A 54,561-nucleotide genomic window follows, 5' to 3' on the forward strand; every position below is an offset into this window, starting at 1 on the left:
AAAATCGCCCCGACGACTGCGGCGTTGATGCCGATAAGTGAGGTTCTGATCTGTGGATTGTCACGCACTCTCGCCACGTAAGGGAACATCGCCACGATGAAGATGAACGACGGAGCGAACGCCGCGAACGCGGCGACGAAGGCGCCAAGAACTGCCACCGGAACGCCCTGCGGAAGCAGTAACTCGTAGCCGACGAACGCGGTCGTCATCACGACCGGGCCGGGCGTCAGTTGGCCGAGCGCGATGCCGTCCACGAACGTGGCGGTATCCATCCACCCGAACTCGTGGACGACGTATTTCTCGATAAAGGGGATGAGCACCAACCCGCCACCGTAGATGAACGACCCGGTGTAAAGCATGAACAAGACGAGTTTTACCCACGTGTTCGCCCACAGCGTTCCGGCGATACCGGCGACTGTGGCGTACACTCCGGTTCGTTTGGCTTGCGACGATGCGAGTTCGGCGATTCTGTCGCGGGCGAAATACAGTGCCGTGAACAGGAGGGCGACGATTGCCGCGAGGGACACTCGTTTGAGATTCGATGCGACCCATTTTCGTTGGTAAAAGACGAGCGTAACTCCCCCCGCCACCACGAACTCCAGCACCGGATTCGGATTGAACAGCACTGTTGCGACGAGAGCAGAAACAAGCAGAAAGAGCAGTCTCGTATCCACATTCCACGAATCGCCACCGATTTCGAACGAGAGGTCGGTTTTCGCCTCACCGAGTGCGCTCCGTGCCATCGAGTACGCCGCCCCGACGATGAGACCGATGACGACCGGGTTGATGGCGTAGAAGAGTCCCTCCCGTATCGCGGGGAGCTCCCCGTAGGCGAAGTAGAGATACGAGAGCGCGACGATGATGGCAAAGGCGGGAAGCATGAAACACGAACCGGCAACCACCGCGCCTGGAGTGCCGCCGCGAACCCAGCCCATGAAAATCCCGAGTTGCGTCGAAGCGGGGCCGGGGAGCATGTTGCAGATGGCAAGCCCCTCCATGAAGGTCGATTCGTCCGCCCACTCTCGACTCCCGTCTCCGACGAGTTCGTCCTCTATCATGGCGATATGCACCAACGGCCCGCCGAACCCCACGACCCCGATTTTCAGGAAAAATAGCGCGATTTCGCGGAGGTTCGCCGGGGAGGGGTGGCCTTTGTAGCGATAGTTCGAACTCCCGATTTCGTCGGCCATCGCTTTCGACTGCTTCGTTTTCGGGTATAAAGCTTCGTTCGGGTGGCCACCGGAAGATTTGGGTGGCAACCGGTATCGACCCGAGAACCAGCAAGGATTCGTCGTTTTTCGATTTCGATCGACTTCGTGCTGTGACAGGAAGCCGGTTCACGAGCGATTATTATTCCTCGTCCTCATGCTCGATTACGAACACTCCGCTCGATGTCACAACATGCTCACTCATCCATTGATTCGCTCGTCGGCCGCTTCTACAGCTATCGCGGACTCACCTCCGGTGGGTTCGTCTTTCCGATTCTCACGGTTCACGCACTCTCGCAGGGTCTCGACCTCGCGGGCGTCGGCTTCGCCGCCGGGATGTTCTTCGCCGGAACGCTCCTTGGCGAGGTTCCGACGGGCTACGTCGGCGACCGAATCGGTCGCCGAAACAGCCTCTTCGTCGGTTCCGTCCTCATCTCCGTGACGCACTTCGGGTTCGCGTTCGCCGACTCTCTCGCGGGATTCGTCTTTTTCTGGGGCTTCTGGGGAGTCGCCGCTACGTTTCGTTCCGGGAGCACCGACGCGTGGCTGTACGACACTCTCACTGACCACGACGCAACCGATTCGTATACCCGAGTTCGTGGCAGGGGTACCGGCGTCTTCTATGCTTCTGCTGCAATGTCCGCCCTCATCGGCGGCGCTCTCTACGAACGGTGGTCTGCCCTGCCGTTTCTCTTCGCGGGCGTGCTGACCGCTATCGGTGCGCTGGTCGTGCTGACGCTCCCGGAGCCAACAGTTTCCCGTTCGGACGAAGGGTTCTCGCTCGCCGAAGCGCGAACCGCGCTCGCATCGGTCGTTTCGAATCGGACGGTTCGCTCGTTCGTCCTTCTCTCCGGAATCGTCCTCGCGGTTCCGGAAACCGTCGAGGTGTTCGTGCAACCCGTCGCCCTCTCTATCGGGTTTCGACCGTCTTCACTTGGCCCGCTGTACGCGGGCCTCATGCTCGCCGCGGCGATTGGCTCCTCGACTGCCGACACGATTGGCCGCCGAATCGGCGTCGGACGGTGGTTCGTCCTGGGGCCGACGGCGCTCGCCGTCGTTCTCCTTGTCGCCAGTTCGGTTCACACCGTAGCTCTCCCCGTATTCTTCCTCTCACGGGGTGCGAACACGGTTACCGACACGCTCGGGAGCGCGTTCGTCAACGACCGCGTCGCTTCCCATGGACGAGCGACGACGCTCAGCGGCGTCTCGATGGTTCACGCGCTCGTCTTTCTCCTCGCCAGAACTGTCGGCGGCGTCGTGGCGAACCTCACATCGCCGCTAGTCGCACTGGCCGGGTTCGGGTGTTTAGCCGTTGGGGCCGTCTCGGTCATCCGTGCGACGGTCGACCCGTTTGAAGCACCGCACCCGACGGGGACTTAGTAAAATCGGCCATCCGTCTTGTCTGCAATTCTATCCGACTGTTGACCGATTTCGATGCTCTCGACGCGCAGACCCGACCTCAGCTTGAAGACAAATGTGGAGTTCTATACGGCCGGGTTGCTCTACGGTATCGGCATCCCACAGGAGTTGTTCACGACGGCGTTCGCCATCGCCCGCGTCGGCGGATGGACTGCACACTGTTTGGAGCAACTTGCGGACAATCGTCTCATCCACCCGCGGACGAAATACGTCGGTGCGACGGGTCGTGAGTGGGAACCGACCGAGGAACGATAACCGGTTGCCTACACCTCCGAACCTTCGGAACTGTCGTCAGGTCGCGGTAGCGCGACGAACGACACTCGTTCGATGGAAAACGGGTCGTACACCGACTGGTGACACGGGCAGTATATCTCGTCCGCGGCACCGAACTTCGCGCTCCCCGGGTCGCCCTTGAACAGCGGTACGCAACAGAAATGCGTGCACTTGTCCATGATGGCGATGAAGCCCTCCTGTGTGCTCGCTCCTAACCATTTGTTTTGATTCGCCATCTCCTCGATTCGAGGACTCCGAATGAGTTGCACGGGAATCGTCCCGCTCGCTGGCACGTCCTGTGACCGCCACGTCGCGGTGGCAGGTTTTCCGAGTCCCGATTTGCCGATGCCGTTGCCCCACGATTCGTAGTCCTCGAAGTCATCGATGTTGACGATGGCTCCGGCCTCCACGTCCTCGGACTGCCATTGGTACTGTGAGGACGACGTGTATCGGAAGTAGTTGTCTTGGTCGGCGTTCGGCGCAATGCCTGGATACGTTTGCACGCCGCAGTACTGGAACCACTCCGACGAGTACGTGACGCCACCGATGGTCTGTTCGGCGACGGTGATGGTTCTCCCCTCCTGTTCTCTCTGTTGGATGTTCGGCCAAAGCCCCTTCACGTCCCCGTTGTCTTCGATTTCGACCGGAATCTGTGGCATCCCTCGTGGGGCCGGTCCAGCGACGTTTTCGACCCCGTAATATTGGACGATACCGCCCCCCGAACCGGACGGTGCTGTTGCCGAATTCAGCGTTGCCACTGTTCCAGTTCCGATACCAGCCAATGCCGCGCTCCCGACAACTCCCTTGACGAAGCGACGGCGTGACGTGTCTTCCGGATATTTGTCCGCCTCTGACATCGTGTTGTTCACCCTGCGTGGAGTGGCAGTAGACAACCCTTCCACGCAATCGTGAAGCCTAGGGCTTCGCCGTGCTTTGTTATTCGTCGTCCCACCATCGCGACTGTATCGCTTACCGAGAACATGAAATGAGTAACGTACCGTTTATTGATATATTCTACAACATCAAAGTCTCCTGTTTTTGTCGAAATATAAAAGAATAGTTATAGATTATATACTGGGAAATTACTAATTATGGATGACAAACTCCTGTCTTGCGATTTCTTGCTTTCGCGCCCAATAGAGATATATGCGCGTTACAGTGATTTTATAGTAGGGTATGACTCACAGTCCACCAGAGCGAATCTCAACGGGTGTTCCTGGACTGGACGAGATACTACACAGTGGCATTATTCCAGAACGGAGTTATCTCGTTCGGGGCGACCCGGGAACAGGAAAGACGATTCTCGGGATGAAGTACCTCACCGCCGGTGTTGAGGCTGGCGAGACGGTGCTGTTCGTCAATCTGGAGGAATCGGCAGACGACATTCGAGACAACGCAGCGACGCTCGACATCGACCTGTCTGACGTACATTTTCTCGATTTGAGTCCGGATTCGGACGTGTTCGTCGATGAGCAATCTTACGACATCTTCTCGCCGAGCGAAGTCGAACAGGAACCGCTCACCACGGCAATTACCGACCGCGTCGAAGCAATCGAACCGGATCGAGTGTTCATCGACCCGCTGACCAAACTTCGCCACTTGACGTCCGACGAGTATCAGTTCCGAAAGCAGGTTATCGCGTTCATGCGTTACTTGAAAGAGCAGGGCGCGACGATACTGCTCACGTCTGAGAGTACGCCCGATTCGCCCGACAACGACCTTCAGTATATGACCGACGGAACCATCCAACTCGAACGGTCGGAGATGGGTCGTATCATCAGCGTCCCGAAGTTCCGTGGGTCGTCGATTCGGGAAGGAAACCATTCGATGCGTATCGGAACGGATGGTCTTGCCGTCTATCCCGAACTCACGCCGAACGGGGCCGACCGGGAGTACGTCGCCGAACCGATTCCGTCCGGCGTCACCGAAATCGACAACCTGCTTCACGGCGGCATCGAACGCGGAACGATTACCGTACTGAGCGGGCCAACGGGCGTTGGAAAGACGACCGCAGGAACGCAGTTCATGAAGGAGGCCGCCAGTCGCGGCGAGCGCTCGGTCATGTACATGTTCGAGGAGAGTCGGGAGACATTCATGCGGCGCAACCGGGCCATCGATATCCCTGTCGGGGATATGATTGAACAGGGATCGCTCAAGGTCGAAGAGGTCGAACCGCTCGACCATTCCGCCATGGAGTTCGCCCGCGAAGTTCGCCGGGAGGTCGAGGAGAACGATACGGACATCGTCATGATAGACGGATTGCAGGGGTACAAGCTCTCCGTGAGAGGGGAAAACGACGAGATGCTCGTCCGGAAACTCCACACGCTCTCCCGCTATCTCAAGAATACGGGCGTATCGGTCATCCTCGTGGACGAAATTCAGTCCGTCACTGGCGAGTTCCAGGCCACGGAGGCGGGTATCAGCTATCTCGCGGACAACATCATCTTCCTGCGGCATCTCGAAATTTCGGGCGAGATGCGCAAGGCGATCGGTGTGTTGAAAAAGCGGACGAGCGACTTCGAACGGACGCTCCGGGAGTTCAGAATCACGGATCACGGACTCGAAGTCGGTGAACCACTCACCGGGCTTCGAGGGGTTCTGTCGGGCGCGCCAGAGTGGGTCGAATCCGAATCCGCACTCGACGATGGCTGACGAATCGCTCGTCCTCGTCCTTAGCAAGAACGAGCGAAATCTCGAACTGCTCGCTGACCTCGTTGACGAAGAGGGTTGTGAGGCTCACATCGCAACCACCGTCAAGGAGTTCGACAGCGTTCTTCGGGCCGACGAGGCGACGGAAATTGCCGTCCTCGACACCGAAGGGTTCTCGGTGGACTTGTGGAAACGGTGTGAGTACCTCCACGAAAGCGGCGTTCCAACCGTCGTCCTCACACCATCGACGCCTGCACACGTCCGGCGAGAGGCGATCAGCCGCGGCGTTCGCGCGATTCTCGAAAAACCGGTTGACACGGCTGACCTTCGAGCGACGATTCGCGGGATGCTTCAACAGCAGTAAATCACTCGTGCACCGAACTGTTTTCCTTACCGCCTGACTATTCTGTTTTCATTATATAGTCTGTCCAATCACACACAATACGTTAGTAGTCTGGAATTTGTCTATCTCTAGTATCTGAACTATATTCCCAAGCGATGATTCAACGGACACATCCGGACGCAAGTTCGACCGACTCGACAGACGCGACGAAGACACTCACCAGCCTCCTCCTCCTCCTCGTGGGACTCCTCCTTGTCTCCGCCATCGGCCCCGCAGTTGCCTGAGTTCCGGCGGATGTGGGGACGATGGCGACGACACCCAGTCAGGTAACTGGGTTCGACGGGACACCCCTCGTGAACGACTCGCTCTGGTCGTTCGAAGCGAACGCACACCGGCACACGACGACCGACGGAACCGGTTCGTTCTCTCTCTCTCCAGCGATGGAACGGTCGGGTTCTATCAGCACACGGCCGACCACTACTGGCAACGCGATGGAATCGCATATTTATATATATATTATAAATATGTTCAGAAGGCGGTCGGTGAAGTGATAGTTCCTAGGGTCACGTTCTCGACGTTCGGCATCGAGTTCGACCCAACCGACGCGAGCACCGCCATTACGCCCCATGCACGGGGGGCAACGGACGACGCTCCAGCGAACTCCCTCGCCGTCCTCGATGTGCGGGAACGATACGTCCGAACCGGAGACGTGGACTCCGCGACGGTTCGGTTTACGATTTCGCCCGACGGACTGTCCGGGGACACAACCCTCTCCGACGTTGTTGTCTACCAACGACGCGGTGACGAGTGGCAGGAACGCTCCACCGCACGAGACGGCCGTACCGTTTCGGCCACCGTTCCCGACTTTCGTTCATCGCCGTGGCTATTGACGGCGGAACAGGAACGAACTCGGGAAGGGATACCCGAACGACTGCCGCAGCCGAGCACGGCGATGCGAGCACGGAAACGACCTCGACCACCGGAACGACCGTCGCCGCACAGACGTCGGCCACACCCGAGACGCAGGACGTTCACAGCAACGGCCAACCCCGGTTTGGGTTCGTCGTTGCTGTCATCGCGCTGGTGCTTCTCGCCCGCGAGAGGCAACGTCTTTAAACCTCTCACCGAATTTTTCGGCAATGCGAATCGAAAACAGTTTCATTCCCGTCCGCGGGGTGGGCGAGAAGACGGAGCAGAAACTGTGGCAAAACGGGGCGACCCACTGGGACGAGTTCGACCCGTCGCTCGTCGGCGATGCGACGGGCGACAGAATCGAGTCGTTTATCGCCACTGCGAGCGAGCAGTTGGACGACGGCAATTCGCGGTTTTTCGCGTCCGAATTTCCGAGCGGTGAGAACTGGCGATTGTACGAAAATTTCCGCGAGAACACCTGCTTTTTCGACATCGAGACGACCGGCCTGAGCAAGTATTCGAGCGTCGTCACGACCGTCAGTCTGCATCGGGGTGGCGAGACGAAAACGCTCGTTCGAGGCGACGACCTCTCCGCTTCCACCCTCCAGCGCGAACTCGGCGACGCCGACCTCATCGTTTCGTTCAACGGAAAACGCTTCGACCAACCCTTCCTTGAACACAACTTCGACCTGTCGCTCGACACGCCGCACGTGGATTTGATGTACACCTGCAAACGCCTCGACCTCACCGGTGGTCTGAGTGCGGTGGAAGACGAACTCGGCGTCAGTCGCGGCGGAATGGATATCAGCGGACAGGATGCGGTTCGACTCTGGCATCAGTACGAAGCGGGCGACGAGGACGCGCTGGACACGCTCGTTCGATACAACCAGTACGACACGCAGAATCTGGAGACGATTTTGGACACCGTCACCGAGACGCTTCACGACGACGTGTTCGCGTGTCATCTCCCCTGACGCTCCGACCACCGAACCACCTCAAACAATCTATATTACTGTTCGAAGATATCCACAGGGTATGAAGTATCGACCCACCCCGCTCTTTAAGGAGTACTGGAACGACCTGATTACCGCTACGTCCTCATTTGGGGTGCACTGATTACGGCCGTTTCTATCGTCTTGTGGGAAACCACATATCTCACGCAGGCGGTTCCGGTTATCGTTATTGCCGCGATTGCCAGTATTCTCATTCTACTGTGGGGAATGGGCCAGCTACGGGAGCAAACCCGCGACTGATCTTCGTGACGGGAATGCACCCACTGCGTTCCCCGTCGATGTCCTCTCCGGTCGGTAAACACACTCCCCTAACGGCTGATTGTCTCGATTGCTACGGATAGAACTCCGCTACGGCCCGAACGGGTGCACCGTCGGCGTTGCTCACCGACAGTGGGAACGCGGTGAGGGTGAACTGCTCCGGCAATCCGTCGAGGTTGGTCAGGTTTTCCACGATGAGGTGGTCGGTTCCGAGGAGCGCGTGGTGAGCAGGGACGCCCTCGGGTTCGTCTTCGGCGTACCTCGACACGTCGTCGCTTGCCTTCTCGGTCGGCGTTGGGTCGACGTTCAGGGCGTCGATGGCGACGTGGTAGTCGTGTTTGGCGCACCAGCTCGCAGTTTCGGCGGTCAGATACGGATGGTCGAAGTAGATTTTCGTTCCCCAGTGAGCGTCCCATCCGGTGTAGAAGACGAGGAGGTCGTCGTCGGTCGGGTTCGGAAGGTCAACGCGCTCGATCGGTTCGCGCGCGGTTTTTCCACTGCAGTCTACCAGCAACGCGTCGAAGACGAAGGTTTCGATGGGGAACGAATCGAGCGTCCGTCCATCGGGTTCAGTGTGGCAGGGAGCATCGACATGCGTGCCACTGTGCGTCCCAAGTCCGAGTTCGGTGACCTGATAGCCATCCACTTTGTGAGTCGCGTGCGGTGTGCGTTCGATAGGTGGGTCGCCGGGATACGTAGTCGCGTCGGCGTCCAGTACCTGAGTACAATCGCGAAACATCCTCGGTTGTTTGAACGTGTTGTCGAAATAAAACCGCGCCGCTCGCTTTCAGGATTATTGACGATGGGACGATTACTACCGTCCTGTGATTTCTCGATATACACTCCGATAGAAATATACAGTCTCATTGAACAGGTATAGCAACGTCGCGCATGAATATCAGCCAACTGACAAAAATATCGACGGGAACGACGGGGCTAGACGAGATTCTCCAAGGGGGATTCATCGCGAAACGAAGCTACCTTCTACGAGGCGACCCGGGAACAGGAAAGACGATTCTCGGGATGAAGTACCTCACCGCCGGTGTTGAGGCTGGCGAGACGGTGCTGTTCGTCAATCTGGAGGAATCGGCAGACGACATTCGAGACAACGCAGCGACGCTCGACATCGACCTGTCTGACGTACATTTTCTCGATTTGAGTCCGGATTCGGACGTGTTCGTCGATGAGCAATCTTACGACATCTTCTCGCCGAGCGAAGTCGAACAGGAACCGCTCACCACGGCAATTACCGACCGCGTCGAAGCAATCGAACCGGATCGAGTGTTCATCGACCCGCTGACCAAACTTCGCCACTTGACGTCCGACGAGTATCAGTTCCGAAAGCAGGTTATCGCGTTCATGCATTACCTGAAAGAACAGAGTGCAACGGTTCTCTTTACGTCACAGCACAGTGACGAGTCGTCCGACGACGACTTGCAGTACATGACCGACGGAACCATCCAACTCGAACACTCCACCCACGGCCGAACCATCAGGGTCCCGAAATTCCGTGGCTCGTCGGTCAACGAAGGTGACCATGCGATGCGTATCGAACAGGGTGGTCTCTCGGTCTTTCCGGAAATTGCACCGACGGAACACTCCCGAACGTTCGAAATCGAGTCGGTATCGTCGGGCGTTCCAGAGGTTGACGAGCTACTGCACGGGGGGCTCGAACGCGGCACTATCAGCATTTTGAGCGGTCCGACCGGAGTCGGGAAGACGACTGTCGGCACGCAGTTCATGAAGGAGGCTGCAGGTCGTGGCGAACGGTCTGTCATGTACATGTTCGAGGAAACACTCGAAACGTTCCGCGAACGGAGTCAGAACATCAATATCCCGGTCAAACGGATGCAAGAACAGGGTGCCCTCGAAGTCGAGGAGATGAAACCCCTCGACTGCTCCGCCACCGAATTCGCCTACCGAGTTCGGAAGGAAGTCGAAGAAAATGACACCAGCATCGTGATGATCGACGGTATCGACGGCTACAAACTTTCCCTTCGAGACGACGACGACCGTGTGCTGGTTCGAAAACTTCACTCGCTCTGTCGCTACCTGAAGAATATGGGCGTCACGGTCGTTCTCGTGGACGAAATCGACACCATCACCGGCGAGTTCCAGGCCACGGAGGCGGGCATTAGCTATCTCGCGGACAACATCGTCTTCCTTCGGCATCTCGAAGTTACCGGCGAGATGCGCAAGGCGATCGGCGTGTTGAAAAAGCGGACGAGCGACTTCGAACGGACACTCCGGGAGTTCAAAATCACCGAACACGGCCTCAAAGTCGGCGAACCGTTGACCGAGCTCAACAGCGTCCTTTCGGGTTCTCCGGAGGTGGCGCGGCCGACATCGGAGACCTACAATGGGTGAGGCGGCCCTCATCCTCGCGCTCGGTAAGCACGAGCGAAATCTCGAACTGCTCGCAGGACTCCTCGAAAACGGCGGGTACGACGTCGAGATAGCGACGAGTATGGATGAGTTCGACGAACTTCTCCAGTATCGTGATGACGTTGCGCTCGCAGTCCTCGACGTGGACGGGTTCACCGAGGACATCTGGAAGCGGTGTGAACAACTTAACAACCGAGACATCCCGATGCTCGTCCTCGCCGCTCAGATTCCGCCCGCAATGCGGCAGAAGGCGGTTAGCAGGGGTGCACAGACTATTCTCGAAAAACCAGTCGACAAGGCAGATTTGCAGGCGACGATACGCGGTTTGATGGAATACATTCGGATGAACTGATTGCGATCGGGGGTTGGTTTGCTGTTCTTTTCACCTTCTGTCCTTTCATTTTCCGGTTTTCCGTTCTCGACCAAGAGCATTCGGCGGAAACCGATGACGAGTAGGGTCGTCCGACGATGTGGTGGAGGACCGAAGCGTTCAGCGGAGGAGGGTTCGGTGGGGAACCGAACAGCGGTGGAGTGAGAGCCGAAGTGGGGGAACCACACGGAGGGCTATCGTCGGTTGGGGGAGGGGTGCTACGTCGTCATCGAATAGTAGTTCAACCGATACCCAATTCAGTACTATCACGAAACTATTGATAGTTTCGATACAATCTATACTATTCTGACTTTGTGGATATCGGGCCGAGTCCGAGTGATTACAACGAGATGGCAAAACAGTGTCAGCAATCCCTGCGCCCGACCATCGTAGCTGTTCCGTTGACGAGGTTGGCGAATGAAACTGCGCCGTCTCAGAGCTTGTGCCGGAACGCACGAAGTACGTCCCGTCCCGTCTCGGTCAGCGTTACCTGTTTTTGCCGACCGACTTTTGCGACATCGACGTAGCCATCTCCGGCGAGCGGGTCAACGATATTGGCGTTCAACAGTGCGAACTTCGCTTTGTCATTCGCCGGGTTGCTGTCCGAGATAAAGGACAAGTTCGCGGTCTCCGCGTAGTCGATGATATCCTTTTTCTTCGGCGTGTACACTTCCGTGTCCGCCTCGTCCAGATAATTCATCACGGCGACTTGGTCGCGTGTCGGTGATTCGATCGGGTACGTCGGTAGCACTTCTTCGCCGACGTAGCCGTAGCTCTGGCGTTCGTTTCTGTCTTGATGTGCGTACCCTTCCGGTTGGACGTAGTACGCCGTGGCGCTCGTCGCCATACAGGCGATTGCCGCGCCAACTGCGGAGAGCTTCGACCCGCTGGAGACGTTCACGCGGACGATATCGTCCTCGTGGTTGGAAACGAGCGTGGTGACGACCCCCAGCACATCGTAAATGTCGAGCAAATCCACGGCTTTGCTTCGAACGTCGATACCGTCGTCCCGTAGTACGGATTTCAGGTCATCGTGGTAGTCGGGCCGTTCGCTTGCCGGGCCGTCGTGTTCGAGGAGGTAGAGCACATCGATACCGTGTTCGTGAACGGGGCCAACGATTCGGTCGTACTCGTATCCGAGAGGCGCGATGTGAACCTCGTCGATGGATTGCATTATTCGGTCGTTCGCGTACGACTCGTTAAATCCCGTGGATTTTCACCTCGTTGTCCACTATCCACGACTCACAACCGAACCCAAATCGTCGTCTCGTTGTAGGCTGGTACGTGCCAGCGGTGTTCCGGTGGCTGCCCCGGCTCCTGCCGGAGTTCGATGCGTGCGTCGAACAGCGGCGAGAGTCGTCCCACGAGCGAGTCATCATCCGGTACCGGAAGGCGATAATGACCCATTCCTCCGGACTTCACGATGGCCTCCGTCATCGTCGAAACGAACTGTCGAACACACTGGTTGGGAGTGATACCTGACCGACGATGTACGCCACGCCTTCCGCCTTGACTTCGCGTTTCGATCGCTCATAATCGGAGTCAACATCGAATTGTAGCAGTGCATGGGCGTATTCGTGGATCAGCGTCACAGCGAGATTCGCGTGATTTTCCCGAGCTTTTGCCTCCACGATCGGCTGGAGGTCGTATAGACTCCGCTTTTGCAGACACCCTTCGCCTTGCCATGATCCCAATCATCGATGTCGACGATGCGAACGGTCACCCCGAGATCATCAGCTGCCTCTTGGAGTGAGGGCACGAGATTCTTGGCGTTTCCAGTTGCTGCAGTCTCCACTTCGGGAAGTGGCTCACCCTCCGTCTGAGGGGTATCGAACACGGGAGTGGGTTTAAATTCGACAAGCCCTGTCGACCACTTGTTGGGGGGTGTCTCGTCGTACCTCGTCGCGAAAGGTTATGGTGGAGAGGACGAGCACAGAGCGAAGGACAAGGGGAACATCCATAACGTTTGAATCCGTTGTTTGTAGTATGGGTTTTGATGATAAGACAACCGTGGCAGACGTGATGTCAACGCCACTAGAGACAATTGCAAAGGATGCGACAGTAATGGAAGCCGCGCAGCGGATGCGAGAGAAGGACATCAGTGCGCTGGTTGTTCCAAACACGCCCCGGGCGATCATCAGCAGTACGGACGTAATCGCCGCCGTCGCCGACGGACGCGATACCTCGGAATTACAGGTGGCCGATATAATGACGACCAATGTCGAGACCGCTACACCGGATCTCTATATGGAGGAGGTCGCCGCCATGATGACCACTTACGGTATCAAACACCTCCCGGTCGTCGACGACGACTACGTCGGAATGGTCTCTTCGACTGACGTCACTGCCCACCTCTCGTAACTAGAATCACAAAACAACAAGCCGTCCGGTACCTCCCACCTCTCTAATTTGCACGCAAGAATCTAGACGACTCAAATCTTACTCACTTCTTTGTTCAACTATCTCGATGATCTTCACTGCCGTCGAGCGAATACGCCCAAGCCGCTCTTGAATCACATTCGCATCATCGTCCTGCCATGCTGCGAGGTAGAACGCTGAGCCACTCGTATCTAACCCGACGTATCGACCGACGATGTACGCGACGGCTTCTGCTTCGACCTCACGTTTCGATCGCTCACACTTATCCTTAATATCGAAGTGCAGCAGTGCATGGGCGTATTCGTGAATCAGCGTCACAACGAGATCCGCCTCATTTACCCGATCTTTCACCTCCACGATTGGCTGGAGGTCGTACAGACTGCGCTGTTTACAGACACCCTTTGCTTCTCCGTTTTCCCAGTCGTCAGCGTCGACGATACGAACTGTCACACCGAGATCATCAGCTGCATCTTGGAGGGTAGGAACGAGGTTTTCAGCGTCTCCCGTTACTTCAGTCTCCGATTCGGGAAGTGGTTCACCCTCCGCCTGTGACGCATCGAAAACTGCAGTGGGCCTGAACCCGACCAGTCCTTTTGACCACGCTTCAGGCGGCAATTCGTCGTATGGACAATCGCTTTGCTCGTGGTACCTGGACGAGTTCTCGCATTCAGGACACTGCTTTGTGATGATCGGCACCCAGATCCAGATTCCGTTCTCGCCTTCCTTCACATGGCGGTCGAACTCGGTCCGCCAGGTGTTGTACCCAGCAACCTTCGTCGCGTTCGGGTACTGAAGGGTAATCAAGAGCGTGTTCCGATGGGAGTAATCGTGGAATTTGGACTGGACCGTTAACCACTCCTGGAATTGTTGACTCGCTCTCGCCTCGGCAGTCAAGGTGGTGAGGTCGTCGATCCAGTGTTCGATCGTGCTGTGCATTTCGTCACGTCGGGTGTCGTACTCACCAAACGACACCGCGGAGTTGGTACTCGTAGCCATTGGTTTTCGAATACGGACGCTTCTATCGAGCGCCCCGCACCCCCTTGGGGCCGAAAAAACCCCAGTAGAGTTCTCAATCACTACCTTCAGCGGTTTCGGAAGGCACAGCTTCTAACTCTAGCGCACCACTGTTGACCGTGCGGTCTGAGTAGTGGACCTCCACCCCGTTTTATCCCCCGAAACGTCACTGGGAGATGGTTCTCGATGAGGTTCCGATCTAATACTAAATTGAAAAGAGGCCAGATTTTTTAATATGGTCGGTCAGAAAGGAAGGTTGATATGGCATTCCCTGCCATTGTGCGTCGGTGGCTTTCTCCGAATGAGAGTGTCCTTCTTGAGTGTCGCCACTGCGGAACGACGCTTGAAACGACCGACCAGCGGTGCGCTACCTGCGGATCGACTGAAATCGCGGTCTACGACGTTTCATAATCCTACCTCGATGGGGGTGGCTGCTAGGGTGAACTCTATTGGATACGTTGCGGTTATGAACGAGATGGTAGTAATATAGTAGCAATGGTTCGACATCCTAATTCCAGTGTTAAACAGCGATTTTACTGACTACGGCCCGTACAGACGGCGAATGTATGTTCTGTCTCCTGCTACTGTTTGCACGCCGAATCCAAAATATCGTAGTTCTACCATGTAAGGTATGATAACTACCCTAAACTAGTAGTGGACATCCGCCGGGATGATCCACACCTGCTCGTCGGCATCGAGCACATGTTCAAGGTGTTCACGATTGCGAATCGCATCGCCAAATTCGGTGTATAGGTAGAGCGACGGGCCACGATACGCGCCGAGATTGTAGCGTGGCGGGCGAGGTCTTTGTCGTGCATGAACTTGTCATCACTGAACTCAGTGACCGCCGTTCTCACTCGTTCGAGATTCCGTTCGAACTCCTGTCTGGTTGCCTCCCAGCCACGCTCGAGGAGTTCCGTTCCTTCGTCGGAGTCGACTGGTGTGACGACCGCTCGTCATCGAACGTCACGTAGTAGTAAAAGATGGCAGCGTTATCAGGACCAGCGCCAACAAGTCGGTCAAACGCTGCTTTTCCGCATGCAAGTGCCGTCTCTTCGGTCGATGCTTCTACGAGTGCGTAAATTACCTGGTGCATATCGGTCACCTCGCCGACGCATTGGTTCGACCCAGCTCCATCATACAACACTTCATCTGTGCGCCGGCACCCATCGCCGGCGCCAATATAAACCACTCCGCGAGAGGAGCAGATTCACACGTGATTCGCACTACTCTCCCGGGAGATCGCGACGCCCGGATCGCACACAGGGCCAACATGGAAAATCACTCAGTCCATTACAATCACAATCCTTTGGTTGGTCTGTGTCGCTACCGTTTTCATAGGTTTCAGCTTCCTTCTCGATTTGTGTCCCGCCGTCTGCAACGAGAGAGTGGTCTGTTGCTGCCTGCAGGAGTGGCGTTCGAATTGCGACGCCAACGCGATGTTTGCACGCACCGTCGTAGCGGGCATCCGCAGGACACTCACAGGCAATGGGTATCCCGTCGCGAACGGTGACGAGATATTCGTGATCGGCTGGTTTTGCATGACTGGTATTACGAACGAGGACACCCCTCGTTTCGAGTGAAAATTCGAGGGCTTCGTACTGGGCGCGCTTTGCAACTCGCTTCGTGAACGTCAGGTGGGACAGAACGTTGTTACTGGACATACTCGCTCCACGAGGCACATCTGATTCGCCCCGCACCCCTCGGGGGCACAGAAAACACGTTCTCGACGATGATTTTCAACTCAATGCCCAGATCTCTAGGCAGATCTCTCTAGACTCCCTCGCTCTCACACGTGAGTAGTCGGAGGGAATAGTAGAGTCGGTAGTGAATTTGAGTGTGTGCGTAACTAGCGGTGGTAGGTCGGAAGTATTTCCTCCAGAAGATTCTCAATAATTTCCCAGAGGATGAGCGATGGGGTCTCGTGTTGAAACGTCACTGGCTGATGCGTCGTTTCCTCGTCAATCGAGTACTGAAAATGTGCTCGTCCAAGGGCTTCGTGATCCTCGTCCTGGTGCCACCCAGCATGGAAGCCTGTGTTCGGGTCGCTAAAGTTGATACGAAACCAATCATGCGGTGTTTGGCGATACCACTCGATGACGAGTTCGGGTGCCTCTGGTCCGGTGGGTGGATCGACGCGGCTCGGATCGAAGGTTGCCTGTAGCTGTTTGGCTTCAACGTCGTTCGGAACGTACTCGATCGTTGTGATATGTGGAACGCGTTCGAGGACATCTCGTTTCAGTTGTTCATATAACTGTGCATTCGGATTTCCACCTGGATGTGGAACGGACATCTGTCAGTTACTGGCCTCGGCACGCTCTGCGCTTGGGGCCAAAAAGTCCCACTCCCGAATTGCAAATCCAACGATCTGAATTCGCTGTTGGAGATGCTCCCACTCTCGAGCGATTGCCCGTCGCTGAGCTTCCTCATCCGAGCTAAGGGTTTCGTCTGCAATCGTCGCCCGCAATTGATTCGGTGACTCGACTGCAAATGTCTCTTCCCAGTCCCGGATTTGGGCTTTCATCTCGGACAGCCGATCGGTTAATTCCTCGACTGTCCGGTGGCCATCGCGAAGTCGGACGGCCTCTTGCATTGTCTGTCGACGATAGTCTGGGGAGTAGGTCGTGTGAGAACCACTCTCATCGCGGCGGAGCACGCCATCATCCACGAGTCGCTCAAGGACGCGTTTGGTCGGCTCGTGTGACCACTCTGCCTCAGAGGCAATCCAATTCACGGTACGGGGTTCAGACACTTGGCGAGCCACCATCCGGACACGGTCTTCACCGGTCGTCTGACGCTCCATGAGCCCTGTTTCTGGTTCCTCTGAATTCTTGTCCATGTCTGTGCTTACGGGTGGAATATTAATATAGGTTGAGGGTGGTTCGATCTATATCGAAACCCTACAACTAGATCGTTCTATCGAAATCCCAGTGAGATCGACGCTCACCGAACCAAGTGGTGCTAATCTTATGTGTCGATATCGGTCAGTATGAATATTGCTAATTGCATTCATAGGACCAACATAACACGATCTCGATGCTTGCAGAACGGAATCTCTCGTAACAAGGGTTGAAAGAAAACCAGGTTGGTCAATCGAATCGGTAGGTAGCGATCCCATCGTGGTCGCATTCCGGACACACGTTCGTTTCGACCTCGACTGTCGTTCCACACTGGCGGTACTCAGCAATGACGGTGCTGTGCGACCGGCCAGTGAGTTGTGTTAGGAGGTCTTTCATGCGAACTCCGGCTTGTGAGTGGTTCGGTGTTCGTTGATGACGAGCCCACAGTCCTCACAGACCGTTTCAATCACGTTGGTGGTGACCAGGCCGTCACATTTGGGTCACTGGGTAGTTGGTTCGCTCGGTACGTCTTCATCGAAGTCGGTTGCGTAGCTGTCGCTGATTGTCATTGAAATCACTCCTCATCGAGACGCTCAGTCTGGGACGCCCCGCACCCTTGAGGGGCAGAAAAAATTCCCAGCGGTCGAATCGCATCGGTAGGTAACAGAGGAATCAGATCACGCTCATCGACAACAATTATATAAATTGTTTGACAGAGGACACATGCTTTGACATCGAATCACTGACAGGCTGTCAACGACGTTCGAGGATGGGATCGGTGGCCGAGATCACTCTGGCCGTGGCGCGTTTTCGTATTTGACCATTTTCTCGGGTTTGTCAGAGATTGTCTCGTAGATGCGTTGCAGGGTCTCTTCAGCTTCGAGGAGATTGTGTGCCTTGAGGAACTCGCGCCCGTCGTCTGTCAATCCATAGAATTTCCAGGGATATCCCTGCCGGCGCTGGTCGTCGGAAAGTGCAACCTCATTCACGATACCTGCCTCGATCAATTTCTGGATGTGTTTGTACACGGTGGCGTCGCTGACGCTCGGGTTGAGCTGTTCGAGCTCGTACATCGACGGGAGTTGTCGTGGGTGTTGAAGGATATTGGTGAGGAGTGCAAACCGAGTCTGTTGGGTCACAAAATGTACCAGTTCGCGGGTGTCTGCACTGCCGCCTGTTCCCAAGTCAGTGCTCATATCCCTAACTACGAACTGGTGGGACAAGTAGTTTACTCTAAGGTAAATTACTCCAGAGTAAACTAACTCTCTTTACTCGGTAAATTACTTAGTAAACACTTTACCGTCCGCGTAATATGGATCCCGTATGCCAGACGAGGAGTCACCGATTCCAGAGGACATTCTCATGAGCGCGACGTCGCAACTTGACCAAGAAGAGATCTCACTGGCCGACAATGAAGAGATCATTCACACGCTGAGTGAATTGACACCCGTATACGAGAACGACCGCTCGTACTTCGTTCTCGGAAACTACGATCGAGAGCCAATTCGACGATTGAACCTGGTCACCGATCGTTTGAATCGTCGGGAGGACGCCTACGCGTTCCGAATGGTCGATATCCGCGGCGAGTGGGACAACAGCATCCAGAAATTCTGTCTTATCGCCGACCTCGTCACATACCTCGTCGGTGTTGCTGAGAAAGATCCCAGCGACTTCCTCGTCGAACAGGGACTGCTCGTCGGTACCACCGAGTACTTCTCGAAAAGCTATGTTCTCAAACGCGAGTATGACGACGGAGAGCATCCGTTTGGGTGGATGCAAGATGGCGTCTTCGATCTCTTCGAGAACGAGGAACGGTTGTATCGGTGGCGAACCGACGACGATCTTCTCGAAGCTGCCGAGTCACTTCCGTGACCTGACCGAGGATACCGAGAACCAGATCGCCTTTTACTAATAGCAAGTGACTCGAACTCGGTATACTACGTCGGGCAAGCGGACACAGTCGTGAATAGTCTGCTTTGCGACCAGTGATTTGCACGCGGTTCCGACCACAAACACGGTGGCCGGTACCACTTCTCCCCCTCCCGCTAGTCTGTAGCCGATAGACGCCGATACAACTGCCGTACTTACGAGTAGCCGTCCGGCGTCTGTCCCGAACTGTGTCAATTCGGGGCGTCCACAACCGCGGTTGTGTGGGGTTTCGTGTTAGATTCGTGTCTTTCTCGGGGGTGATTTGGCCCCGACCACGTTACTCTCCGGCAACCCCGTCTGTGGTCGGGCTGTCATCCGAGTCTTTGCTCACAACCTCTCCAGGGAGTTCCACATCGGCTTTCAGGACAAGCCGGGTCTCTTGGTAACTCAATCCGTCTTTAGATCGTTGGCGTTTGATCTTCCCAAGACGCCCATTCGATAGTTCATGCATCGCGTCCATCGTCCGCCGAGCGAGTTCCTGTGAGTACTTCTTGCTTACGCCGGATTCCTTGAGCCGAATCCACTCGGCGAGATCTGAGGCATCGAGGTAGGAACGAATCTCACCACTTCCTTTCGACCAGAGTGAGTAGCGACCGGCCTCATCGCGCTCACGCCACGCTTTCTCGGCGAGTTCGTCGGGCTTACGATTCGTTACCGACGCCAACATCTCGTTGTCATAACGAGCCAGTCGCTGGATCGGTAAGAGATCGGCTGTCGAATGTGCAACTGCACCACCGCGACCGGGGACATCGTCCTCGCCGGGAAGCCGGAAGTAGGTGTTACAGCTGTTTACCCGCCAACACGCGCTCGACAGCATTCTCTACCGTCGCATTCTCAATCTCGTCAACCACGAATCTAACGCTGGTTGACGAGGATAAAAAATTTATGCCATTCATATTATTTTTCTTTAACTTTATCTTGTTGTGATATCATCTCGGGGATCCCGACTCACCTTCGTATAAACTGCAAATGTGAATAACGCTTGAAACGTAATTACACTCTAACGTGCATAGTTGGATTTCCAAGACGGACGATATTACGATCTCGCCCACGTAGGACGCGTTCGAGCACCACGGCTGGGAACAGTTCAGTTCGACAGTTCGCCATGAGTTGATCCACGCGTGGCAGAATCACGAGTTCGTGGAAGCGGATCACGGGCGAACGTTTGGCCGTTGGACGGACACCCTCGACACCACGCAGTACTGCGAGCGGTTCAAAGTCCCGAATTGATGAGTCTTTTGCGAGGACCGTGATGAGCGACTCACGCGCTATCACCGCTCCATGGTCGTTAAACAGCCTGAGAAGTACAGATGTGGCGACTGTGGCGGTACCCTTCGCCTTGAGGAGGTCACCGGATCGACCACATGGCGAAATTGATCGACGTTCCGGCCCTTGATCCATTGTCGCCCGGTGAGTGGCTCACAGAGTTTCTCGCCGCCACTGACGACAACCGACCCCCTGACACTTCGGCCCTCCCCATTCTCTCATTCGTTTGTTATTGTTGGTACTGACGCTAACGTAGGTCAGTATAATATACTAACCACCACCTAGTACGTCGTGCACTTATTCTCATGTAGAACCGACTCGTCTTGTTGTGAACGAACACTCACCCTGCGAGCCAGCGTTTCGTTTCACTTCCGCTCTGGTTGGCTGACCTCTTTATCAATCGCCTTCGAAGAGGAATCTGCAGTCGTCGTACCCCAGTATACGGCGTGGCTCCTATGTCCCTACCCATCCTTCCACGCCGTGTATGTCCCTTACATCATCAGACCACTAATGAGGCGAGCGTGTGTCATTTTGTCCCAAGGATTTACGTCGGTAGTCAGTGTCTTTGAGCATATCGATGATTTCGAATCGGCAATCACCACTCACACCACTTGCGCAAGAATCGCTCGATGCGCTTGCAAGCGCACTGCCAAGTAAGGGAGAACTCACGTATGAGCAAGCGTACACGATCCTCAAAGATCGCGAGGAGCTTGAGCAGCCCGCTGCCGAAGATATCATCGAACGACTCTACATGCAAGGCCACATCTACGAAGTCGAAGGAAAGATTCGGCTGACGGATTATCGACCTGAATAGCGAGCATTAGCTCGGTGATACAGTCGCATTAGGCGCTCGAATTCGACGGTTCCAAGCTTACTCACGACTCGTTTCGACTACCTCGATAATTGTCGCTGCCGTCGTCCGGATTCGTCCAAGTCGATCTTGAATCACGCCCGTATCATCGTCCTGCCATGCTGCGAGGTAGAATGCTGAGCCACTCGTATCTAACCCGACGTACCGACCGACGATGTACGCGACAGCTTCCGCCTCAACTTCGCGTTTCGATCGCTCACACTTATCCTCAACATCGAAGTGCAGCAGTGCGTGCGCGTATTCGTGGATCAGCGTCACAGCGAGATCCGCCTGATTTACCCGATCTTTCACCTCCACGATTGGCTGGAGGTCGTACAGACTCCGCTGTTTACACATTCCCTTCGCTTCTCCGTGCTCCCAGTCATCAGCGTCGACGATACGAACCGTCACACCGAGACCATCGGCTGCCTTCTGAAGGGTGGCCACGAGATTTTCAGCATTTCCGGTTGCTTCGGTTTCCAATTCGGGAAGTGGTTCACCCTCTGTCTGAGACACATCGAATATAGCCGTGGGTTTGAATCCGACGAGTCCTTTCGACCACGCTTCAGGCGATGTCTCGTCATATTCACATTCACTTTGCTCGTGGTACCTGGGCGAGTTCTCGCAGTCGGGACACTCCTTTGTAATGATCGGTGCCCAGATCCAGATTCCGTTCTCGCCTTCCTGGACGTGGCGATCGAAGTCGGTTCGCCAGGTGTTGTAGCCCGCCACCTTCGTCGCGTTTGGGCATTGAAGCGTGATCAGGAGCGTGTTCCGATGGGAGTAATCGTGGAATTTCGACTGGACATCTAACCACTCCTGGAACTGTTGACTCGTTCTCGCTTCGTCAGTCAAGGTGGTGAGGTCGTCGATCCAGTGTTCAATCGTGCTGTGCATCTCGTTACGTCGGGTGTCGTACTCTTTAAACGACACCGAAGAGGTGGTATTCGTAGCCATTGGTTTTCGAACACGGACGCTTTAATCGAGCGCCCCGCACCCCTCGGGGGCAACAAAAACGCGTTCTCGACGTGTGCAGAACGGGATCTCTCGTAGCAGGGGTCGACAGGAAATTAGGTCGGTCAATCGAATCGGTAAATCGCGATCCCGTCGTGATTGCATTCAGGACATACGCGTGTTTTGACCTTGCCCGTGGTTCCACACTGCCGGCACTCGGCGATGACAGTGCTGTGCGACCGGCAAGTAAGTTGCATCAGGAGGTCTTTCATGCGAGCTCTGGCCTGTGATTGATTCGTTGGCCGTCGATGACAAGGCCACAGTCCTCACAGACCGTTTCGACCACGTTGGTAGTGACTAGGCCGTCGCATTTGGGACACTGGTTGATTAGTTCGTTCGGTACGTCTTCGTCAAAGCCAGCTGCGTAGCTGTCGCTGAGTATCATCGAAATCATTCTTCATCGAGACGCTCGTTCTGGAACGCCCCGCACCCTTCAGGGGACGATAAAATTCCACGGCGGTCGAAGCATATCGGCAGAAAACACACGAGTCAGATAATAACTACCAACGGCAAATTACACTATTTGATATCTTTGGGTATCGGTCAACGTTTCTATTGTAGTAGTCTTCCTCCTCTCGTCTTCGATAATTGGGTCTTATGGATGCTGAAGCAATGTTCGTGCACATACTAATTGGGGGAAGTAGACAAATATGAACAGATCGACCTTTGGATCGATTATTTCTCTTGTAGCAGCGCCTCATCGCCGTACGTCGTACGAAGTGAGTCTAAATACTCGCGTTGATCCCGCAGTCTGTCAGTCGGTTCAGCGAACGTATAATCGAACATCTCATCCGGATTGGCATCGTGTTCCTCCACTGGTTCGATCAGATTTGCAAGGGTATTCTCGATTTCAGAATCGATACGGCTGATCTCGTCGTCATCGAGGCGATCTGTGTTGCGGAGGAATGATTCAAACCGACTCAGTGGATCACGCTGGCGCCAGCGTTCGACTTCTGCTTGGTCACGGTACACTGAGGGATCATCGGCAGTCGTGTGTGCGCCGAATCGGTATTGAATTGCTTCGATCAGAGTCGGCCGTGGGCGACCGTCAGTCGGTTGGGTTGCCTTCTTGCGAGCAGCATCCGTTACGGCATACATCGCAAGTGGATCCATGCCATCGACCTGTACGCCTTCAAAACCATAGGCATGCGCTTTCTGTGCGAAGGTTGCACTGGCCGTCTGGCGCTTGGTGGGGACAGAGATGGCCCATTGATTATTGTTACAAATGAACACCGCCGGAACGTCAAACACGCCAGCGAAATTGAGTGCTTCGTGGAAATCTCCTTCCGACGTAGCACCGTCACCGAAGTGGGCAACCGTTACGTGGTCATCGTTTTTTAATTTCGCCGCCCATGCCATCCCGACCACGTGCGGGAGGTGATCTCCAATAGTGATATTGAGTGGCAGAATGTTTTTATCTGCGAGTGCTGCGTTCCCGTGTTCATCACCTGCCCAGTACAGTAAGTACTCCCATGGGAACCCTCGTGCGACAACAGCGCCGTGTTCGCGGTATTGGTATGAGATGACATCCTCGTCGGACAGTGCATACGTCGAACCGATTTGTGCACCCTCTTGGCCAGCTAGTGACGAGTAGGTTCCAAGACGACCCTGTCGCTGTAAACTGATGATGCGCTCATCGAATCGACGACAGAACTGCATATCGCGGTATATTGCTATAAACGTCTCATCGTCGAGGTCGGGTACGAGCTCTGGTGTAACAACGTGGCCGTCGGCGTCCAATACTTGTATCCGATCTCTTGGATCGCGTGATAGTAGCTCAATTGTGTTTGCCATTCACTATCGAATACGTTGCTCGACCGGTCACAAGAAACGTAGGGTCGACAACGACGAAATTGACCATGTAGTTCCGACCATAAATGGGGTGGCCGGCCCCAGCTCTCCCCCTCCCGCTGGCTTCTAGCCGATAACCGCCGATACAACGGTCATACTCACAAGTAGCCGTCCGACGTCAGTCCCGAACTGTGTCAATTCGGGACGTTCACGACCGCGGTTGTGTTGGGGTTCGTGTTAAATGTAGTTTCCTCTCGGGCGTGCTTCCGTTCCGACCACGCTACTCTCCGGTACCCGCGTCTGTGGTCAGAGTATCGATTGTGTTCTCCTTCGTTACCTCGCCGGGAAGCTCGACATCCGCTTTCAGGACGAGACGAGTCTCCTGATAGCGCAAGCCGTCTTTGGATCGCTGGCGTTTGATTTTCCCAAGCCGATTCTTCGAGAGTTCACACATTGCGTCCATCGTCCGTCGAGCGAGTTCCTGTGAGTATTTCTTGCTCACGCCGGACTCTTTCAGGCGAATCCACTCGGCAAGATCCGACGCATCGAGATACGCACGAATCCCACCACTGCCGTTCGACCATAACGAATACCGCCCGACATTGTCACGTTCACGCCACACCTTCGGACACACCTCATACCGAGTGAGTATACTCGAATGACTAACTAGATAATACGCTGAACTACAATATAATATAAATCGTATTTTTATTCACTCTTTTTCATTCCGAAAAACCATGGTTTCTACCGATTATCTATAGTAATATAGTAAAATATAGATACTAAATAGATATTGGCATATCGGTTAAATCGTTATTCGCCTCTATTACTCTCTTTCAGACCTTTAACACCTCATTTGTCACTCGGTATGAGGTGTGTCTGACGTATGGCTAACGAGCCAATCAGTTGTTTTGATAGACTCCATTGTCACTCGGTACGAGGTGTGTCTCTAATCGTCGAGATACTTCTCTCCAATCGGTTGTCATCATGGATTGATCCACATAATGAACATCACCGCAACGTATTCTACCTTTATAGAGGTTCAAGGAGAATACTCGTGCCTTTAGGCGCGAGATGAATCCGGCACCCTGACTGACACCCCACCGACGACATTCCAGCAGGATATTCCACCACTAACCAATACTTTGTATACATTCTAACTCATAACGTGTTATGAGGTCAGTTCGATGCTGGAGACAACCCGCACCTATGTCGCACGCATCACGAACCACCAACAGGTTCGTGGCGACCTTGACCAGTGTGGGTTCTCTGCATCCAAACTGTGGAACGTCGGACGCACCTACATCCAAGACCAGTGGGACGAAACCGATGAAATCCCGGACGAAGCCGAGTTGAAATCGAAGTTGAAAGACCACGAACGCTACAGTGACCTGCATTCGCAGTCAAGTCAGCGAGTTCTCGAAGAGCTTGCTGAGGCGTTCAGCGGCTGGTACAACTCCGACGACGGTAACAACCCACCCGGCTACCGGAAACGTGACGACCGGCATCCTCGCTCCACCATCACGTGGAAAAAGCGAGCCATCAAGCACGACGAGAAGCACTGCCAACTCCGACTCTCGAAAGGCTTCAACCTGAAAAAGAGCCGGTCAGACTTCATCCTCGCTGAATACGAAACCCGCCCCGACGTAGAAATTGAGAACATCCAGCAGGTGCGTGCCGTCTGGAATGGCGATGAGTGGGAACTACACCTCGTCTGCAAGAAAGAGATTCCAGTCGAAGACGCACCGGGCGACAAGACGGCGGGTATCGACCTTGGTATCAGCAACTACCTCGCCATCGACTACGAGGATGGTGAGAGTGAACTGTATCCGGGGAACGTGCTGAAAGAGGACAAACACTACTTCACCCGCGAGGAGTATCAGACCAAAGGTGAGGACGGGCCGTCGAAGCGTGCGTTGAAGGCTCGGAAGAAACTCTCCCGACGCAAAGACCACTTCCTCCACACCCTCTCGAAACACATCGTGCAACGGTGTATCAAAGAAGGTGTGGAAAAGATATCGGTTGGCGACCTCAGCGACATTCGAGAAGACGGCAACGGTGACTCTCGGAACTGGGGTGCATCGGGGAACAAGAAACTCCACGGATGGGAGTTTGACCGGTTTGCTCGTCTACTCGAATACAAGGCCGAGGAACACGGCATTCTCGTTGACCGTGTAGACGAAGCGAACACGAGCAAGACGTGTTCGTGTTGCGGGCAGATCCGGGATAGCAACCGTGTGGAGCGTGGATTGTACGTCTGTGAGTCGTGCGAGACGACGATGAACGCAGACGTGAACGGTGCGGTGAACATCCGGCGAAAGATAACTCAGAGTCCCCCGACAGGGGATATGAGTAACGGCTGGTTGGCACAGCCCGGAGTCTTCCTGTTCAACCGCGAAAACGGGTCGTTCAAAACGAGAGAGCAGGGAGACTGCAAACCGTAATATCCCAACGCTTGGGATTCCTCCGGCTTTAGCCGGAGGAGGATGTCAATGCCGAAGACAACGATGGTGGTCACGAACTCGAACTCGGCGAACTTCCACTTCCCGAGACGTATGTTGCAAAACGAGATTACGAAGATTTCTCGATCGATCACGATTTGGAACGCGAGAAGTACGATGCGATGATCGCGAAACTCTTCGAACTCCTCGAACGGAACGATCGTCTTTTCACGTGGACTGACCGTGATTCCTTTGAACACGCCGTCCGGGTAATTGCCGAACAAACAAGAGAGTGAACCGCTTCGGGGTCAAGCCCCGAGGCACTCGCCTTGCTCATCTGTAGAATCAGACCGCAGAGATGCGCACTTAGTCAGCCGAGTTTGTCTGGGAAGTGGGAGCAACTGATGTCGATTCAGGAGAAATATCGACGGGGCCATTCACGAATAGTGCATGCCCAATCAGGAGGACGGAGACAGTTGCACCGACTGGTACGGCTGCTGTCATTGACAGTCCAGCAGCGCTGACTGCACCGGTGACACCAATCAATGCGAGTGGGATCAAGCCGAGAATGAGATCATAATATCCTGTCATAATCTATTATATAAAATGGGGTGTAGGTACATAAGAGTTCTGCATAGCTACTCTGGAGGTTCTTCGTTATCACTGTATGACAACTGAAAATGTGACTCATAACTTATCACGTGCAGATAGTCATGCTACACTTCAAAATTGAGCTACTATCGGAGCATGCTAACTGATACCGTCGGTTGCGTATGTGGGTATCTACAATCAGCATTTGTGTTACCGGAACACGTTTTGCTCCATCGTCCAATGGTACAGATGCGCTCTCACACCTGGCCATTCCCGACGCCATCATGCGACGCTGACGGTCTGGCTGGTTGTGAGTGCCTTGCGGTCGGCTTTCCTTGCCTTTCTCCGAATGAGCGTTGGTGGGAGAACTGCGTTTTCGGAAAATCCAATCGGAAACGATTCAACCGGGCTACCAACGACCGGTACTCCCGATCTTTTTGAGACTCATCTCGTAGAGAAAGTTCTGGATAGAGACGTGCTGATTCGCTCCAAACTGACGGTAGCAGAATATCAGATCTTGCTTCATAGTGGTGGCCAGCACGACCAGTACTCACTCTGATCTCCATAGACATCTCCTGTATTGGAATATTCGGAAGCGGCCCTGGCTTGCCTAAGGGTACTTCGGTAGTCGTGTTTACCTGCAATGAGCCACACAAGCCAAATCACGACGGGATGGGAGGAGTATCGCCGAGCACTTCGACCGACCGATCAGGCGGTCTTCGATCGACTCTTCGAATATGCGTACTTGCATACCGATCCCAGCACGGTTCACAAGCCATTGTTCATTGAGACACCCCTTCTGGTCTCGATATTGCTTGAACAGCAACTGCAGATCGACGATTTGGAAGATCGACTCGATCACTTAGAGGATGACTTAAACGGGCAGAGATGAGACGATGGTGTACAAAATCGACTACGTCGACGGCGACGTGCTCAAGTGGTCGGTAACTGAGACGGAGGTGGAGTGTGAAGTCGATGAGTCGTATACGCCGACGATCTATGTGTCGGTGCATGGTGACGGTGATTTTTCGACGGCATGTGCGGCACTCCGAGACCATCCTGCCGTTGTGGAGGTTGCTACTGTTGATGAGCGCGTGAACTTCCGGCACAAACCTGAACAAGTACTCCGAGTTGATGTGGTCGACCTCAACGCGGTGAATTCGGTGGCACGAATGGTGAGCAAGTGGGGCTCTCCCGGTGAGTATCGCTGCTACAACGTCGATTTCTCGCGGGAGTTTCGATACTGTCTGGAAAAGGAGATTGACCCACTTCCAAAACACGAACTCTCGCAGATGCAGATTGCTGTGTCGGAGACGGAACTCGCTAATGAGATGGTTACTGAGTTCACAATCGACGATCAGGCGGTAACTGGGAGTGGGGCGAACATGTTAACGGCATTGTCGGCTCGCGTTGAGTCGGTTGATCCGGATGTACTCTTCCTGAATACGAGTGACCTCATTCCCGTTCTTTTCCAGCAAGCCGATCGACTTGGTCTGGATTTCCAACTAGGGCGGCGTCCAAGGTGGCAGCAATTGGCGGGTGAATCGACCTACGAAAGCTACGGCCAAGTCGGGCATTCACCGGCACGGTACAATCTCCCCGGTCGGGTGATTATCGACGCCTCGAATACGTTCATGTGGAATCAAACCAACCTCGATGGCTGCCTGTATCTCGTGGAGCAGTCGGGCAAACCACTCCAGGAGTTGGCGTGGTCGTCGATCGGGAATATTTTGACCGGGATTCAGATACAGGAAGCACGTAGGCGAGACGTGCTCGTCCCGTGGCGTTCGTGGCGTCACGAGAAATTCAAGACGATGCGTCAACTCCACGACACCGACCGGGGTGGGTTCACCTTTGCACCGGATGTTGGGTTGCACGAGGACGTTCATGAACTCGACTTCTCCTCGTTGTATCCGAACATCATCGTCACGCGGAACGTGAGTCCCGAGAAGATTCGCTGTGAGTGCCATGCCGGTCGGGAGGACGTGCCGGGCATCGGCTACTCGATTTGTGATGAACGAGGGTATCTACCCGATGTGCTTGAGCCGTTGATCGAGGATCGTGATGCGATCAAAGCCGAGATACGAGAGACTGAGGACGAAGAGCGTCGCGACGAGTTGGAAGGCCAATCGGGTGCGATCAAGTGGATTTTGGTCTCCTGTTTCGGCTACCAGGGCTTCTCGAATGCGAAGTTCGGACGGATCGAGTGCCACGAAGCGATCAACGCGTATGCTCGGGAGATTCTGTTGGAGACGAAAGCAGTGCTCGAGGAAAATGGGTGGCGCATTGTGCATGGCATCGTCGATAGCGTGTGGGTCACACCGATCGAAGGCGAGGAGCAAACGTCGCTGTCCGAGCTTGTTTCGGAGATTTCCGAGGAGGTAGAGATTCGCTTAGAGCATGAAGCGCACTACGACTGGATATCGTTCGTCCCGTTGCGTGATTCGGATGCGGGTGCGTTGACGAAGTACTTCGGGAAGGTCGCTGAGGAGGACGAGTACAAGTATCGGGGCATCGAGTGTCGCCAGCGAAGTACCCCATGGTATATTGACGATGCACAGAAAGCGTTGATTCGAGCGGTGGATGAGTATCGTGATCCAGAGTCGGTTTGTGAGGAACTGCGGTCGTGGGTCGATCGCCTTGAGCGCGGGGCGGTCGATCCGAATGAGTTGGTGATCACGAATCGGTCTCGAAGAAGCGGGAGGACTACATGCAATCGACGCGGAGTGTGGCGGCACTCGAGCGGGCGGCTGAGTTGGGGTTAACGCGTGCGCCCGGTCAGAAGGTATCGTATGTGGTAGTTGACGATGCAAAGCAGTCGCGTGAACGGATGCTGTTGGCGAGTGAGGGGGTGGACGAGTACGATGTCGGGTTCTATCGGGAGTTGTTGATTCGTGCAGCAGCAAGTGTGTTGTCACCGCTTGGCTGGCGTGAATCGGATATTGAGGAGGAGTTAGGGAAGTATATCGAGTCTAGTTTAGCATCGTTCGGTTGATCACTGGCTAGTGTGCCGCAACAGTCTCACGAAAGGGAATTCGGTAGTGAAGTCCTCCAATCTGAGGACTTCGTCCGCCCAAAGAGATACATGAAATTCACATTGGGGTATGTTGTCACCCCACGTAGACTGAGGGGATCGATTCTTTTGTTAGTTTGGGCCGAATTGGAGGGGCCAATCTGCAGTTTCGTGGTGCAATTGCTTATTACAGGGTCGATACGAGGCCGAACTCTTATCGTGTTGGATGGGCAACGACGATGGCCATGTCACTCTCCGCTGCCGTGCGGCGGTGGCTAACTGACGAGGATGGCCTCGTCTATGAGTGCCGGAACTGTGGAACGACACTGGAGGCAACCGATCAGAAGTGCCCGACCTGTGGATCAAACGAAATCGTCGTTTTCGAGGTTTCATAATCCGCTTTTGAGACGGTAGTCCGACGTTTTTCCCGAGGTTCGTGACTGGCTTGTCTCACACGGGATTGTCGCTCCAACATCTGAATGAGGGTGGGTATCCAGTGTCCCGCCTCCCTCTTAGTCCTAAGTGAACGGTGAATCCGATCGTCCCGTGTGAAAGTAGACCGCTCGTTTCTGCTCGGAAAGCTGCGTGTCATCTTCCACGTCATATTGGGGGGTACAGCGGCGGGGATACCGTGTGAAAAAGTCGAACACAGTCCCTGGGAAGAGGTCGCCCCATCGGACTCCCTGTTCAATCACGATTCGTTGGTCGTATGATTTTCCACAGAGGAGACACTCATCCGTATCTGGTGTCGATCTAGGCATAGCGTGTTCTAGTCGGCTTCAGCAAGGATGGGTTTGACGGCGCTTGTCACCTCCTCGAATTGCGTCATCGTCAACGAATCCGTCGTAATTTACAGCCCAGCGTGATCGGTGATCACACGCACGAGATAGCCGTTGTCGAAGTCTCTAAGTGTGAAGTTGTATTCACCGAGTTCGGATCAGTTGTATGTCCGCTGGAGATTGAACCCTCTGCGCTCGGTTTCTATGAATCCGAGTTTGTCGCCGCGTTCGAGTTCACCCCGGAGATACAAGTGTTCAGCCTCATCTGGGGTGAAGTACGTTAGACTGCGTAGCTCATCGCCAATCTGTGCCCGGCACGCCCGAATCAACTTCTCGGTAGTAGCATCAGCAAGCGTGCTCATGCGAGAGACTAGCCACTCGCGCTGAAAATATGCTTTGGTGAACGAACTCCTAATTTACTTTTAGCTTCGTCTATAGGAAAACAGCTGGTTTACAGTTCTCTCTTCTACCCATCGGTCGAATGGAGTTCTAACGGTGTTTCTGGGACCGTGTTCCGCGTATACCAATAGTGAATAGCCGCCACCATCCCGTATGCAGCCATGACACCAAGCATTACTACAAACCAGGGTAGCATGGCCATTGGATACAATTTGAGCCAGATACTCACGAACAGAAGTCCACTCCCAAGTGCGAGTCCACAATAATAGCGGTCCCAAGGAAGCGTTGGTTTGGTGAACACGTTCAGATAGTCATCAAACACTCGTATGCGACTCGTCGGCCGAATTTTCCCGGTCTCTGGGTCGTAGTCTATGATCCCAGCATCCGCGAGTGCCGGAATGTGGGTCTGGTACAGCGAAATATAGACCCGTTTTCGCTGTTTCCCGAGGAGGTCTGCTGGAGTGGTATTGCATTCCCACGCAGCGACGTGGTCAGTCACATCGGCAAAGTCGACAGTGCAATTTTCTCGTCGTAGATAGTGAACTGCATATCGTCGTCGCATGCTCTTCAACACCTCGAACACCTGATCCTGTGAGAGTTCAGTTCGATTCATTGAATCGTTCAGCTGTTCAGTGAATGCCTTCATGTCACTATCCTCAGTGAGTGGCGATTGGGTCTAACAATACAGAGAACACCATTCTACAGGCTAGTCTCTCTTCTTCGACCTTTGTTATCTCGACGCTATTTATCGTTAGCAGACCTATACAGCTGATATCATCGGTATAGGATTACCACTCCTTGTCGAGAGAGTATTTTGAACAGTGATTTTAGCACTGCTGTTCACTTTCGTTACTCGTACTCAATTCATTGGTGAGGGCATTCACCGACTGAAGGTACTCGGTTCCGCCTCGAAGGCACTTCCTGTTCGAGATAATGAAGCGTCTACTTCCAATTGGGCATCCGAATTGGGGATGCTGTGACTATCAGTCGACTAGATCTCCTGATTTTGGTGCTGTCATTCGCATTCACATTTGTAGACTTGTCCTATAGAACCGGTGGTAAAGTCACGAAGCACTAGATGTCGATTATAACGTTGTAATAGAGGGGGGATCGCGTACGCGACCCCTCCGTTTCGCAGAAATAGACGCACTCCACAGTAACCAACACACTACTACCACCATGTGTCACCGGCAATGCGGTGTGAATCTCGTGTGGTGGCGTGGTTCGAGCGGGGGTTCTGCGACCCCCGTGATTACAACACTATACTCAGCGCCCTCCGTTCCCTCCCGCATTGGCTTCGTGAGCCCGCATCCACCCGGCTACGTCGGGATGGGCGAACGTGATCTCGATGTGATGCCCACCGACGCCCATCGCGTCATCGACCGACAACGTTCGTGACTCCTTGTAGGTCACGCCAGGAACGCGCTCGGCCATCTCCTCCATCACCCGATACCCATCGCTCTTGTACGCACAGCCGTAGTGGGTCGCGACCTCTAGATAGCCCAACCGTGCGACCATGAGATCGTTCGTCTTGGCGACGTTCTTCGCGTGCTCGAGGACGTCGAGGTACTTGTCTTCGACTTGCTGACTCTCGGCACGCTTCTCACGGGAGTTCACGAGTTCGATATTCTGTTCCGAGCGCTGAACCGTCTCGAAGAGTTGCCGTCCTGCATTCGATGTTTCCAGTAGTTCGTGATGTCGGTAGTCCACTGAAACGATGCGACGTGGTGAACGCTACCTCCATATGCGACGAGAGCAGCAGTTTCAACTTCTGCATACTCTTCAAAGACAGTATATACGTGCCGTGATGCTACTACTAGTTTAGGATGGTCGCGGCCGTATAGTGAGTCGAAATGATCACTAGCACCACCCAACAATCGGCTCAGACCGATGTTCGAATGAAAGCCGTCGTGGCCACGAAATACGGATCCCCAGATGTTCTCCACGTTACAGAGGTTCCAAAACCCACACCCAAAGTTAACGAGATACTGATCCGGATCATTGCAACGACGGTTGGACCGTCGGATTCTGCCTTTCGCCAAGGCAAGCCGTTTGTCGTGCGATTCTTTAGCGGCCTCAGGAAGCCGAATCCCATTCTGGGAGACGTGTTAGCCGGGGAGATTGAGGCAGTCGGTAAAGACGTCACACGATTTGCCAAAGGCGATCGGGTGTTTGGAACCGCTGCTCCCGATAGTGGCGCGCATGCTGAGTACATCTGTCTCCCCGAAGACGGCGCACTGGCAGTAACGCCGTCGAATATAAGGGATGGCGAAGCCGCCGCTATTTGCGATGGAGCACTTACGGCGATGGGGTTCCTTCGAGATACAGTAGATATTCAGCGTGACCAATCGATCCTCATCAACGGGGCGTCCGGATCGATCGGAACCTTTGCTGTTCAGCTTGCCAAGTACTTCGGGGCAGAGGTCACCGGCGTCTGCAGTACAACAAACATTGACCTGGTGAAATCGCTCGGTGCCGATACGGTCATCGACTATACGCAAGCGGATTTCACCACACTCAACAAGAAATATGATATCATCTTCGACGCAGTGGGCAAAAGTTCGTATTCGCGGTGCAAAGACTCGCTCAAGCGAGACGGGATGTACCTGACCACGGTTCCGTCACCGGCAATCCTCTTCCAAATGGGATGGACAAGGCTATTCGGAAGTAAGAAGGCTGTCTTCACCGCCACAGGGTTGAAATCACCGGAAGAAAAGGCCGCTCATCTTCGGTTCCTGAGGAAACTCACTGAGGAAGGGGAACTCCACTCGGTGATCGACAGACGTTATCCACTGAACGAGATCGCCGAGGCCCACAGGTATGTCGATACAGGGCACAAAAAAGGAAACGTTGTCATCACGGTCGGAGAGTAGGAAGCGTAGCATCCGGCTTTCGGTGCCTCGGTATTCTATTCTGAGTTTTGCACTGTCCTTAATTTGCTACCGATTGCTGCTTTCGCTAACTAGCTTGTGGTCAATCTCCTCGATACTTGCTCGCCAGTAGGCTGCGTTTCGATTCGGTAAGTTCCATTCTACCTTGACGTCAACCGGGATTCGTAGCCCGTTTTTGACCTGATAATTGTCAAAGTATCCAGTCCAGGGTCGGTATGAGCGATCCTCTTGTCTATACCGACGTTCTGTATGTACCTTCTCAACCTCGTCTCGATCGTTGAAATAGAACACGAGGGAGGCGGTGGCCCCCGCGTTTTCGAGGGTTGCTCGGGCCGATCGCCGATCTATTGTGTCCCATTCTACGCCCTGACTGGGTAGCAGCGCAGTTGGGAACCAAACGCTCTCAGCTAAGTACCGTAGGAGTTTTCCAGAATTCATCTCTGGATTCGGCCCCACCTCAGCTACAGGTACTGTGGACAGCACTTTTGCACGCAAGATGCCTTCGCCTCGTTGGTACATATCGAGAACCCGCGCTGAGATGAACGGAACCATTTCAATGCGAGCATCCCAGACGAATCCGGGCGGATCCACTGTGAAGTGCTGCGTTGCATCAAGTGGTTTCCACGAGTCTTCCGTATCGTCTAACCGGAACTCCCCCTGCTGTCGCAATTGAACGGACTCAACGTATGGCTGTCCGTCTATCAGTACGTTGTTGAAGTATCGTTGAACGGGGGCCGGCAGTCCTTCTAAATCGTCTCTTGAGAAGACTTGGCTTCGGATGGGATTTGCTGCCTTTCGTAGGTTATCAATCCTGTTATTGATAGTATTCTCAAATCGAGCTTTACTAGCGAGAATGATGGCACCGGTGCCGACGAGCGAAGCACCAAGCATTTTGACTGCAGTGTTGCGTTTCATCTGTATCAGTGATCTCGTGATGAATGATCGTCACCTAATAGATATCCTCCAAATATTGGAACCCAGAGCAGAAGCGGATACGCCACCCACCGTTCGACACCACCGGATCCAAGAACTGCTATCGGACTCGGTTCTCTGAGAACGAGGCCATAGAAGAAGACGCTTGCGAGGACCAACAAGGAGACACCACCGAACAAAACACAAAGATATGAGAATGGACGAGTGACGACCCGAGAGGAGAGAACAACGGTGATACCGCCGCTGAAGAATGTGAGAAGTGCAAAGAGGCCGTGCCACGGAGTGATATTGCCAGGAAACACTCCAACACCGAAAACTCCGATTCCAAACACCGCTAGGGGGACGGTTAGAATACGACGTCCCCATGCTCGGTGAATGAAGTAGGTCGCTATCAGAAGGAGGGCTCCGGTCACCAACATCGTGCTATTGAAAATGGTCGCGGATGGCTGGTGTATGATTGGGTTCGGTGGTTGGGTAGACCCGAGGTCGCTAATGTCTTGTCGTGTTGAATAATTGGGATAGAGGACTTCACCCGTGATTATTCCCATAAATGCAATTCCACCGGCAAGGATCATACTTACACCTGCTACTGACGTGTCAGCAAATCCGCCCATGGATGATCCCTCTCGATCTCGAACGTCATTCATGGTATCCAACACAACAATCGACGTAATGAAATAGGTCGGTGGTTATTTTTGCCGCATTCCCTCCCCTAATAATAATTGAGAGATTATTACTAGCAACATAAACACATTCTCAGACATATTCTGTATCTTGATTCAGGGGGCCGGGCACCTCTGTAATCTCTAAGTTCCGTCGGACTACACGGCTTGTGTACGGACGTTCGCCCAGGAGCACATTACTGCTGAGTGAGACGGGTGATATCTACTGCTGAGCGAATTGAAGTCGGCTGGCTGCTGCCGACAAATCACCCCGACGGGAGCTGTTCGACGATATGCGTGCGAAGTGCCTCGGTCGCGAGAGAACCAGTGACGTGGCCTCGATTCAAGACGGATAGCGGCAGCCCCGCGTAGCAGGAGCGTTGCCGGTCAAGTTCGATGATCCGGTCGTACCGGGCGAGAAGTGGGGTGCAGTTCTCGGTGTCGACGGCACTGAACCCGGCTTCGAAGTTGAGAGCCTCATGTAGCGTCTCTGGACGATTGCGTGCCGACGCTGCGGTCAGGTGTCGATACGCAGAGGAGACGAACAAATCGTCGAGCGCAGCGCCAGCGAACAGCGGGACGTAGCGATCGGCGGTATCGAAACAGGCACGGTGGAGGTTACAGGCCCATCCGCCGAGACTGATTCCTGAGACGATGACTGACGCATCCGTGCGTTCACTCGCTCGTTCGACGAGTGCATCAATCAGATGCGTTGAGGCGGCGAGCATCCCCACGAAGTTCCGGAGGTCACCCATCGCTCTGACGTACTCCACGTTCGACCCGTCGTGGAACGGTGCACGAACGGCGACGAGATTGGCAGGGAGGTTCGCGTCGTTCCCGACACGAACAGCCGCCGAAACGAGTTCGAGCTGAACCGACCGAAGTCGAACGGTCGCTCACCGCTCCCGTGGTGGTAAATGACCGTTGGATACTCCGGTCCGAGCCACTGCCACGGAAGATACGCGGCCTCGAACGAACCAAGCGGTGTATCGACGACCACGTCGTGTCGTCCAGCACTGCTAAGGTCGGCGACGTCAACATCGGCTGCGTTTGTGACGGCCACTAACGGCTTCGAGTCGAGCGAACGAGCGAAGAACGTCGCGTCACGGACGACCAACGCGCTGAGTCGGATCGTTCCTATATCGACCAATCCGTGAACGTTCATTCTGTGTCTCCGGCCACAGTCGTCACCCGAGAGCCACTATGCGTCGCTCCGGTCAAGTCGAGCCCGACGGCAGTGGCATCTGGAACCTCTCGCGTTGCGAGTCGGTCGCTACCGTACACGACGACGAGAAGCACGGCGATAGCGACGAGCGGGAGGGCACCGGTTACCTCGGCGAGGAGGCTCAACGCCGGGTCGGGGACGCCTCCGGGCGCCATCGCTTCGGTGTCGGCAGGGTGAAAGATCCCCATCGCATTGACGCCGGCGTGGAACACGGCGACTGCGAGGACGCTGCCACCTGTACTGTTGTACATCCACGTCCAGAGAATCGATCCTGCGAGGATCGAAACTACCCAGAGCAGCTGCTGGGAGAGCGGCCAGCCGCCGTGGGTCGTGGTCGCGTTGAGGAACAGCGGGAGGTGCCAGCCGGCCCACGCGACGCCGACGAGCATGCTGGACGCAAGCGCGCTGTACTTCTCCTGAAGGAGCGGGAGCATGAACCCTCGCCAGCCGAGGTCCTCTTGTCCGCCGCCCCAAACGGTCCCCCACGCCAACGCGAACAGATAGATCCCGGGGAAGGGGAACGAGCCGAGATCGATCGGCCCGCCGAACGCCACGAACAGGACGACCCCTGTAGTCAAGATGACGAGGGGGAGGCCGAGCGCGATCAGCCACCACCGCGCGCCGATGCGCCAGTGGAAGAACTGGCCGATCCACTTGCGGAGGTCGCCACCACTCGCCCTGATGACAACCGCGGCACCGACGGGCGGGCCGAATCCGCCGAATCCGATGAGAATCGAGTGCGTCCACGACGCTTCCATGCCGCTGGCCGCGAGCGCACCCTGAACCACCCACGTGAACGAGTAGGCGATGAGGAGGAAACTCACGATTCGGTGCTGATTGATCCACGCGCGAACGGACGCTGCGGTAGAGGGAGTGGACATGATTGGATGAGTTATTGTTGAATGGTTGTATAATTTTTCTATCCGAATCTGGTTAGAACACCGGCACAGTAGGTTTGGACTCGGTTTCGATGTGTTTCTCAATCCACGGCCAAACGAGAGCGATAAGAACAACGAGAACGAGCGCGGTGAGTTCACCAACAGCTGGAGCTCCAACCACCATCGTCGGTGCGTTAATCAGTGCATGGAAACCGATAGCGACGAACAGGTTCCCCGTGCGGTAGTAGAGGACAGCGAGCAGGACCCCCGCTACGAACACGACGATCAAACTCCCGGGAATCGCTGTTACGGGGTAGGTCACGAGTCGTGATGGGCAGAAAAATCTCTTATGGAGCCGTTGTCTGCGGATAGTGGTAGACAGGTACCCCTCTTGTGCGATTCTATTGAGTGAAGAAATGGCCCATGTCTGGTTAGTGCATCGATGAACGAAGCCACTTAATCGAAACGCACGTCGGATAAGATGCCAATTCTTATTGCGTTAAGTGAGTGAAGGAATATCGTATGTCACTCTCCGCCAGAGTTCGGCGGTGGTTGTCTGCCGATGAGAACGTTATTCACGAGTGTCGGCACTGTGGGAGGACACTCATGCCTACCAGTCAGCAATGTCCGACCTGTGGAGCGACAGAAATCGCGGCGATCGACATCTCATAACCTTGTTTCGACGTAGGCGAGTGCCAGCATGACCTCTACCATGAGGTACACATGGATACGTGTCGGTTGAAATATCGGTCACAATACTTAAATAATATCGCCCGCTAGCTGCTGAACCTCACTCGTCGCTCTCTTCATCGGTGATCGGATTCAATTTAGTCCAAACGGTGTCGTGAGCTCGGAACGGATTCACTCTAACTTTCAACGATAGTGCCTCGTCGTGTTTCAACGGGTTTCGAAGCACGGCCAGATGCGTACGATGAACTCGTCGAACCGTACCTTTCGGACTTTGTCAGTGGCACATTCGAGCAGCTGTGTCAACGGGCGATTCTCTTCGAATACGGTCATGAGTATACGTTCACAGAAGAGCCAGACACTCCACTTACCCTGTTATTCCAGATCGTCACTCGAAGCCAATTTACAATACAGAGGATTACTGACCTACCGAATGCAGTGTACCGATTTGAATTGAGGAATTCTTACTAGTTAATGAGATGATGTGTTTGAGACGACATTCAACAAGTAGTATCGTCTGGGCGCTTGTATGGTTGGTTTGCTTGTCAAAGCGGCAGTGAAAGAGCACCTCTTAGTCAATGTTTATCAGTAATCAGGTAGCGACTCAACCTATTCAATGAGAGAAATCGGACTTATCGGCGTCGGTTACATCGGCAAGCTGTTCGTTGACCGACTATGTGGCGCGGGATACTCGCTAACGGTGTTTGACGTGGACAACGAACAGATTAAGTATGCTCTCGATCACGGAGCAACAGCTGTCACTTCACCAAGTAAGGTTGGAGAGGCGGCTGACGTCATACTGATCGCAGTTCCTGGCTCGTCGGAGGTTGAAGAGACGATGGAGAGCGAAAGCGGTTTGCTCGAAGTATTAGATAACGACAAATTAGTAATCGACGTGACGACAACGCACCCAGAAACCTCGATTAAGTATGAAAAGCGGTGTGCTGACCGCGGTGCTAGATTCATCGAAGCACCAATCACGGGTGCAGCACCCCGTAAAGGATATCAGATGATGATCGGCGGAACTAATGAGAACTATAAAAAGGCAGTGGACATCCTCGATGTGATTTGTGATGATCACATCCGAGTCGGTGAAATCGGCAAAGCAACCATATTCAAACTCGGGCTGCAAATGCGCTATGCTGGTCAGAATGCCCTTGATGCGGAAATAGTCGAGTACGCACGCGACAATGGGGTAGATCCCAAGCTATTTAATGACTTTTTTGGGATGGACATTTGGGAACAATATTTTACTGGTGACTTCAGCCAAGATATCGAAGGCATGGGTAGCTTCTCGATCTGGAATAAGGATATTGGCTATGTCCGCGATGTTGCCCACAGAAATGGGACAGCGCTCCCAATCAACAGTGTTGTCCATGAGGCGTACAAGGCAACGATGCGCCAGACCGATGAGGATGAAGGCCATGCGGCAAGTTTGATCAAATACTGGCAATTACTAAATGATATATATATACTAGATAATGCTACGTGGGTAGATCAAGCCTCACTGGTTAATATTAGTCGTTCAATGCATGAACAGACAATTAGACAGTGGTTCCTTTGATCCGGAAGAAATCCCTTCTATTTTCATGCATTGGTTCAAGCCGTCGATAGACGGACGGCCGTTCCATCTCAACCGTATCTGCGACCCACCGAGCAGTCACGGCTGGAAACTCGGATTCACGAATCACTCGCAGAATATCGTCATCACTCGTTTGCTCCGCAAATCGTGCCTGCTCGTCGCGTTCACTCTCGTTCTCAGTCATAGTGCATACTGGATCTACTATTACGGAATCCCGATGAACCGGTGCTGGAAGAACAAATAGTGGCATGCAATCGGGACATTGAGCAACGGAGTGACCATGTGATAATGGAGAATAGTTAGCTGTCACACTCTAAACGTACCGACGGTTATGAAGATCGGCAATCGATGACAGATATCTAACGCTGAGAGACAGTTGCTTCGATTTCGACCGTTGGACGAAGTGTCAACGATGGCTGGAACGCCAATGGACCATCAGTGGAGACATCGAGGGAAACGCGACGTACCATCGTGGCGAGCGCCATCGTCAATTCAAGACGGGCAAATCCTCAATCTTCACCCGAATCTTCAACATCCGATCCTGTGCTGCCAATTCCTCCATTACTAGGCCTTGCGACCGCTCGAACGACGCATTTCCTGTTTTGATCTCACAGTAATACTTCGCCAGCACACGCCCATCCCACCCATTCTTTGCCCGAACGACACAGTCCGGTGCCCATCGTCTTTCGCCGTCTGAATGGTCAACCGAGATCGGTCTGCCCCTCTCAACCTCAAGAGCTAGTCCAGATTCTAATTCACCATCATTGAGCTCTAGATCTTGCCGAACAAGGGACAATGATAGTTGGAGATACGTTCAACCCTGCGAGCGACCCCTACCAACCGGGCGACGACGTACAGGTCTACGTGTCCAAGACTGATCCCGATACTGGACACCACGGGAAAGAAGGCACCATCACGGATGTCCTGCAGGACACTCTCGGAGACGAGTCTGGGCGCGAACTGGATTCCTACAGCTACCGCATCGAATCCGATTGCGAGGAAATTGATATCTGGTTCCGGCATCGCGACTTGGTACCGGTATCACAGTAATCAATCACCGATACGTCCACTGCAATGGGCAAACACGGAACCAAACCTACGTGGCCACAAATCCGAGATGCACTCGAAGTTAACGAAGATCGCCTTCTCAGTGCGTTGCTCACGGGAAGTTTTGTGACCCCGACGAAGGAAGTCTCCCAAGAGAGCGATGTCGATGTTGTCTTCGCATTCGAAACCGACGAGGCGATAGATAAATTCGGCCTTGTTGGAACTCTCGGGTGGTGATTGGTTTCAGGAGTCGCAATGAATGTAAGGTGCAAGTCGGTCACTAGCTACGAATTTGGGGAGTGGTTCGAGTGGGCTAAAAACAGATAGTCCTCTCGTAGGTACCAGACGTACGCCACGAAGAACATTAATCGCTGGAATACACCCGCGAGATGGGGTAAGAGCATCATCGCTGTCGGCAGTATTACTGTCGCGCCGAGAGCGACGACATCGAGCCACCGAACGTTCCGCCACTCTTGTCGTCCGCGCAGGAGGAGAAGTAACACGCCGAATGCGAAACAGAACCCGACGAGTGTAGCGGTCACCGAGTGAATCGCATCCTCGATTGGATTGTACGCCACCGTTGCGTCCCATGACCGCGTCGAGAACACGGCTGTTGCAATCATGAAGATACCGAACCCTGCGTGGAACACAGTCGCCCGCCGCTTCCAAGCATCACGTCGCTGCACTGTCACCCATAGAACCCCCATGCCGAACAGGAGAAATCCAAGTCTGGCAATCCAGGCTGCCGGAACACCTTGTGCGGCCGATTCGCTCGTCGTATGGGAGAACCAGGAGTATCCCTCGGGCATGAATACCGGAGCGACTGCAAGCGCGACTGCAGAAGCGGAAAGGCAAACCGCTATCCCTAGACCTGGGTACGTCCGGTCGGTCAACATGGATGCTCAAACACCGAATAGCTACTAAGAACTACCTCCGAAAGCACCAGCGCGGACGTCGATACCGGGGGTACTCCCCCTGCTAAACACACCCTCTCTTTTCAGCACACGATTCGTATTATCTATTGGGAGTTCAACAGAGCCATGAATTCGACTATGACGGGCGCTCTCCGGAGACAATCGAGGTTGGTGGCATCACTCGAGAGTTAGATCTCATCATCGGTGGTCCGGAGAGCGAGTACGATGATGGTGAGAGCGAATTGCTCTATGCGCGTCCCAACGACGAATTCGAATAACGTCACTCAATCGAGAGCGTACGCAGATCACGCTCTGAATGGCTTCTTTCGTTTGAGAGCGCTACTCCCACTAGATAGCGATCACCCCATACCAACGAGTGACCACTATTCCATTCGAATCCAGATTACTCGACGCGCCTCTGGCTTCTTCTTGCGAATCTCTCCCTCTTCGGCTAGCCCGTGCAAAACCTCATACGCCGTCCGCGGTGGCCACCCACGCTCCTCCGCAATCTCGCTCGTCATGGAGGGTTCTAGTGGTTCCATAACAGCGAGCACAACCGCTGGCTTTCGTTCTTGAACAAATTAGTCTCCTTCTTTTTTGATCTCTCATTGTCTTTTTGAGCATAGTTCCCTTCAACGTCACACGTCGTTCGTCTGGAGTATCATTATGCTACCAAACCACCCTCTTTCTCCATTTTTCTCCTCGATAACCCAATGTCATTTGTGATATTTAGATTGAACCGATAATTTACTCGTTCAAAACCCACACATATAATGGGAACAATGATTATGAATGATGGCGTACGTCTAGTTTTGGTGAAAATCCATGCCTGTCCCACACTACCCATCCGATGAACCTGAGGAGGTGCCTGCCCCCGACATCGATGGCGTCATCCAAAATATCCTTCATCCGAAAGATTGATCATCGCCGACACCGGTCAGAACTTGATCACGTTCGATTCATCTATTCTTTTTTACGACGGGGTCTCCGAGTGTTCATCTGCTTGTTCCCGGATCATCTGTAGCAGTGGACGGATCTCGTCGAAGCGGGGGCCCTTTCGCACTGCGTAGTCGTCTTGATTCCATTCGATGATGTCCGCATCGTCGAGCTTCGGGAGGTGTATATGGGTCATTTGGAGCGAGAGTTGGCTTTCTTGCTCATCACTATTAGTCACGTCAGCGGGAATCTGAGAATAGTCGTCATCCAGGGAGTCATATTCGAGGAGAGCGACCAGCAACTGTCGACGATCTGTATCCGCTAATATTTTCAGGAAAGTATCCAGTGATGCCTCCTGTATAGTGGCTTTGTCCTCTCGCTCTCCTGTTTGCTTGCTTGATATTTTGCTCATATTTCTCACTCCATCTTCGCCGACTGCGAGCGTGATTTGCTGAAAGTACCGTCGGGGTAAAAGGGTTCATCCAAATCTATTAGGTTTTCCCCGATAGTTTACCTTGAGATAAGTGAAATAAACGATGCTACTTACCATATTTTGAATGTAGGTGTTTTCAGTAACCCATGTGACAACTAGCACTAGAAACTCTTCCGGCAGAGGGTTAATAACCATGCATCGGTATTAGGCGACTAATGCCAGCAGGGTCGTTAACAGATGCACTTCGAGAAACTCTTGTACTCTTTGACAATGAAGCGACACCCCGGACAACGAACGAGGTCGCAGACCACCTCGACCTCGGACAGCGAAGTACCTACACTCGACTGAAGCGCCTCGTCGAACATGAAAAACTTGAAACGAAGAAAGTCGGCGCCAGCGCACGTGTCTGGTGGCGGCCGCCGACTAACGCCGACCAAGATACTTCAGACTGGCCGGCTGCCGAGTCGCTCGTCGACGATGTGCTCGACGAGGTCGATGTCGGAGTGTTCGTTCTTAACGAGGACTTTCAGGTGGCATGGGCCAACGATACGACCAGACGATACTTCGGACTGGACTGTGAACGAATTGTCGGCCAAGACAAGCGCAGACTCCTAAACGAATATATCGCGTCAACCATCTCTGAGTCAGACTTGTTTGCGGAAACGGTACTTGCGACCTACGACGACAACACGTACACAGAACAGTTCGAATGTCATGTAACGCCAAGTGATGGGCGCGAAGAGCGGTGGCTCGAACATCGCAGCAAACCCATCGATGCCGGTGCGTACGCCGGTGGTCGAGTCGAACTCTACTACGACGTCACCGACCAGAAGCAGACCGAGCAGTCGCTCGAAGAGAGCAAGCAGCGGTACTCGAGCCTTGTCAGCAATCTACCTGGGATAGTCTATCGGTGTCGCAACGAGCCCACATGGCCCATGGAGTTCGTTAGTGATGCTTGTGCTGAGCTGACCGGATACGACGCTGAGGCCATCGAGTCCGGAAGGGTCAGCTGGAGTGATGAGATTATCCACCCTGACGACCGCAGTCAGATCTGGGAGACCATTCAAGCTGGACTCAATCGAAACGGACAGTTTACTGTTCAGTATCGCATTCTGACCGCGGATGGCGAAACTCGTTGGGTTTGGGAGCGCGGTCGCAGCGTCACTGACTCATCCGGCTCCTCGATACTCGAAGGAGTCATCACCGATATCACAGGGCAGAAGATAACCGAGCAAGAACTCCGGAAGAAAGATCTCGAGGATGTGTACGAGCGAATGGACGACGGGTTCTTTGCGCTCGATGAGAACCACCGGTTCACGTATGTCAATAACCGTGCAAGCGACATCCTAGGACACCAACCGACGGAACTCGTGGGCAAACACATCTGGGATGCATTCGAACGGAACTCAACAGCCAAGGCGGCAATCACGGATGTCTTCGAGAATCAGGAACCGGAGTCCCAGGAGATATTCTACGAACCACTGGAAACCTGGTTCGAAGCCCAGATCTATCCCGCTGAAACAGGTATATCAGTCTATTTCCAGGACGTGACTGATCGCAAGGAACAGAAGGTACAACTTGAACAATATAAGCGCATCGTCGAAGCCGTTGACGACGGAATCTACGTTCTCGATAGCGATTACCGGTTCTCGATGGTAAACAACGGTCTTACGTCGATGACAGGCTATGAGCGTGACGAACTCATTGGCGCCCATGTGCAAACAATCTTTGGCGATGGCTTCTTTAACATCGAGGAGTCAAAACTGGCTGAGCTAGAGTCGAGTGATTCCACTGTCGCAAAACTCGAAGAAGAAATATACACGGCAACTGGTTCTACGCTCACAGTTGAAAGTCGGTTCAGTCGGTTCGAACTCAAGAATGGGGTCAGAGGTCGTATCGGGGTCGTCCGCAACGTTACTGACCGCGTGAAACGTGAACAGCGACTCAAGAAACTGAAGCGTCGATATCAGACGCTCGTAGAGCATTTCCCGAACGGAGCAGTCGTGCTGTTCGACGAGGATTTGCAATACTTGACAGTAGGTGGTGAAGTTTTTGACGGGCTCGACAGCTCAGCTGACGACCTCGAAGGAGAAAAGATATCTGAACGTCTCCCCGCAGAACTCCGTGAAGAAGTTGAACCAAGGTACAGAGCAGTCTTCGACGGTGAGACGAGGGATTTCGAAGTCGACTTCGACAGTCAAATTCGCCGCATCCAAGCCTTCCCTATCTATGACGACCAGGGAACAGTATTCGCAGGAATGGCAATGTCTCAAAATATCACCGATCGAATCGAACGCGAGCGGAGATTAAAACGCCAGCGGGAGTATCTCTCTGCACTCAATCATCTCAATGACGTATTTCACGACATTACCGAAGCTGTTATCGACCAATCGACCCGGGAGGAGATCGAAACGATCGTCTGTGACCGACTCGCGGACACAGATGCCTACCAAGCTGCCTGGATTGGCGATGTCGATATTTATACGCAGACAGTGAATCTTCGGACAGAATCAGGTGTCGAAAGATATCTCGACGACATCACGATTTCTGTCGACCCAGAGGATAAGCGTAGCAATGGCCCCACAGGCAGGGCCATCTTACAACGCGAGATACAGACCACGCAGGACATTCATACCGATTCTAAATACGAACACTGGCGAGATTCCGCCCAGCAGTATGGATTTCGCTCCTCTGCGGCAATTCCGATTGTATATGAGGAGACACTGTATGGTGTTCTCAACCTCTACTCCGACCGACCCGACGCATTCACCGATGAGAAGTGTGAGATAATTGGGCAGCTCGGTGAAATCACCGGGTATGCAATTGCCGCTGTCGAGCGCAAGCAGGCACTGATGAGTGATGAAGTCGTCGAACTCGAGTTCCACCTTTCAGATTTCTTTGAAACCCTTGAAATCGGCGAAACCACCGGCGGTCGAATTACCCTCGACCAGACTGTTCCAGCCACCGACAGCACCTACCTTATATACGGTACCGTGACAACCGGCGCTCGCGATGCGCTCGATGCCTTGGTCGATCAGCTCCCTCACTTGGATTCGATGACGGTGATCGATGTGGAAAAAGACGTGTTGCGATTCGAACTCCAACTATCCGAACCACCTGTACTCTCGACGGTGGCCTCGCAAGGCGGCTCTGTTGAAAAAGCCGTGATTGAGGATGGCGACTTCCACATGCGAATCCACCTCGCACCGAGCATGGATGTCCGTGCGATCATCAACACTGTCCAAGAGGAATATCCAACCGCAGAGCTACTTGCTCAGCGGCAGGTTTCATCTACCGATGACCCGATCGTTCAATTGGAACGGTTACTCGAGGAGAACCTCACTGACCGACAGTGGACATCGCTCAACGCAGCCTACAACTCTGGATTCTTCGAATGGCCTCGTCCGACTCCCGGTAAGGACATTGCCGAGTCACTCGATATCTCGTCACCGACATTCCACCAGCACCTTCGAGCAGCAGAGCGTAAGGTGTTCGACGCCGTCTTGAAGTCCTCGGCAATGTTTTCGTGAGAGTCGGCGTTGCATCGACTGTAGCCAGAAATAGGAACAACGAACACCGGCCAACACACTGAATGCGGCGATGACACCACCAAAGCTTGCGACCGTAAACGCAAGGGCAATGGCAAGAACCTAGACAAGCACATCCGCACCATTCTCGGCGAGACTTCGAACAGCTGCGTCATATCCCTGCTCCTTGAGGACACGGGTAAGCAGTAGAATGAGGAAATTCCACCCAAGCAGATATACAACAACGAGTGTTCCGAGAAACAATGCTGCGGAAATCACGTACTTACCGTGACGAACTGCTCGACATCTTTTTTGTCCGCACGAGGAACACGTGATCTTGATCAGAGGAAGCATCGACGGACACTTCTTTCCCACGTGTGGTCATACGCACTTCGTACTCGTCTGTCGCCTCACCGTCAAGACGAACAGTTTCGATTTCTGCGTTCGGAGGGATCACATGTCCAACTGAAAGCTCGGCAATGTCGGCGCTTGGAGAAACTCGGGTTCGATAACTGAATCCTTCGTATATCCCTGCTCTGAGGCACGCCATGGCACGCGTGCGAGCAGGAAGGAGGGTGTGGCGAGGGAGAGGGCGTGTGGATCGGGAGTGATGGCGCCAGACCCACGTGGGAGCCCATTCAGGGTGTCAGAGGCAACCGCGCCACAAGTGGCCCTTTGTGGGGTTCGGTAAATGCTTTGTGCTACTGTTAAAAAATGAGACAGTCAGTATAGCGACTACATACGGGATTTTCAATAGTTGATAGGAGAGCCCACGAATGCGTACTGCTCATCCGACCAGAGGTTCTACTCCAGTGAACTACCCTACCCTACTCGCTCACGGCTGACGCCGTTCGCTCGTTGGGGGTAGGGCTTCCTGCTTCTACGACGCGCTTTGCAGATACAGGCGTATCCACAGGGAGCGCAGTCTCCACAGGTGTTGATTCGGAGTGCCCCACTCCTATATCTTCGAGACCGCGAGAAAGAATATTCCACGCTGCGTTTGCGTCCCTGTCCGCCTCAAATCCGCAAACACGACAGGAATGTTCACGAACCCACAACGGTTTGCCAGTCGAAACGCCACACGACGCACACTCTTTGGTCGTCCCACTCGGGTTACCCGCAACGAAGTGTGTCCCTTCGCGCTCGCACTTGTATTCGAGTAATGAGAGGAACGTCCGCCACGCTGCCGATGTTGTGTTCCGACTGTTCGACGGCGATTCCATCATTCCTTTCACGTTCAGGTCTTCGACCGCCACAAGGTCGTACTCCTGAGCGTAGTAGTTCGAGAGCTTATTCTCCCCGTTGAATAGGATCTAGATAGTCAGGTGAACGGATTGTCTGGCGCTTCCAGTCGGGTGATTTCCTCGATCACGTCGAAGTCATCATCAAACGAGTACAGATACTTGATGTCTTCCCGCTGCATGTACGCAACAATCGTCGCGTCCCCAAAGGAGAGTCCTTCGTAGGTCTGAAAGAGGGTGACGGCGCTGGTGAAGTCCTTTTGTGCCGCGTGGAGGACTTCGAATCCAGCAGACTGATTCAATCGCTCATACGTCTCTACTGCCATCCCGTGGCGCTTCCGGTTGTGGATCCAATTGAGGGTTTCGAGAGCAATGTAGTTCGTCACTCTCCCTGTCGGGAGATCACCGTGATCCATCCCACGGACGATTTCCATGGCACTATCGTGATGCTGGTCATCGGTATCCGCCATCCCGATGAGAACGCCTGTATCGACGACTGCAACCGCCATCAGTTGTTCTCGAAGAAGGCAGGATCTCCTTTGTGCCCGGCGAGGTCGTGCGTTTCGGACCCGCCACCACCCATTGGCACCGGCTCAAAATCGTCGAACGCCCCGTAGCGTTGCTTGACAACCTCTACAGAGAGGTTTCCCTCATCGTCCGCATTCCAGCGGAGTTTGTCTCCCGGTTCGATGTCGAGCCGTCGGCGGAGCGACGCCGGAATCGTGACCATTCCCCGGTCGCTGACCTTGGTTTCTTCGGTTGCCATACTCGGGAGTACGGGCTCTCGCCTGATACATGTTGCGCCTCATGTGGGTAGTGATGGTCCGTGAACCATAGGAGTGCGCCAACACCCGGCACCGGTCTTCCGAAACCTACGCCGAAAGACCATGAGTACAAAACAATCTGCAGCCCTTGAACCTGCCGAGACGGCACAGAAACGCGCACAGGCCGAACAATTTTCCGTCGACGTCGATGTGCTCCCGGAATGGTCGAAGTGACCAACGAAAGCCACGACAACCCCGCAGACCACCAGTACACCGTCGCCATCGACGACTTGACCGAGAAACTGATGGCCTGTACCTGCCCGCACCACGTTCACCGGAACGCCTACTGCAAGCACATGGCCGCCGTCGAAAACGCAACCGACGACGGAACGCTCGACGCCTTCCCATCGGAGGACAACGAAGACGATGCCGACTCCGAAGACTGCGACTGTGACGGTCTCAATGGCTTCCCGTGCTGGCCGTGTGTGCGAACGGGACGGACGGAACTGCCGAACTAACCACTGCTTCAGCCCGTTTTATCCATGGCGCACCGACTAACATTCTCGGAGATCACCGACCAGCGAACGCTCACGGAATCCCAAATTAGGAATGAGACTATTAGAGTTTAGACTATAGTAGTTTCACCACTAACTTCGAAGCACGTCCATACTCCGTGTATCATATACCGTTCGTCTACAAGAGCGACGATTCAACGAACGTCACTTTGACGTTCCACCCGGACTCGGTGACGTCATTGGTAAACATCTAGATCCAATAGTCGACCCAAAGGGGATGCTCGTTTGTTCTCTCCGGACACAATTACCGTTTCCCACTGAGCACTTTCGCCGCTGTCAACACGGGATCCCAGGTTGTATTGAATGGTGGCGCATACGCAAAGTCGTAGTTCGAGAGTTCGTCAACTGTGATGCCTTCGGTGACTGCACCGACGAGAGCGTGGCTGCGGTGGACGGCACCTTCGCCGTACTCGGAGACGAGACTTCCACCTAAGACACGACCAGATGGCCGGTCAACAGTAAGTGTCACTCGCACCGTCCCTCCCTCGGGATAGTAGCCAGCACGTGACTTCGCGTCAATTGTCTCCGTCATCGGGTCGAAGCCAGCCTCGCGGGCCTCATGGTTAAGCACCCCAGTGCGAGCAGCCTCGACGCTGAACGCTTTGACCGCAGCTGTCCCTGCGACATCACCACCCTCGGTCGGGGTACCAGCAACTGTCTGGCCTATTGCTCGACCATGTCGGTTCGCAGTTAATGCAAGAGGAATGTACACCGGCTCACCAGTAACAACGTGCTCGGCCTCCGCACAATCGCCTGCTGCATACACGTCTGGAAGATTCGTTGCTCGATATCGGTCGGTCGCGATTGCGCCCGTGTCGCCAAGTTCGATTCCGGCACCCTCAGCTAGCTCCGTTCGCGGACGGACACCAGTTCCAACGAGTACCATCTCAACGGGAACCCGATCGTCAGTTGTCACAACTGCTTCAACTGCATCACTACCATCGAGTTCTTGCACTTCTGTGTTGAGATAGACTGCTACGTCTTGGTCATTGAGATGGTCAAGGACAGTCTCACTCGTGGCCGTACTAAACTGTTTCAGCACTCGATCGCCACGCTGGAAGAGATGTACCTCAAAATCGTTTGCGGCGAGCGCTTCTGCCATTTCGATCCCAATATATCCACCGCCGACGATGCCGATGGGCCCATTGCAGCTTTCGAGGAGCTGACAGGAAGGCCCACGGTCGGGTTGTTGGAGGTTCCCGTCGCTCCGTGCTCGACTCACGTACTCGCGTAAATCCTTCCCATCGGACATCGATCCAAGCGTGTAGACGCCCGTACGGTCACGCCCATCAATCGGGGGTGTGACTGCAGCCGCGCCAGTCGCCACAAGCAAGTGATCGTACTCCTGTATCACCTCTCCATCATCGCCGCGTGCCGTCACGGTTCGAGTGTTCGGATCAATATTGACGACGTCGTGTCCCGTTCTTAGATCGATATCCCGTTCCTCCCGAAACTGTTCAGGTGTGACCGAGACGAGATCCTCGAGTGACTGAATCTCGCCTTTAATGTAGTATGGGAGGCCACACGCTCCGTACGAGACCCACTTCCCCCGCTCGAACACAACGACGTCGAGATCTGGATTGTCGCGTTTTGCCTTGCTGGCTGCCGACATCCCGGCAGCGTCACCACCAACGACAACGAATGTGCTCATAAAGTTGACTTAGCGGGAATAGACATAAACAGGATGTACGTGTAGGTTCGATTTCACATAGGCGGCCTACGAACACCATGGTGGGAGCAATTCAGTTCCACCGTCCGGCACGAACTCATTCACGCCTGGCAGTACCACGAGCTCGACGACGCGGATCACGGTTGGACGTTCACCCGCTGGACGGACGATTTCGATACCTCGCAGCACTGCGAACGGTTCACTGCGCCAAAGTGGTGGCTCGTCTGCGAGGACTGCGGCGGTCGGATTGCCCGCCATCGGCGCTCGAAGACTGTACGCAACCCGGAACAGTACCGCTGTGGTGAGTGCGGTGGGTCACTCCATGTCGAGGAGAGAGACGGCCACTGACCAGCTCTCGTTTAAGTAGTTCTCGCGACAAGGAGAAAATACGAGGAAGATTTTCGCGAGTTGCAGTGTTCTGCATGAGTCTGTTCTATCCCTCTTGCTCGGACTTTGAGCCTGTAGTGGATTAGTCGATTATACTAACCTCTGTATTTCTACTTTTCTCCGGCTGGCGATGATCTACGATACTTTGCTCGGTAGTATCGGCGGTTACTCCGTGTCACTCGTTAATCCGTTCATCCGGATGCAGGCGATAGACAGAATGGAGTCAGTCTCCGTACGTAGTAGGCTCGGAGACAGTAATACAGCCGTCACTAGCAACCTCGACGCGATACTGATTATATCGGAAGGAAACACTCCCCTCGCTATCCCGTGAGTGCCCGTTGACTTCCGGCCCGAAGAAGCCGTCTTCAATCGCGACGATATCTACACACTCGTATAATAAACAGGGGATAGCGTATTCGCTCCTCAAATCTATCCATTTCGTATCTAAAGCCTCAAGACGGTCTTCGAGAAACTAGTACTTGTGATTACGGCGATGTCGGAAGACAACGACTTCACATTCGACGATTTGAGCGTCGTCATGGGAACGTACAACGAAGCGGCTGCGATCGAAGCAGTTCTAACCGACATCGATGCCGTAACTGACGGCAGAGCAGAGGTCGTTTGTGTCGACGGATCGGACGACCGAACCCCAGAGATCGCTCGTGAACACGGTGCACGGGTGATTCGACAGTCACCACAGGGATACGGTATTGCGGTTCGCGAAGCTCTCTCGAACGCCTCTCGACCAGTCATCATTACCACAGACTGTGACGACACGTATCCGATGGAGCGGTTACCGACGATGCTTGATGCGATCAATTCGGGGTACGACGTGGTAAGCGGCGACCGCCTCTATCACGGCGCCGATGCGATGCCGAGGATGAACCGCCTAGGAAATCACGCGTTCGCTATCCTTGCAAGCCTCCTTGTGGGTCGGCGTGTTCACGACGTGACCACAGGGATGAGAGCGTATCGCCGCGACGTGATCGAATCCATCGACTGGACAGAAAACACCGGGCTCTCCGCGGAACTCCTCCTCCGACCGATCGAGCGACAGTACGATGTCCACGAAATTCCGATCGAATACGGAAAGCGACGCGGTACGACTAAACTCGATCCAATCTCGGGAGGGAGGGAAATCGCGATTTCTATCGTCAAAGTAGCGCTAGAGGAAAAGTTGCGGCGACTACAACGTGTCCGAGACGTGATCGGCGGCTTTCAGAGCTAGCGCGGCGATCGTCAGTGTGGGATTCATCGCCCCGCTGGTAACGAACACGCTGCTCGACGAGATCCAGAGGTTTTCGAGGTCGTGGGTTCGCAACGACGAATTCACGACGCTTGTGTTCGGATCGTCGCCCATTCGCGTCGTCCCCATGTGATGAAACGCCGGTCCAGTGGTTTCGGGTCCAACCGTCCACGTCACGTCCACGCCGAGTTCGTTCAGGATCGCCCGCTGCAGTTGGTTGGCTCGTCGAATCGTTTGTTTCGACCGTCGATCGACGGTCCACTCGACCCGAGGAACCGGGTTCCCGTGGTCATCCGTCGTCGAGTGATCGAGGGTGATGCGGTTTTCGGCTCTTGGAAGTTGTCCGACGAGTCCACCCATAGCGATGTGATTCCCGTACCGTCTGCGAAGGGTTTCTACTAACTCATCACCCCACGAATCACCCGTCAGCGCCATCTCCACGGGGGACGGACCGGCGTAGTTGAGGAATTCGAGTTTTATCGGGCCGATATTGGCGTCGCTCCCCGGGATTTCACTCTCTGTTCCCTCCGTCCGCTGTCCGGGGTCGTCGTAGAACTGATGGCATTCGCTGGTGAGGAACCCAACGTGGTTTTGGCGGGTTTCAGTGTCCAGGGTCCCCCCCATTCCGACGAACAGGTGGTCCATGAAGTATCGACCGACGAGGCCACTCGAGTTGGCGAGCCCGTTCGGATAGCGCGACGATTCCGAGAGCAGTAACAGGCGGGGCGTCTCGACGCCGCCGCAGGCGATAACGAAGGCGCGCGCCTCCTGTCTTTGGGTCGTTCCGTCGGGAGTTGCGTACACGGCTGCTTCGATTCGATTCCCCGATGAATCGTGCTCTAAGCGTTGAACGGGTGCGCGGTCGATGATTCGGGTGCCTGCTTCCTCCGCCTTACGTACGTGAACGGTGGCACTGTACTTTGCACCGGACGGACAGACCGGTTTACAGGTGCCGTAACCGACACAGGAGCTCCGACCGTCGTACCGCGTCGAATTTCGAGCGTTCGGGACGGAGTGCATCGTGACACCGAGGCGTTCGCAGGCGTCTGCAAACAGCGAATCGCTGTACGACGGTGGGAACGCTGGCTGTGGAAACGGCCCGTCTCGTGGCGGTGAGAACGGGTTGTCGAGTGCCCCTGCTAAGCCGAGTTCGTGTTCCGCTTGCGCATAGTAGGGAGCGAGGTCAGCGTAATCGATCGGCCAGTCGGCGGCAATGCCGTCGCGCGTAAACCGTTCGAAATCGCGTTCGTGCAACCGCATCACCATCCCCTGCCAATGGAGCGTCGAACCCCCGACGCCCTTGACGCGGGCATGATTGAGCGGATATGACCACTCTCCGGCCGAGGTGAACGCGTCACGGTCGCCACCCATGTTCCAGACGGACGGCGAATCGAACACCGGTCGAATGGCTCGTTCCATGCGTTCGAATCGGTCTTCGGGGTCGAACCGTTCTCCCGCATCCAGGACGATGACGTCTCGACCACGGTCGGCGAGTTCGGCGGCGAGTAACGACCCCGCCGGACCAGAGCCGATAACACAAACGTCGGCACGCGGATCGGGAGTCCGGTCCGTCACTGCGGCCTCCGCTGGTAGCTTTCGGTACCGCCGGGATGTCCCTGCGGGTTCTCGATACCGACGAGTTTCCCACCAGTCGGGGAGGTGTAGAGTGCGTACAGGAGTTCGTTAATTACATAGTACCGGACGCGTTCGACGTCATTTCCTTCCGGGTCGGGAGCGACCACATCCAACCCCATCTCCGAAAGCACCCCTTCTCGCGTTTCCGCGTCGAGGTCGCGATACGGGTCTCCGTACCAGGTTCGTGCGTATT

At 54.4% G+C, this 54,561-nt stretch carries 62 protein-coding genes and 7 pseudogenes (2 of these 69 only partly in view); 26 read left to right on the forward strand and 43 right to left on the reverse strand.

Going from position 1 to position 54,561, the window contains the following annotated elements; all coding sequences use genetic code 11:
• Positions 1–1,190, reverse strand: the 5' portion of a protein-coding gene (gene chrA / locus ACN2TU_RS18025; RefSeq protein WP_435157287.1) for a chromate efflux transporter. 157 nt of this gene lie to the left of the window's left edge; 1,190 of the gene's 1,347 nt are visible here — the first part of the coding sequence; it begins with the start codon at positions 1,188–1,190; its stop codon lies off the left edge, out of view.
• 201 nt (positions 1,191–1,391) lie between these two features.
• Between chrA and ACN2TU_RS18030 the strand changes: the two genes are divergently transcribed.
• Both ACN2TU_RS18030 and ACN2TU_RS18035 read left to right on the forward strand, forming a co-directional pair.
• Entirely contained in the window at positions 1,392–2,588 is a 1,197-nt protein-coding gene (locus ACN2TU_RS18030; protein ID WP_435157289.1) for an MFS transporter, read from the forward strand.
• A gap of 54 nt (positions 2,589–2,642) precedes the next feature.
• A pseudogene (locus ACN2TU_RS18035) lies at positions 2,643–2,882 on the forward strand (citrate/2-methylcitrate synthase); the annotation flags it as partial.
• 8 nt (positions 2,883–2,890) lie between these two features.
• On the opposite strand, the gene ACN2TU_RS18040 reads toward ACN2TU_RS18035, so the two are convergent.
• Positions 2,891–3,757: a QcrA and Rieske domain-containing protein gene (locus tag ACN2TU_RS18040; protein WP_435157291.1), complete on the reverse strand. Its 867-nt coding sequence runs from the start codon at positions 3,755–3,757 to the stop codon at positions 2,891–2,893.
• A gap of 319 nt (positions 3,758–4,076) precedes the next feature.
• On the opposite strand from ACN2TU_RS18040, the gene ACN2TU_RS18045 reads away from it, so the two are divergent.
• The 3 genes from ACN2TU_RS18045 to ACN2TU_RS18055 all read left to right on the forward strand — a co-directional run bounded on the left by ACN2TU_RS18045 (position 4,077) and on the right by ACN2TU_RS18055 (position 6,176).
• Entirely contained in the window at positions 4,077–5,552 is a 1,476-nt protein-coding gene (locus tag ACN2TU_RS18045) for an ATPase domain-containing protein (RefSeq protein WP_435157293.1), read from the forward strand.
• Positions 5,545–5,913: a DNA-binding transcriptional response regulator gene (locus ACN2TU_RS18050; protein WP_435157295.1), complete on the forward strand. Its 369-nt coding sequence runs from the start codon at positions 5,545–5,547 to the stop codon at positions 5,911–5,913. The genes ACN2TU_RS18045 and ACN2TU_RS18050 overlap by 8 nt, the downstream gene beginning before the upstream one ends.
• Before the next feature lie 134 nt (positions 5,914–6,047).
• Entirely contained in the window at positions 6,048–6,176 is a 129-nt protein-coding gene (locus tag ACN2TU_RS18055) for a hypothetical protein (RefSeq protein WP_435157297.1), read from the forward strand.
• Between the two features lie 244 nt (positions 6,177–6,420).
• On the opposite strand, the gene ACN2TU_RS18060 is transcribed toward ACN2TU_RS18055, so the two are convergent.
• Positions 6,421–6,657, reverse strand: coding sequence for a hypothetical protein (locus ACN2TU_RS18060; RefSeq protein ID WP_435157299.1), 237 nt, complete (start codon positions 6,655–6,657; stop codon positions 6,421–6,423).
• Positions 6,658–6,699: 42 nt separating this feature from the next.
• Between ACN2TU_RS18060 and ACN2TU_RS18065 the strand changes: the two genes are divergently transcribed.
• Together ACN2TU_RS18065 and ACN2TU_RS18070 are read left to right on the forward strand one after the other, a co-directional pair.
• Positions 6,700–7,008 (forward strand): hypothetical protein, encoded by a 309-nt coding sequence (locus ACN2TU_RS18065; protein WP_435157301.1) that lies wholly within the window; start codon positions 6,700–6,702, stop codon positions 7,006–7,008.
• Between the two features lie 23 nt (positions 7,009–7,031).
• Complete coding sequence (locus tag ACN2TU_RS18070; RefSeq protein ID WP_435157303.1) at positions 7,032–7,778, forward strand: ribonuclease H-like domain-containing protein; 747 nt, start codon at positions 7,032–7,034, stop codon at positions 7,776–7,778.
• A 370-nt stretch (positions 7,779–8,148) separates the two neighbouring features.
• Here the strand turns inward: ACN2TU_RS18070 and ACN2TU_RS18075 are convergent, their stop codons facing one another.
• Positions 8,149–8,814, reverse strand: a complete 666-nt coding sequence (locus ACN2TU_RS18075; RefSeq protein ID WP_435157305.1) for a cyclase family protein — start codon at positions 8,812–8,814, stop codon at positions 8,149–8,151.
• 152 nt (positions 8,815–8,966) lie between these two features.
• Between ACN2TU_RS18075 and ACN2TU_RS18080 the strand changes: the two genes are divergently transcribed.
• On the forward strand, positions 8,967–10,442 hold the full coding sequence (locus tag ACN2TU_RS18080) for an ATPase domain-containing protein (RefSeq protein WP_435157307.1): 1,476 nt from the start codon (positions 8,967–8,969) through the stop codon (positions 10,440–10,442).
• A complete protein-coding gene (locus ACN2TU_RS18085) occupies positions 10,435–10,812 on the forward strand; it encodes a response regulator (RefSeq protein WP_435157309.1) in 378 nt (125 codons plus the stop codon). The genes ACN2TU_RS18080 and ACN2TU_RS18085 overlap by 8 nt, the downstream gene beginning before the upstream one ends.
• 451 nt (positions 10,813–11,263) lie before the next feature.
• Here the strand turns inward: ACN2TU_RS18085 and ACN2TU_RS18090 are convergent, their stop codons facing one another.
• From ACN2TU_RS18090 to ACN2TU_RS18100, 3 genes and pseudogenes are all read right to left on the reverse strand, one after another.
• Positions 11,264–12,004: an HFX_2341 family transcriptional regulator domain-containing protein gene (locus ACN2TU_RS18090; protein ID WP_435157311.1), complete on the reverse strand. Its 741-nt coding sequence runs from the start codon at positions 12,002–12,004 to the stop codon at positions 11,264–11,266.
• Between the two features lie 68 nt (positions 12,005–12,072).
• Positions 12,073–12,267, reverse strand: a complete 195-nt coding sequence (locus tag ACN2TU_RS18095; RefSeq protein ID WP_435157313.1) for a DUF7504 family protein — start codon at positions 12,265–12,267, stop codon at positions 12,073–12,075.
• A 41-nt stretch (positions 12,268–12,308) separates the two neighbouring features.
• Positions 12,309–12,727 (reverse strand): annotated as a pseudogene (locus tag ACN2TU_RS18100) (M78 family metallopeptidase domain-containing protein); the annotation flags it as partial.
• An 89-nt stretch (positions 12,728–12,816) separates the two neighbouring features.
• Between ACN2TU_RS18100 and ACN2TU_RS18105 the strand changes: the two are divergent.
• A complete protein-coding gene (locus ACN2TU_RS18105) occupies positions 12,817–13,191 on the forward strand; it encodes a CBS domain-containing protein (protein ID WP_435157314.1) in 375 nt (124 codons plus the stop codon).
• 78 nt (positions 13,192–13,269) lie between these two features.
• Here the strand turns inward: ACN2TU_RS18105 and ACN2TU_RS18110 are convergent, their stop codons facing one another.
• The 7 genes and pseudogenes from ACN2TU_RS18110 to ACN2TU_RS18140 form a co-directional block, all read right to left on the reverse strand.
• Entirely contained in the window at positions 13,270–14,205 is a 936-nt protein-coding gene (locus ACN2TU_RS18110; protein ID WP_435157316.1) for an ArdC-like ssDNA-binding domain-containing protein, read from the reverse strand.
• 666 nt (positions 14,206–14,871) lie between these two features.
• A pseudogene (locus ACN2TU_RS18115) lies at positions 14,872–15,319 on the reverse strand (DUF7995 family protein).
• Between the two features lie 130 nt (positions 15,320–15,449).
• Positions 15,450–15,887 carry an SWIM zinc finger family protein gene (locus ACN2TU_RS18120; protein WP_435157318.1) on the reverse strand — a complete coding sequence of 146 codons (438 nt, stop codon included), beginning with the start codon at positions 15,885–15,887 and terminating at the stop codon, positions 15,450–15,452.
• A 185-nt stretch (positions 15,888–16,072) separates the two neighbouring features.
• Entirely contained in the window at positions 16,073–16,516 is a 444-nt protein-coding gene (locus ACN2TU_RS18125) for a hypothetical protein (RefSeq protein ID WP_435157320.1), read from the reverse strand.
• A gap of 3 nt (positions 16,517–16,519) precedes the next feature.
• The gene (locus ACN2TU_RS18130; RefSeq protein WP_435157322.1) at positions 16,520–17,062 is read right to left on the reverse strand and encodes a DUF7342 family protein; all 543 of its coding nucleotides are present in this window, start codon (positions 17,060–17,062) and stop codon (positions 16,520–16,522) included.
• Between the two features lie 250 nt (positions 17,063–17,312).
• Positions 17,313–17,459 carry a hypothetical protein gene (locus tag ACN2TU_RS18135; RefSeq protein ID WP_435157324.1) on the reverse strand — a complete coding sequence of 49 codons (147 nt, stop codon included), beginning with the start codon at positions 17,457–17,459 and terminating at the stop codon, positions 17,313–17,315.
• A gap of 392 nt (positions 17,460–17,851) precedes the next feature.
• Positions 17,852–18,259, reverse strand: coding sequence for a PadR family transcriptional regulator (locus tag ACN2TU_RS18140; RefSeq protein WP_435157326.1), 408 nt, complete (start codon positions 18,257–18,259; stop codon positions 17,852–17,854).
• A 127-nt stretch (positions 18,260–18,386) separates the two neighbouring features.
• On the opposite strand from ACN2TU_RS18140, the gene ACN2TU_RS18145 reads away from it, so the two are divergent.
• Positions 18,387–18,935, forward strand: a complete 549-nt coding sequence (locus ACN2TU_RS18145; RefSeq protein ID WP_435157328.1) for a DUF8170 family protein — start codon at positions 18,387–18,389, stop codon at positions 18,933–18,935.
• Between the two features lie 334 nt (positions 18,936–19,269).
• On the opposite strand, the gene ACN2TU_RS18150 is transcribed toward ACN2TU_RS18145, so the two are convergent.
• Positions 19,270–19,809, reverse strand: a complete 540-nt coding sequence (locus tag ACN2TU_RS18150) for a DUF8008 family protein (RefSeq protein WP_435157330.1) — start codon at positions 19,807–19,809, stop codon at positions 19,270–19,272.
• A 260-nt stretch (positions 19,810–20,069) separates the two neighbouring features.
• On the opposite strand from ACN2TU_RS18150, the pseudogene ACN2TU_RS18155 reads away from it, so the two are divergent.
• Together ACN2TU_RS18155 and ACN2TU_RS18160 are read left to right on the forward strand one after the other, a co-directional pair.
• A pseudogene (locus tag ACN2TU_RS18155) lies at positions 20,070–20,222 on the forward strand (SprT-like domain-containing protein); the annotation flags it as partial.
• A 613-nt stretch (positions 20,223–20,835) separates the two neighbouring features.
• Entirely contained in the window at positions 20,836–21,072 is a 237-nt protein-coding gene (locus tag ACN2TU_RS18160) for a hypothetical protein (protein WP_435157332.1), read from the forward strand.
• A gap of 57 nt (positions 21,073–21,129) precedes the next feature.
• On the opposite strand, the gene ACN2TU_RS18165 is transcribed toward ACN2TU_RS18160, so the two are convergent.
• The 4 genes and pseudogenes from ACN2TU_RS18165 to ACN2TU_RS18180 form a co-directional block, all read right to left on the reverse strand.
• Positions 21,130–22,065: an ImmA/IrrE family metallo-endopeptidase gene (locus ACN2TU_RS18165; RefSeq protein ID WP_435157333.1), complete on the reverse strand. Its 936-nt coding sequence runs from the start codon at positions 22,063–22,065 to the stop codon at positions 21,130–21,132.
• A gap of 274 nt (positions 22,066–22,339) precedes the next feature.
• A pseudogene (locus ACN2TU_RS18170) lies at positions 22,340–22,507 on the reverse strand (transcription initiation factor IIB family protein); the annotation flags it as partial.
• A 290-nt stretch (positions 22,508–22,797) separates the two neighbouring features.
• Positions 22,798–23,916 carry a pyruvate dehydrogenase (acetyl-transferring) E1 component subunit alpha gene (gene pdhA / locus ACN2TU_RS18175; protein WP_435157335.1) on the reverse strand — a complete coding sequence of 373 codons (1,119 nt, stop codon included), beginning with the start codon at positions 23,914–23,916 and terminating at the stop codon, positions 22,798–22,800.
• 277 nt (positions 23,917–24,193) lie between these two features.
• Positions 24,194–24,547, reverse strand: a complete 354-nt coding sequence (locus tag ACN2TU_RS18180; protein WP_472850210.1) for a DUF8008 family protein — start codon at positions 24,545–24,547, stop codon at positions 24,194–24,196.
• Between the two features lie 553 nt (positions 24,548–25,100).
• Here ACN2TU_RS18180 and ACN2TU_RS18185 point away from each other — a divergent pair.
• Entirely contained in the window at positions 25,101–26,357 is a 1,257-nt protein-coding gene (locus ACN2TU_RS18185) for an RNA-guided endonuclease InsQ/TnpB family protein (RefSeq protein WP_435157337.1), read from the forward strand.
• A 363-nt stretch (positions 26,358–26,720) separates the two neighbouring features.
• Here ACN2TU_RS18185 and ACN2TU_RS18190 read toward each other — a convergent pair whose 3' ends face one another.
• On the reverse strand, positions 26,721–26,945 hold the full coding sequence (locus ACN2TU_RS18190; RefSeq protein WP_435157338.1) for a DUF8015 family protein: 225 nt from the start codon (positions 26,943–26,945) through the stop codon (positions 26,721–26,723).
• Between the two features lie 643 nt (positions 26,946–27,588).
• On the opposite strand from ACN2TU_RS18190, the gene ACN2TU_RS18195 reads away from it, so the two are divergent.
• The 3 genes and pseudogenes from ACN2TU_RS18195 (at position 27,589) to ACN2TU_RS18205 (ending at position 30,353) form a co-directional block, all read left to right on the forward strand.
• Complete coding sequence (locus ACN2TU_RS18195) at positions 27,589–27,837, forward strand: DUF8156 family protein (protein WP_435157339.1); 249 nt, start codon at positions 27,589–27,591, stop codon at positions 27,835–27,837.
• Positions 27,838–27,841: 4 nt separating this feature from the next.
• Positions 27,842–29,940 (forward strand): annotated as a pseudogene (locus ACN2TU_RS18200) (type B DNA-directed DNA polymerase).
• Between the two features lie 263 nt (positions 29,941–30,203).
• Positions 30,204–30,353 (forward strand): hypothetical protein, encoded by a 150-nt coding sequence (locus tag ACN2TU_RS18205; RefSeq protein ID WP_435157340.1) that lies wholly within the window; start codon positions 30,204–30,206, stop codon positions 30,351–30,353.
• A 542-nt stretch (positions 30,354–30,895) separates the two neighbouring features.
• On the opposite strand, the gene ACN2TU_RS18210 is transcribed toward ACN2TU_RS18205, so the two are convergent.
• From ACN2TU_RS18210 to ACN2TU_RS18220, 3 genes are all read right to left on the reverse strand, one after another.
• The gene (locus ACN2TU_RS18210) at positions 30,896–31,099 is read right to left on the reverse strand and encodes a DUF7522 family protein (protein WP_472850211.1); all 204 of its coding nucleotides are present in this window, start codon (positions 31,097–31,099) and stop codon (positions 30,896–30,898) included.
• Positions 31,100–31,203: 104 nt separating this feature from the next.
• Positions 31,204–31,782, reverse strand: a complete 579-nt coding sequence (locus ACN2TU_RS18215) for a DUF7344 domain-containing protein (protein ID WP_435157341.1) — start codon at positions 31,780–31,782, stop codon at positions 31,204–31,206.
• Positions 31,783–32,402: 620 nt separating this feature from the next.
• A complete protein-coding gene (locus ACN2TU_RS18220; RefSeq protein WP_435157343.1) occupies positions 32,403–32,846 on the reverse strand; it encodes a hypothetical protein in 444 nt (147 codons plus the stop codon).
• A gap of 188 nt (positions 32,847–33,034) precedes the next feature.
• On the opposite strand from ACN2TU_RS18220, the gene ACN2TU_RS18225 reads away from it, so the two are divergent.
• Positions 33,035–34,009, forward strand: a complete 975-nt coding sequence (locus ACN2TU_RS18225) for an NAD(P)-dependent alcohol dehydrogenase (RefSeq protein ID WP_435157344.1) — start codon at positions 33,035–33,037, stop codon at positions 34,007–34,009.
• Positions 34,010–34,075: 66 nt separating this feature from the next.
• Here the strand turns inward: ACN2TU_RS18225 and ACN2TU_RS18230 are convergent, their stop codons facing one another.
• The 6 genes from ACN2TU_RS18230 to ACN2TU_RS18255 all read right to left on the reverse strand — a co-directional run bounded on the left by ACN2TU_RS18230 (position 34,076) and on the right by ACN2TU_RS18255 (position 38,047).
• Positions 34,076–34,942 (reverse strand): DUF6920 family protein, encoded by an 867-nt coding sequence (locus ACN2TU_RS18230; protein WP_435157345.1) that lies wholly within the window; start codon positions 34,940–34,942, stop codon positions 34,076–34,078.
• Positions 34,943–34,947: 5 nt separating this feature from the next.
• A complete protein-coding gene (locus ACN2TU_RS18235; RefSeq protein ID WP_435157347.1) occupies positions 34,948–35,607 on the reverse strand; it encodes a DUF998 domain-containing protein in 660 nt (219 codons plus the stop codon).
• 281 nt (positions 35,608–35,888) lie between these two features.
• Positions 35,889–36,395, reverse strand: coding sequence for a hypothetical protein (locus ACN2TU_RS18240; RefSeq protein WP_435157348.1), 507 nt, complete (start codon positions 36,393–36,395; stop codon positions 35,889–35,891).
• A complete protein-coding gene (locus ACN2TU_RS18245) occupies positions 36,326–36,787 on the reverse strand; it encodes a hypothetical protein (protein WP_435157350.1) in 462 nt (153 codons plus the stop codon). The genes ACN2TU_RS18240 and ACN2TU_RS18245 overlap by 70 nt, the downstream gene beginning before the upstream one ends.
• Positions 36,784–37,728 carry a CPBP family intramembrane glutamic endopeptidase gene (locus ACN2TU_RS18250; protein ID WP_435157352.1) on the reverse strand — a complete coding sequence of 315 codons (945 nt, stop codon included), beginning with the start codon at positions 37,726–37,728 and terminating at the stop codon, positions 36,784–36,786. The genes ACN2TU_RS18245 and ACN2TU_RS18250 overlap by 4 nt, the downstream gene beginning before the upstream one ends.
• 52 nt (positions 37,729–37,780) lie before the next feature.
• Positions 37,781–38,047: a CPBP family glutamic-type intramembrane protease gene (locus ACN2TU_RS18255; protein ID WP_435157354.1), complete on the reverse strand. Its 267-nt coding sequence runs from the start codon at positions 38,045–38,047 to the stop codon at positions 37,781–37,783.
• 981 nt (positions 38,048–39,028) lie between these two features.
• Between ACN2TU_RS18255 and ACN2TU_RS18260 the strand changes: the two genes are divergently transcribed.
• Positions 39,029–39,976 carry an NAD(P)-dependent oxidoreductase gene (locus ACN2TU_RS18260; protein WP_435157355.1) on the forward strand — a complete coding sequence of 316 codons (948 nt, stop codon included), beginning with the start codon at positions 39,029–39,031 and terminating at the stop codon, positions 39,974–39,976.
• Here the strand turns inward: ACN2TU_RS18260 and ACN2TU_RS18265 are convergent.
• Positions 39,957–40,178 carry a hypothetical protein gene (locus ACN2TU_RS18265; RefSeq protein ID WP_435157356.1) on the reverse strand — a complete coding sequence of 74 codons (222 nt, stop codon included), beginning with the start codon at positions 40,176–40,178 and terminating at the stop codon, positions 39,957–39,959. The two genes, ACN2TU_RS18260 and ACN2TU_RS18265, sit on opposite strands and share 20 nt — an antisense overlap.
• Positions 40,179–40,481: 303 nt before the next feature.
• Positions 40,482–40,790 carry a hypothetical protein gene (locus tag ACN2TU_RS26970; protein WP_472850212.1) on the reverse strand — a complete coding sequence of 103 codons (309 nt, stop codon included), beginning with the start codon at positions 40,788–40,790 and terminating at the stop codon, positions 40,482–40,484.
• On the opposite strand from ACN2TU_RS26970, the gene ACN2TU_RS18270 reads away from it, so the two are divergent.
• The gene (locus tag ACN2TU_RS18270; RefSeq protein WP_435157357.1) at positions 40,790–41,044 is read left to right on the forward strand and encodes a DUF8139 family protein; all 255 of its coding nucleotides are present in this window, start codon (positions 40,790–40,792) and stop codon (positions 41,042–41,044) included. The genes ACN2TU_RS26970 and ACN2TU_RS18270 overlap by 1 nt on opposite strands.
• A 24-nt stretch (positions 41,045–41,068) precedes the next feature.
• Positions 41,069–41,278, forward strand: a complete 210-nt coding sequence (locus ACN2TU_RS18275; protein ID WP_435157359.1) for a hypothetical protein — start codon at positions 41,069–41,071, stop codon at positions 41,276–41,278.
• Between the two features lie 47 nt (positions 41,279–41,325).
• On the opposite strand, the gene ACN2TU_RS18280 is transcribed toward ACN2TU_RS18275, so the two are convergent.
• Complete coding sequence (locus tag ACN2TU_RS18280) at positions 41,326–41,937, reverse strand: DUF998 domain-containing protein (RefSeq protein WP_435157361.1); 612 nt, start codon at positions 41,935–41,937, stop codon at positions 41,326–41,328.
• Positions 41,938–42,062: 125 nt separating this feature from the next.
• Between ACN2TU_RS18280 and ACN2TU_RS18285 the strand changes: the two genes are divergently transcribed.
• Complete coding sequence (locus tag ACN2TU_RS18285) at positions 42,063–42,233, forward strand: hypothetical protein (RefSeq protein ID WP_435157363.1); 171 nt, start codon at positions 42,063–42,065, stop codon at positions 42,231–42,233.
• A gap of 105 nt (positions 42,234–42,338) precedes the next feature.
• Here the strand turns inward: ACN2TU_RS18285 and ACN2TU_RS18290 are convergent, their stop codons facing one another.
• Entirely contained in the window at positions 42,339–42,476 is a 138-nt protein-coding gene (locus ACN2TU_RS18290; protein WP_435157365.1) for a hypothetical protein, read from the reverse strand.
• A 452-nt stretch (positions 42,477–42,928) separates the two neighbouring features.
• Positions 42,929–43,303: a hypothetical protein gene (locus ACN2TU_RS18295; RefSeq protein WP_435157367.1), complete on the reverse strand. Its 375-nt coding sequence runs from the start codon at positions 43,301–43,303 to the stop codon at positions 42,929–42,931.
• Between the two features lie 236 nt (positions 43,304–43,539).
• Between ACN2TU_RS18295 and ACN2TU_RS18300 the strand changes: the two genes are divergently transcribed.
• A complete protein-coding gene (locus tag ACN2TU_RS18300; protein WP_435157369.1) occupies positions 43,540–46,854 on the forward strand; it encodes a PAS domain S-box protein in 3,315 nt (1,104 codons plus the stop codon).
• 120 nt (positions 46,855–46,974) lie between these two features.
• On the opposite strand, the gene ACN2TU_RS18305 is transcribed toward ACN2TU_RS18300, so the two are convergent.
• From ACN2TU_RS18305 to ACN2TU_RS18320, 4 genes and pseudogenes are all read right to left on the reverse strand, one after another.
• Positions 46,975–47,130: a hypothetical protein gene (locus ACN2TU_RS18305; protein ID WP_435157370.1), complete on the reverse strand. Its 156-nt coding sequence runs from the start codon at positions 47,128–47,130 to the stop codon at positions 46,975–46,977.
• Positions 47,131–47,678: 548 nt separating this feature from the next.
• Positions 47,679–48,146 (reverse strand): annotated as a pseudogene (locus tag ACN2TU_RS18310) (RNA-guided endonuclease InsQ/TnpB family protein); the annotation flags it as partial.
• Positions 48,147–48,172: 26 nt separating this feature from the next.
• Entirely contained in the window at positions 48,173–48,601 is a 429-nt protein-coding gene (locus ACN2TU_RS18315; RefSeq protein ID WP_435157372.1) for a type II toxin-antitoxin system VapC family toxin, read from the reverse strand.
• Complete coding sequence (locus tag ACN2TU_RS18320; RefSeq protein WP_435157374.1) at positions 48,601–48,858, reverse strand: AbrB/MazE/SpoVT family DNA-binding domain-containing protein; 258 nt, start codon at positions 48,856–48,858, stop codon at positions 48,601–48,603. Before ACN2TU_RS18320 ends, ACN2TU_RS18315 begins: the two co-directional genes overlap by 1 nt.
• Before the next feature lie 219 nt (positions 48,859–49,077).
• Here ACN2TU_RS18320 and ACN2TU_RS18325 point away from each other — a divergent pair, with 219 nt between their 5' ends.
• Positions 49,078–49,374, forward strand: a complete 297-nt coding sequence (locus tag ACN2TU_RS18325) for an SWIM zinc finger family protein (RefSeq protein ID WP_435157375.1) — start codon at positions 49,078–49,080, stop codon at positions 49,372–49,374.
• A 301-nt stretch (positions 49,375–49,675) separates the two neighbouring features.
• Here the strand turns inward: ACN2TU_RS18325 and ACN2TU_RS18330 are convergent, their stop codons facing one another.
• Positions 49,676–51,082: an FAD-dependent oxidoreductase gene (locus tag ACN2TU_RS18330; RefSeq protein WP_435157377.1), complete on the reverse strand. Its 1,407-nt coding sequence runs from the start codon at positions 51,080–51,082 to the stop codon at positions 49,676–49,678.
• A 66-nt stretch (positions 51,083–51,148) separates the two neighbouring features.
• Positions 51,149–51,358: a hypothetical protein gene (locus ACN2TU_RS18335; RefSeq protein ID WP_435157379.1), complete on the reverse strand. Its 210-nt coding sequence runs from the start codon at positions 51,356–51,358 to the stop codon at positions 51,149–51,151.
• Between ACN2TU_RS18335 and ACN2TU_RS18340 the strand changes: the two genes are divergently transcribed.
• On the forward strand, positions 51,347–51,448 hold the full coding sequence (locus tag ACN2TU_RS18340; protein ID WP_435157825.1) for a hypothetical protein: 102 nt from the start codon (positions 51,347–51,349) through the stop codon (positions 51,446–51,448). The genes ACN2TU_RS18335 and ACN2TU_RS18340 overlap by 12 nt on opposite strands.
• Before the next feature lie 262 nt (positions 51,449–51,710).
• On the opposite strand, the gene ACN2TU_RS18345 is transcribed toward ACN2TU_RS18340, so the two are convergent.
• Entirely contained in the window at positions 51,711–51,914 is a 204-nt protein-coding gene (locus tag ACN2TU_RS18345) for a HalOD1 output domain-containing protein (RefSeq protein ID WP_435157380.1), read from the reverse strand.
• Between the two features lie 66 nt (positions 51,915–51,980).
• Here ACN2TU_RS18345 and ACN2TU_RS18350 point away from each other — a divergent pair, with 66 nt between their 5' ends.
• Entirely contained in the window at positions 51,981–52,715 is a 735-nt protein-coding gene (locus ACN2TU_RS18350; RefSeq protein WP_435157382.1) for a dolichyl-phosphate hexose transferase, read from the forward strand.
• Here ACN2TU_RS18350 and ACN2TU_RS18355 read toward each other — a convergent pair.
• Both ACN2TU_RS18355 and ACN2TU_RS18360 read right to left on the reverse strand, forming a co-directional pair.
• Positions 52,674–54,308 carry a GMC family oxidoreductase gene (locus ACN2TU_RS18355; protein WP_435157384.1) on the reverse strand — a complete coding sequence of 545 codons (1,635 nt, stop codon included), beginning with the start codon at positions 54,306–54,308 and terminating at the stop codon, positions 52,674–52,676. The two genes, ACN2TU_RS18350 and ACN2TU_RS18355, sit on opposite strands and share 42 nt — an antisense overlap.
• A protein-coding gene (locus ACN2TU_RS18360; protein ID WP_435157386.1) for a gluconate 2-dehydrogenase subunit 3 family protein crosses the window boundary here: on the reverse strand, positions 54,305–54,561 show its 3' end. The gene runs 265 nt beyond the window's last position; the window shows 257 of its 522 coding nt (coding positions 266–522); the start codon falls outside the window, past its right edge — the gene reads right to left on this strand; its stop codon occupies positions 54,305–54,307. The genes ACN2TU_RS18355 and ACN2TU_RS18360 overlap by 4 nt, the downstream gene beginning before the upstream one ends.

Source organism: Haladaptatus marinus (genome assembly GCF_051194195.1).

Excerpts from the sequence above, each read along its gene's own strand:
- ACN2TU_RS18030 (WP_435157289.1), top strand. The coding sequence starts at position 1,392 with ATGTCACAACATGCTCACTCATCCATTGATTCGCTCGTCGGCCGCTTC.
- ACN2TU_RS18040 (WP_435157291.1), bottom strand. The coding sequence starts at position 3,757 with ATGTCAGAGGCGGACAAATATCCGGAAGACACGTCACGCCGTCGCTTC.
- ACN2TU_RS18045 (WP_435157293.1), top strand. The coding sequence starts at position 4,077 with ATGACTCACAGTCCACCAGAGCGAATCTCAACGGGTGTTCCTGGACTG.
- ACN2TU_RS18050 (WP_435157295.1), top strand. The coding sequence starts at position 5,545 with ATGGCTGACGAATCGCTCGTCCTCGTCCTTAGCAAGAACGAGCGAAAT.
- ACN2TU_RS18055 (WP_435157297.1), top strand. The coding sequence starts at position 6,048 with ATGATTCAACGGACACATCCGGACGCAAGTTCGACCGACTCGACAGAC.
- ACN2TU_RS18070 (WP_435157303.1), top strand. The coding sequence starts at position 7,032 with ATGCGAATCGAAAACAGTTTCATTCCCGTCCGCGGGGTGGGCGAGAAG.
- ACN2TU_RS18075 (WP_435157305.1), bottom strand. The coding sequence starts at position 8,814 with ATGTTTCGCGATTGTACTCAGGTACTGGACGCCGACGCGACTACGTAT.
- ACN2TU_RS18080 (WP_435157307.1), top strand. The coding sequence starts at position 8,967 with ATGAATATCAGCCAACTGACAAAAATATCGACGGGAACGACGGGGCTA.
- ACN2TU_RS18085 (WP_435157309.1), top strand. The coding sequence starts at position 10,435 with ATGGGTGAGGCGGCCCTCATCCTCGCGCTCGGTAAGCACGAGCGAAAT.
- ACN2TU_RS18090 (WP_435157311.1), bottom strand. The coding sequence starts at position 12,004 with ATGCAATCCATCGACGAGGTTCACATCGCGCCTCTCGGATACGAGTAC.
- ACN2TU_RS18095 (WP_435157313.1), bottom strand. The coding sequence starts at position 12,267 with ATGACGGAGGCCATCGTGAAGTCCGGAGGAATGGGTCATTATCGCCTT.
- ACN2TU_RS18105 (WP_435157314.1), top strand. The coding sequence starts at position 12,817 with ATGGGTTTTGATGATAAGACAACCGTGGCAGACGTGATGTCAACGCCA.
- ACN2TU_RS18110 (WP_435157316.1), bottom strand. The coding sequence starts at position 14,205 with ATGGCTACGAGTACCAACTCCGCGGTGTCGTTTGGTGAGTACGACACC.
- ACN2TU_RS18120 (WP_435157318.1), bottom strand. The coding sequence starts at position 15,887 with ATGTCCAGTAACAACGTTCTGTCCCACCTGACGTTCACGAAGCGAGTT.
- ACN2TU_RS18125 (WP_435157320.1), bottom strand. The coding sequence starts at position 16,516 with ATGTCCGTTCCACATCCAGGTGGAAATCCGAATGCACAGTTATATGAA.
- ACN2TU_RS18130 (WP_435157322.1), bottom strand. The coding sequence starts at position 17,062 with ATGGACAAGAATTCAGAGGAACCAGAAACAGGGCTCATGGAGCGTCAG.
- ACN2TU_RS18135 (WP_435157324.1), bottom strand. The coding sequence starts at position 17,459 with ATGAAAGACCTCCTAACACAACTCACTGGCCGGTCGCACAGCACCGTC.
- ACN2TU_RS18140 (WP_435157326.1), bottom strand. The coding sequence starts at position 18,259 with ATGAGCACTGACTTGGGAACAGGCGGCAGTGCAGACACCCGCGAACTG.
- ACN2TU_RS18145 (WP_435157328.1), top strand. The coding sequence starts at position 18,387 with ATGCCAGACGAGGAGTCACCGATTCCAGAGGACATTCTCATGAGCGCG.
- ACN2TU_RS18150 (WP_435157330.1), bottom strand. The coding sequence starts at position 19,809 with ATGCTGTCGAGCGCGTGTTGGCGGGTAAACAGCTGTAACACCTACTTC.
- ACN2TU_RS18160 (WP_435157332.1), top strand. The coding sequence starts at position 20,836 with ATGATTTCGAATCGGCAATCACCACTCACACCACTTGCGCAAGAATCG.
- ACN2TU_RS18165 (WP_435157333.1), bottom strand. The coding sequence starts at position 22,065 with ATGGCTACGAATACCACCTCTTCGGTGTCGTTTAAAGAGTACGACACC.
- pdhA (WP_435157335.1), bottom strand. The coding sequence starts at position 23,916 with ATGGCAAACACAATTGAGCTACTATCACGCGATCCAAGAGATCGGATA.
- ACN2TU_RS18185 (WP_435157337.1), top strand. The coding sequence starts at position 25,101 with ATGCTGGAGACAACCCGCACCTATGTCGCACGCATCACGAACCACCAA.
- ACN2TU_RS18190 (WP_435157338.1), bottom strand. The coding sequence starts at position 26,945 with ATGACAGGATATTATGATCTCATTCTCGGCTTGATCCCACTCGCATTG.
- ACN2TU_RS18195 (WP_435157339.1), top strand. The coding sequence starts at position 27,589 with ATGAGCCACACAAGCCAAATCACGACGGGATGGGAGGAGTATCGCCGA.
- ACN2TU_RS18205 (WP_435157340.1), top strand. The coding sequence starts at position 30,204 with ATGTCACTCTCCGCTGCCGTGCGGCGGTGGCTAACTGACGAGGATGGC.
- ACN2TU_RS18210 (WP_472850211.1), bottom strand. The coding sequence starts at position 31,099 with ATGAGCACGCTTGCTGATGCTACTACCGAGAAGTTGATTCGGGCGTGC.
- ACN2TU_RS18215 (WP_435157341.1), bottom strand. The coding sequence starts at position 31,782 with ATGAAGGCATTCACTGAACAGCTGAACGATTCAATGAATCGAACTGAA.
- ACN2TU_RS18225 (WP_435157344.1), top strand. The coding sequence starts at position 33,035 with ATGAAAGCCGTCGTGGCCACGAAATACGGATCCCCAGATGTTCTCCAC.
- ACN2TU_RS18230 (WP_435157345.1), bottom strand. The coding sequence starts at position 34,942 with ATGAAACGCAACACTGCAGTCAAAATGCTTGGTGCTTCGCTCGTCGGC.
- ACN2TU_RS18235 (WP_435157347.1), bottom strand. The coding sequence starts at position 35,607 with ATGAATGACGTTCGAGATCGAGAGGGATCATCCATGGGCGGATTTGCT.
- ACN2TU_RS18245 (WP_435157350.1), bottom strand. The coding sequence starts at position 36,787 with ATGAACGTTCACGGATTGGTCGATATAGGAACGATCCGACTCAGCGCG.
- ACN2TU_RS18250 (WP_435157352.1), bottom strand. The coding sequence starts at position 37,728 with ATGTCCACTCCCTCTACCGCAGCGTCCGTTCGCGCGTGGATCAATCAG.
- ACN2TU_RS18260 (WP_435157355.1), top strand. The coding sequence starts at position 39,029 with ATGAGAGAAATCGGACTTATCGGCGTCGGTTACATCGGCAAGCTGTTC.
- ACN2TU_RS18265 (WP_435157356.1), bottom strand. The coding sequence starts at position 40,178 with ATGACTGAGAACGAGAGTGAACGCGACGAGCAGGCACGATTTGCGGAG.
- ACN2TU_RS18270 (WP_435157357.1), top strand. The coding sequence starts at position 40,790 with ATGATAGTTGGAGATACGTTCAACCCTGCGAGCGACCCCTACCAACCG.
- ACN2TU_RS18275 (WP_435157359.1), top strand. The coding sequence starts at position 41,069 with ATGGGCAAACACGGAACCAAACCTACGTGGCCACAAATCCGAGATGCA.
- ACN2TU_RS18280 (WP_435157361.1), bottom strand. The coding sequence starts at position 41,937 with ATGTTGACCGACCGGACGTACCCAGGTCTAGGGATAGCGGTTTGCCTT.
- ACN2TU_RS18290 (WP_435157365.1), bottom strand. The coding sequence starts at position 42,476 with ATGACGAGCGAGATTGCGGAGGAGCGTGGGTGGCCACCGCGGACGGCG.
- ACN2TU_RS18295 (WP_435157367.1), bottom strand. The coding sequence starts at position 43,303 with ATGAGCAAAATATCAAGCAAGCAAACAGGAGAGCGAGAGGACAAAGCC.
- ACN2TU_RS18300 (WP_435157369.1), top strand. The coding sequence starts at position 43,540 with ATGCCAGCAGGGTCGTTAACAGATGCACTTCGAGAAACTCTTGTACTC.
- ACN2TU_RS18315 (WP_435157372.1), bottom strand. The coding sequence starts at position 48,601 with ATGGCGGTTGCAGTCGTCGATACAGGCGTTCTCATCGGGATGGCGGAT.
- ACN2TU_RS18320 (WP_435157374.1), bottom strand. The coding sequence starts at position 48,858 with ATGGCAACCGAAGAAACCAAGGTCAGCGACCGGGGAATGGTCACGATT.
- ACN2TU_RS18325 (WP_435157375.1), top strand. The coding sequence starts at position 49,078 with ATGGTCGAAGTGACCAACGAAAGCCACGACAACCCCGCAGACCACCAG.
- ACN2TU_RS18330 (WP_435157377.1), bottom strand. The coding sequence starts at position 51,082 with ATGAGCACATTCGTTGTCGTTGGTGGTGACGCTGCCGGGATGTCGGCA.
- ACN2TU_RS18335 (WP_435157379.1), bottom strand. The coding sequence starts at position 51,358 with ATGGCGGGCAATCCGACCGCCGCAGTCCTCGCAGACGAGCCACCACTT.
- ACN2TU_RS18350 (WP_435157382.1), top strand. The coding sequence starts at position 51,981 with ATGTCGGAAGACAACGACTTCACATTCGACGATTTGAGCGTCGTCATG.